The sequence below is a fragment of the Vibrio ouci genome, assembly GCF_004551525.1.
Taxonomy (GTDB): Bacteria; Pseudomonadota; Gammaproteobacteria; order Enterobacterales; family Vibrionaceae; genus Vibrio; species Vibrio ouci.
Genome location: NZ_SATR01000018.1, coordinates 1 through 57,671, shown reverse-complemented (window position 1 = coordinate 57,671; position 57,671 = coordinate 1). Strand labels below are relative to the sequence as shown.

The window sequence follows — 57,671 nt, the reverse complement described above, 5'->3', positions numbered from 1 at the left end:
CTTTTGGTATTACTTTTGGCGTGATGCTTGTTTTGCTTATCACTAGCGTTCGACATGGTCGCACACTTCTTAATGAAGTGCAGGCGAAAGTGGACAGACAAGCACGTATTGATGCAGCGAAAAATTTGGAGAACACATTATGAACCCAAGACGTAAAAAGAGGCTCGGCATTGTTCTTGCGATCTTTATCGGGATCAGTGCAACCATCGGTCTGATGTTGTACGCCCTAAATCAGAATATGGATTTGTTCTACACGCCAACGGAATTGGTGAATGGCAAACCGGATGGTACTAAACCCCACGTAGGTCAGCGCTTGCGTATTGGAGGTATGGTCGTTGAAGGTTCTGTTAAACGTGACGTTGAGTCTCTACGTGTTTCATTTGACCTTCATGATGTCGGCCCTAAAGTCACGATCGTTTATGATGGTATTCTTCCGGACCTATTCCGTGAAGGGCAGGGTATTGTTGCTCAAGGCGTACTGCTAGATGAAACAACGGTTGAGGCATTCGAAGTACTTGCTAAGCACGACGAAGAGTACATGCCACCAGAAGTTGCTGAAGCGATGAAAAAAACGCATGAACCGCTTCAATACACTGAACAACAAAAACAAGGAAGCGATCAATGATTGCTGAAATCGGTCACTTTGCACTGATCATCTCACTGGCGCTCGCGGTACTGCTCAGTATCTTGCCACTGGTTGGTGCATCGAAAAACAATACTCTCTTAATGAACAGCGCCAGACCTTTGTCTTGGGGTATGTTCCTTCTACTACTATTGTCGTTTTGTATTCTGCTTTGGGCATTTTATACCAACGATTTCACCCTTAACTATGTCGCAAGTAACTCGAACAGTCAGTTGCCTTGGTACTATCGCTTAACAGCGGTTTGGGGTGCGCACGAAGGTTCGCTATTGCTTTGGGTATTAATCCAAGCAGCGTGGACGGTTGCCGTAGCGATGTTTAGTCGTGGTATGCCGCAAGAATCTGTTGCACGTGTACTCGCAGTAATGGGTATGATCACGGTAGGCTTCCTACTGTTTATCATCTTAACATCTAACCCATTCTTGCGTACGCTGCCTTACTTCCCGGTTGATGGTCGTGACCTTAACCCACTACTGCAAGACCCTGGCTTAATTATCCACCCACCTATGCTTTACATGGGTTACGTTGGTTTCTCTGTTGCTTTCTCTTTTGCTATCGCATCATTGATGACAGGTCGCCTTGATACCGCATGGGCTCGTTGGTCTCGTCCTTGGACGACAGCAGCATGGTTGTTCCTAACGCTAGGTATCGCTCTAGGTTCATGGTGGGCATACTACGAACTTGGCTGGGGTGGCTGGTGGTTCTGGGATCCAGTAGAAAACGCTTCGTTCATGCCTTGGCTCGCTGGTACAGCGCTAATGCACTCACTCGCCGTAACAGAAAAACGCGGTACGTTTAAAGCGTGGACGGTATTACTGGCGATCTCTGCATTCTCGTTAAGTCTACTTGGTACCTTCCTAGTCCGTTCAGGTATCTTGGTATCCGTGCATGCGTTCGCATCGGATCCGTCGCGAGGCATGTTTATCTTAGGCTTCCTCGTATTTGTTATCGGTGGCTCACTGCTGCTGTTCGCCGTAAAAGGTGCCTCAGTACGTGTTCGCGGTAATTTCGATCTAGTCTCTCGTGAAAACGCACTGTTAGCTAACAACGTACTACTGATTGCTGCACTGGTTGTGGTTCTTGTCGGTACATTGCTGCCATTAGTACACAAACAAATTGGCCTGGGCTCAGTATCGATTGGTGCGCCATTCTTCGATATGTTGTTCGCTTGGTTGATGATTCCATTCTCATTCCTGTTGGGTATCGGTCCTCTGATTCGTTGGAAGCGCGATGACCTATCAAGCTTGAAAAAACCAATGCTGATTTCTGGTGTTGCATCACTGGTTCTTGCATTTGTGTTCACCACGCTGTTGTCAGACTTCTTCTTAACCATGGCTTACGTCGGTTGGGTAATGGCACTGTGGATTATCTTCATGCACGGCTTTGAGCTATACCAACGTGCGACTCACCGTCACCCATTTATGGAAGGCGTTAAAAAGCTTCAGCGTAGCCACTGGGCGATGATGATGGGCCATATTGGTTTAGCGGTCAGCGTTATCGGTATTGCGATGGTGCAAAACTACAGCATCGAGCGCGACGTTCGTTTGGCGCCAGGTGAGCACTTCCAGATTCAAGGCTATGATTTCTACTTCGAAGGCCTACGCGATAAAGATGGTCCGAACTACGACGGTTACATTGCTGACTTCAAGATCACGAACGATGGTAAATACGTAAATACGCTACATGCTGAAAAACGTTTCTACACCACAGCGCGTTCTATGATGACAGAAGCTGCGATTGATCGCGGTATTACCCGCGACCTATACATCGCAATGGGTGAACGTCTAGATGACAATAAGTCATGGGCAGTACGTATTTACTACAAACCATTTGTACGTTGGATTTGGGCTGGTTCGCTATTGATGGCTCTAGGTGGTGCAATCGCTATCAGCGATAAACGTTACCGCTTCAGAAAGAGCACCAAGAAGCAGGAGGCATAATGAATAAGAAACTATTGTTTATTCCCCTAGTGGCATTCTTAGGCTTGGTGGCAGTATTTGCCACCCAGCTGGTGAAAAACCAACATGGTGATGACCCAACCAAACTCGAATCTGTTCTGGTGGGTAAAGAAGTTCCTCAGTTCCGTCTTGAAGACCTAGCGGAGCCGGGCAAGCTATATGACCAAGCGATCTTTAAAGGCGAGCCATTGCTACTGAACGTTTGGGCGACTTGGTGTCCGACTTGTTATGCTGAGCACCAGTACCTAAATGAACTGGCTTCGCAAGGCGTTAAGATCATCGGTATGAACTACAAAGACGATCGCGAAAAAGCGGTGGGTTGGCTGAATGATTTAGGTAACCCATACCTAATCAGCTTGTTTGATGGCAACGGTATGCTAGGCCTAGATTTAGGTGTATATGGCGCGCCAGAAACGTTCCTTATCGATGCGAAGGGCGTCATTCGTTACCGCCACGTAGGTGATGTGAATACGCGTAACTGGAACGAAAAGCTCAAGCCTATGTATGAAGAGCTTATCGCGGAGGCGAAACAATGAAAAAGTGGATCCTCGCACTTGTCGCGTGTTTGACTTTCTCAATGACAGCTTACGCGACGATTGAAATCTATGAGTTCGACAATCTTGAGCAAGAGCATCAGTTCAAAGAGTTAGGCAATACGCTTCGCTGTCCAAAATGTCAGAACAACACCATTGCCGATTCGAACGCTGAGTTAGCGGTCGACCTGCGTCATAAAGTGTATGAGATGACAAAAGAAGGTAAGTCTAAGCAAGAAATCGTTGATTACATGATTGCTCGTTACGGTAACTTCGTGACTTACAACCCGCCGTTTACCATTGCAACTTCAATTCTTTGGCTTGGTCCAATTGCGGTTGTATTACTTGGTTTCGGTTTGATCATAGTTCGTAGTCGTAAACCTAAGGCAGTGACAGAGAAAGATGATCAAGAGTGGGATTCTGACAAAGAAGCGCGACTTAAAGCCCTTCTTGATGAAGAAAAGAATGATGGAGACAAGCAGTAATGACACTATTTTGGATAGCCTCAGTCATTCTTATCGCAATTAGTATTTTGCTTATTGCACTACCGTTTATTAAGAAGAAATCAAACAACGACGAGCAACTGCGCGACGAACTCAATAAAGCGTTCTACAAAGATCGTCTCTCTGAGCTAGAAGAGGAAGCCGATGAAGGTTTGGTTGAAAACCAACAAGACTTAATCGATGACCTAAAGCAATCGCTGCTTGATGACATTCCTGCTGATGAGAAGAAGCATGACGAGAGCAATACTTCAGCGCTTGCCGTTATCATTCCATCGGCATTACTGGTTATTGGTCTTTCTTACGGTCTTTACTTCAAATTTGGCGCATCAGATGACGTTCAGCAGTGGCAAGAAGTCAGTGATAACCTTCCTGCGCTGTCGAAAAAGCTGATGTCTCCTGAAGGGGCGGAATTGAGCGAAGACGAAATGAGCGACTTGTCATTGGCGCTTCGCACACGTCTACACTACCAACCTGACGATTCAACAGGCTGGCTACTGTTAGGTCGTATCGCTCTTGCTAACCGTACTATCGATACTGCCATTGGTGCGATGAAAAAAGCCTACGACATTGAGTCAGATAACCCAGACATTATGTTAGGTTACGCTCAAGCGTTAATGCTATCGCAAGACGATGTTGATCAAGATAAAGCCCGTCGCCTACTAGGTAAACTGGTTCAAGATGACTACGTAGATCTGCGCGTCTTCTCGTTACTCGCATTTGATGCTTACGAGCGTAAAGACTACCCAGCAGCGGTTCGTTACTGGAGCATTATGCAGCAGATGATTGGCCCTCAAGACTCTCGCTATGAAATGCTGTCTCGCAGCATTGAAAACGCTCAGAAACAGATGGGACAACAAGTAGGTACTGGTCAGTCGGTATCGGTAACCATTAATGTTGGTGACCAAGTGAGTGCAGATCCAAGTGCTTCACTGATTGTATCGGTACATACTGCAGATGGTTCACCTATGCCAGTTGCGGCAGCACGCTACCCATTAGGCACGTTCCCAAGAACGGTTGTGCTGGATGATGGCAATAGTATGCTACAAGATCGTAAGCTTTCTTCACTTGAGTCATTGATGGTTCGTGTTCGCATTGATAGCGATGGTAACGTTGCGACTAAAGATGGGGACTGGTTTGGTGAGAGCGAAGCCGTTAAAATGGGCGAACCAGTTGAAGTCATGATTAATAATCAGTATTAATAGTGACTGTTTATATATCGACGAAGGCCGGTGGAAGCACCGGCTTTTTTTATGGAAATTATAATAATGACAAAGATAAAGCCGCAGTTAGGGATATTGCTGTGCTCTGCTCTTTTAATGACTGGGTGTGCGTCAGCGCCTAGTGAAGAGCCATTGGCAGGGGAGCCGCAAGTCTATGACCCTTTTGAGAGCTTTAACCGCTCGATGTGGACAATCAACTACGATTATTTAGACCCATATTTAGTTAAACCCGTTTCTTTGGCGTATGTGGACTATGTCCCTGTGCCGATTCGTAGTGGTATTGCCAACTTTCTCGGTAACCTCGATGAACCATCGAGCATGATAAACAACTTAGTGATGGGCAACGGCGGTAAAGCGCTTGACCACTTTAATCGTTTTTGGATTAACACCACTCTCGGCTTAGGTGGTTTAATCGACGTGGCTTCTGAAGCAGGTATCACTGACCATAATGAAAAAGCGTTTAGCGACGCGATAGGTCATTATGGAGTAGGGAATGGCCCATATGTTATGGTTCCTGCCTATGGCCCATGGACGGTGAGAGAAACAGCCGATGTGGTTGATGGCATGTATGTGCCACTGTCATTTCTGAACTTCTGGGCAGGTCTTGGCAAGTGGGCGCTTGAAGGCTTAGAGAGCCGTGCTGTATTAGCTCAGCAAGAATCGCTACTTGAAGGGTCACCAGATCCATATGCGTTAGTGCGTGATGTGTATATTCAGCGACAAGACTTTAAAGCTGAGATAGAAACAGATGACTACGATGAAGAGCAAGAAGCGTATTTGGATGAGTATCTAGAAGACTTCTAAGCGCTTATTGCGACAGATAGAAAAAAGGCTTGGTTATGAACCAAGCCTTTTGTATTTATAGCGTGCTTAATAGGTCTTAGAACGTGTAGTTCGCTTGAAGACCGATTAGCCAAACGTTGCCCGTTGTTTCACCAACAAACTGGCCGCCGATTGCTTGTGCTTTATCGTCAGACTCGTAGCCACGAGACTCTGTGATTGGCGCATCTTTAGCAATAATGTAAGTAAAGCCACCATCTAGAGAAAACTGTTTCGTAAACTCATAGCTTGCACCTAAGCTTAACCAAGTACGATCTGTTTCTGGAATTGTGATAGTACGGTTCTTGTCGCTTACTGCTGAAGTGTCGTATGCGATACCTGTACGAACAGCTAACTTTGGATCAACTTGATAAGTCGCACCCAACGCAAAACGGTAGTTATCTTCCCAGTTTTCATCTTTAACAGTTTGAGACTCTAAAGTGTCTAGGTCAGCGTAGAGTTCTTTAAAGCTACTCCAATCCGTCCAGTTGATGCTTGCGTGCATCGCTAGCTTATCTGTTAATTGGTGGAAACTCGCTAATTCAGCTGTTTGCGGTAGAGTTAGATCCATTGAGCCAGTACTGTTTTCTACCTTGGAAGTAGTAGCGCTAAAGATTTTTGCATCACCTGCTAGTTTTAGGTCAACAGCCGATTTGTAGGTAAATCCGATTCGGTGCTGCTCGTTAATCTGCCAAGCTGTACCAACTTGCCAACCCCACGCTTCATCATCGCCTTCCATATGTTTTAAAGGTGTGCCTTGAGGCAGGCCGAATACGTTGGTTTCAGGAGCTGTAGCACCAAAGCTACCTTCGCCCATTACATAGCGAACACCACCACCGATGCTTACAGCTTCGTTAATTTGGTACGCAAGGTTTAGGTTTGCTTCTTTAGTGATGATGCTCGCTTCATTGCCAAAGTGAGAGCCAGCAAAGTCAGTACCTAGGTCTGTTTCCATACCGTAGTTTGTACCCAAAGCGAAGCCTACAGCGAGTTCATCTGAGTAACGATGAGAAATGTATAGGTTCGGGATAATTGCGTCATTAGCAAAATCAGAAGACGATGCGCTAGTTTTTGGAAGTGCAGGGTTCAGCGATTTGCCGCCGTCCACTTCACCGTTAACATCAATATTAGGGTTTACGTAAATAGCACCAACAGAAATTTGAGTACCTTCTAAGTGTGTCAGCATCGCAGGGTTACGCCACTGAACGCCTGCGTTGTCTGCCATTGCCGCTTCACCAGCGTATGCACGGCCTAGGCCTGTCGCAGAGTATTCTGCTAATTGGAAGCCAGCTCCGTTTACTGTTGCTGACGTTGTCACTAGTCCACATGCCACTGCTAGTGAAAGGAGAGTCTTATTTGTTTTCATTGTAATGTTCGCTGAGATTAAGAGTTATCAGTCGGGGGATAATAAGTTTAGAGCCATTACTTTAAAAATAAAAAACAGTGTATTCGGTGTCTTTAGAGCTAAATTTCTGAAATGCCCTACATTTCAGTGATTAATGTGGCTTGTTAACGGTTTGTTTCTTAGTTTGAGCGAACACTTGTAGTGCATTGAAACGTTTTACGTATACAGTTGTACGCTTAAATGGGAAGTAATGCGTCGTGGAAGTGGAGTGGAATGAGTGACTTAGGGGCAATAAAAAGGGCCAGTAAAAACTGGCCCTTGGAATCAAAATGTAAGCTTAGCTTAGAAGCTGCGGCTGTACTGAAGACCCATTAGGATAGCGTCTGCGTGTGTAGTTGCAGAGATTGCAGTAGCAGTCGTTTGTTCAGTTACTTTAACGTCATCACCCATTAGGTAAGTAAAGCCGAAGTCTACGTTAGACGCAGCGTCGATGTGGTAAGTGAAACCAGCAGATAGCCATTGACGGTCTGAGTCAGGCACCGAGATTGAAGTAACTTTGTCTTGTGCACTTGTGTCGTACATGTAACCAGTACGTAGTGTCCAGTCACTGTTTAGATAGTAAGTACCACCAATTGCGTAGTGCCAACCGTCTTGCCACATGTAGTCACTAGAGTACACACCACTTGAACCCGCAAGAACAGTACCTAGTGGAGATTGAGTAGCACTTAGGCTAGAGAAATCGATCTGCTCGAAATCACCCCAACCAATGTACTGAATGCTGTAGTGTACAGCGAATTTAGTGTCTTCGATTTTGTGATAACCAGAGAACTCACCGATATCAGGCAACTGAAGTGTTACTTTTTGACCGTGATCGTCTTTTGCTTCAAATTCAGGGCTGTAACGGTATGAAAGACCAAAGCGGTTATTCTCATCTAGCTCGTAAACAGTACCAACGTTGAAGCCTACGGCCCAGCCGTCAGCCTTGTCGATATCGATTACTGCAGTGCCTTGAGCTGCACCAAAACCAGCGCCAGCTACGCGCTTGAACGTACCTTGGCCATAGATTAGGTCAAGACCAGCACCAAAGCTCCATTGTTCGTTTACGCGGTATGAACCAGCAACGCCAAGGTTAAAGCTCTTAACGTCAGTTAGGCCACCAAACTCTGATGCAACGTAATCGTCAGAAAATTCAGTTTTAGTACCAAAGTTTGAGTATGCGTTAACACCCCAAGCAAATTTATCGTTTACAGGTACGATTAGGTGAATATTTGGTGCGATAGAAGTATCACCAACATCGTCCACGTCAGCTAAAGGCACTGTACCCGCTTGAGTTGTGTACTGAGCATCTTTAACGTCGATCATTGAAGTAATGCTTTCGAAACCTAGAGAAAGCTCCATCTTGTCGAAAAGAGCCATAGCTGCTGGGTTACGAGCCATTACAGATGCGTTATCAGCGATAACTGCATCACCGGCGAAAGCGCGGCCGATACCAGTTGCTGATTGTGCGTTAAGCTGGAAGCCGGCAGAGAGAGCTGGCTGCGAAGCGATAGTTGCGGTTGCGATAGTCACTGCTAATAGTGATTTTTTAAACAGACGCGTGTTGTTCATTTTTGCTTTTTCCTTTTCTCTTCGCCTCTTCTGGGCGATATTATTTGAGCAAAAGCTCAGTGGTGGCTGATACTAGACCCAAGTATAAGATATAGAAATCCGACCATTGCCAATTTGGGTGATAAAATTAAGGAAATAACGTGTATCTGGCAGGATTGTGCTGGAAAAAGCATCTTTTTAGAGTTAACACTCTAGTTTTTAGCTAAAAAAATGGCTTAGACGAGATATCTAAGCCATGAGCTGTGTCACAAAATGTTGCGACTTTGTTAATTTAAGGGTTTGATGATATTTGCCAGATTTTTCGCGATTTTCGCTACATCTTCGCCTTCTTCACCCACAAGGATTAGGCTAGTACCATCCATTGGTTTAACAATACCCGCCATACCGTCTTCGTTAAAATCGATAGCTTTCTCACTTGGAATGCCAGTAAAGAACAAGGTGACTTTGCCTTTTTCACCTTGGAAAACCATGTGCATGGCGTTTGATTTACCAAAACCACAATGATTTAAGTAGTAGACATGGTAAGGAAACCCTTGAGAAAATTCATGTTCAAACGGCACCATCTTAGCGTTGATTTGCGAAGACTTAACTTGCTCGTCGATATTCTCAACAAACGGCTTCTCTTCTACCACATGCTTCATGGCGGTGCTCGCTAGGCTAGCTTGGGCTGGCGAAACAACAAGGTTACCCCAATTAAGCTGTCCGATAAGTAAACCTGCGACAAATGCCACTGATGCCGCCATTGCCATGGCTCGGCGAGCGAAGGTTGGCTTGACGATGTTGTTTTCAACAGAGGAGCTTTGGTTAAACAAAATGCGGTCCGCGAGGTCATCAGGGACATCGACAGCCATCGCTTGGGCGATTTGCTTATCGAGATCTAAAATCTCTTCGGCAAACTGACTGTTCTTGTCACTGCTTTTAATGGCTGCAGTAATCTCGCTGTCGCGCTGTTTAGGGTCGGACATTATGCGTCGACGGAACTCTAATTCATCCATTTTGCTGCCCTCTCTGTGAACTATCTGAATCTAACATCTCTTTGAGCTGGTTCCTTGCTCTAAATAGCCGTGTCATCACGGTGTTCTTATTTAAATCAAGGATCTCTCCGATCTCTTCACCACTGAAGCCACCCACGACTTGCAAAAACAACGGCTCGCGATACTCTTCTTCGAGTTTCATTATTTGCGCTTGAACCCACTCGGTTTGATGGTGAGGATCGTCCGATACTTTAGCATCATTGCCATGATCGTCTATATCCACCAGATCAAACTGTTTGCGTTCAAAGCGGCGTGCATTCTCACGTCTTAATATGGTGATAAGCCATGACTTCGCTGCTTTCTCGTCTTGGAGGCTATCAAGCGACTTCCATGCTCGTAGGCATGTCTCCTGAACTAAATCCTCAGAAATAGTTGGATCCTTACACAACCAATAGGCGTAACGGTACAAGTCTCGATGATAGGCCCTTACAAGCGCTTCATATTTTCTTTGTCTGTCCATATCCGAGTTGACCGGATCCTTGGACTTTTTCTTTCCGAAAAATTGAATAATTGACACATGAGCCTCCCTCGTTGCTCTGTGATTTCTTATTGTTCTGGCGTTATCCGATAGCTAAGTTATTGAGTAACGGTCATTCTGATTGTTGTTATTGATGTGCGTATAGACTCATTTTTTATTGGGAAAAAGTATGAGTCGGTCGCGAATTTATATAGCTGGTGTGATTATAAGCCGCTAAGCAAGCAACAAATCCACCTAAAATTGATCTATTTCAAAATTTGTCTCACTCTAGCGGTTATAGTAGCACCTGTCATCTAGTCGGTGTTTACACTGACAAGTTGAGCAAGATGACACTTCCTTTTGAAGGCTGACTTTACTTTCTCCTAATCAGGAAACTGATTATTTCAATTGGCGTTACGTTAATTGCTTTATACATTCCAACCACACAGTTATGTGTGGTTTTTTTTTGCCTGTCATTCCATAAAATACTGCTAATAGTAAAAGTTACACCAAGTTGACGTGATATGAACTCTCAGCAGTATCATAGGGTTACTGATCCTTTCGTCGAAGGAATCTGGTGTAAGTCACGTTTATTCAAACGACCGTTTGATTGAGTTAACATTCTCGTTACAATGACTCTGGTCAGACCTCTATTAATTAAGGAGCAACAATGGGCAAGCAGGAAGTGAAAACTCGCTCAGGAGAACGTGTGGCAATAGTCGCAGGTTTGCGCACGCCTTTTGCACGTCAAAGTACCGAATTTAGCCAAGTACCAGCCGTGGATTTAGGCAAAATGGTAGTGAGCGATATGCTTGCTCGTACCGAAATCGATCCCAAGTTGATTGAACAAGTGGTATTTGGTCAGGTAGTACAAATGCCAGAAGCGCCAAATATCGCACGTGAGATTGTGTTAGGTACCGGTATGAACATCCATACGGATGCCTACAGTGTGACACGTGCTTGTGCGACCAGCTTTCAGTCAGCGGTGAATGTCGCTGAAAGTATTATGTCGGGAACCATTGATGTCGGTATTGCCGGTGGTGCGGACTCTTCTTCTGTATTGCCAATTGGTGTTTCAAAAAAACTCGCCGCAAATCTACTTGCGCTCAGTAAAACCAAAACACTGAGCCAAAAACTAAAAATTCTTAAGACTCTGTCATTTAAAGATTTGATGCCAGTGCCGCCTGCCGTAGCAGAGTATTCAACGGGCCTATCAATGGGCCAAACTGCAGAGCAGATGGCAAAATCACACGGAATTACTCGCCAAGCTCAGGATGAACTGGCTCACCGTTCACATACGTTAGCTGCGCAAGCTTGGAACGACGGAAAAATTGAAGGGGAGGTGATGACCGCTTTCCCTGAACCGTATAAGAAGTGGATTTCAAAAGATAACAATATCCGCGAAGATTCGACGATGGAAGGTTATGCGAAACTACGCCCAGCATTCGACCGACAATACGGCAGTGTGACTGCGGCAAACAGTACCCCGTTAACCGACGGTGCGGCTGCAATCATGTTGATGCGTGAAGGCAAAGCGAAAGAGCTTGGACTTGATATCATGGGTTACATCCGCTCATACGCGTTCTCTGCTATTGGTGTCGAAAGCGATATGTTGATGGGTCCATCTTATGCTACTCCTATGGCGCTAGATCGCGCAGGTATCACGCTTGCAGACCTAACTTTGATTGACATGCACGAAGCGTTTGCTGCTCAAGCTCTCTCTAACGTGAAGGCGTTCGGTAGCGATAAGTTTGCCCAAGAAAAACTAGGCCGAGCAAAAGCTATCGGCGAGATCGATATGGATAAGTTTAATGTTCTCGGTGGTTCTATTGCTTATGGTCACCCATTCGCTGCTACTGGCGCGCGTATGATTACGCAAACATTAAGAGAGCTACAACGCCGAGGTGGCGGTCTTGCACTCAATACGGCGTGTGCAGCAGGTGGCTTAGGCGCGGCAATGGTACTGGAGGTAGAGTAATGAGCGAGCAAACGGCATTTAACTTATCTATTGATGAACAAGATATCGCTTGGTTATCTATCGATGTACCTGGCGAGAAGATGAACACGCTACAGGCAGCGTTTGCTGCAGAAATGGAAGCGATCTTCACTCAACTGGCAGATAAACAGTCAACGATTAAAGGTTTGATTGTTCACTCTCTTAAGCCTGACAACTTTATCGCAGGTGCTGATGTTCGCATGCTTGATGCATGTACTAGCGCTAAAGAAGCACAAGCATTGGCTGAAAAAGGTCAGCAGATGTTTCAGCAATTGTCTGATCTGCCTTACCCAGTGGTTGCGGCTATCCATGGTCCGTGTCTTGGTGGTGGATTAGAGCTGGCGCTTGCGTGTGATTACCGCGTATGTACAGATTCAGATAAGACGCGCTTGGGTCTTCCTGAAGTGCAGCTTGGTTTACTACCGGGCTCAGGCGGTACGCAGCGTCTACCACGTTTGATTGGTCTGCTGCCATCGCTTGACCTTATCCTTACTGGTAAGCAGCTTCGCGCTAAGAAAGCGAAAAAATTGGGTGTTGCTGATGCAGTCGTTCCTGAGACTATTTTGCTCGAGGTTGCAAAGAGCTTTGTTGAGAAGAATGCGGGTAAGAAAAAGAGTAAACGTAAAGCGTCAACCAAAGAGAAGCTTATCTCCAACACTGGTTTAGGTCGTAAAGTCATTTTCGAACAAGCAGCGAAAAAGACCAATGAAAAGACACGTGGTAATTACCCAGCCGCAGATGCAATTCTTGAAGTGATTCGATTTGGTCTAGAAAAAGGTTTCGAGCAAGGCCAACAGAAAGAAGCTGAGCGATTTGGCGAACTGGTGATGACATCAGAATCGAAAGCGCTTCGTTCAATCTTCTTCGCCACAACAGAGATGAAGAAAGAGCACGGCAGTGATGCAGAGCCAAAAGCGATTGCCAATGCCGCGGTGTTAGGTGGTGGTTTGATGGGCGCAGGCATTAGTCACGTAAGCGTGGCCAAAGCTAAAGTCCCTACACGCATTAAAGATGTCTCGAATGATGGTGTATTGAACGCGCTGAAATATAATTATAAGTTGTTCGAAAAGCAGCGAAAACGCCGCATTATCTCAAAAGCTCAACTGCAAAGTAAGATGCTGCAGCTATCGGGTGGGGTAGACTTCACACGCTTTAACCATACTGACATTGTGATTGAAGCGGTATTTGAAGATTTAGACCTTAAACAGAAGATGGTTGCTGATATCGAAGAGAACGCGAAAGATAGCACCATTTTCGCAACTAATACTTCATCACTGCCAATTCATCAGATCGCAGAGAAAGCGCAGCGCCCTGAAAATGTTGTCGGTCTACACTACTTTAGCCCAGTAGAGAAAATGCCACTGGTTGAGGTTATTCCTCATGAAACGACATCAGACGAGACAATCTCGACTGTGGTTGAGTTTGTTCGTAAGCAAGGCAAAACGCCGATTGTCGTTAAAGATTGCGCTGGCTTTTATGTTAACCGCATTCTTGCACCGTACATGAACGAAGCCGCGCAAGTATTGTTGGCGGGTGAGCCGATTGAGCAGTTAGACAAAGCTCTGCTTAATTTTGGTTTCCCTGTTGGGCCAATCACTCTACTCGATGAAGTGGGCGTTGATATTGGCGCGAAGATCATGCCGATTTTGGTTGCAGAGTTAGGTGGTCGCTTCCAAGGGCCGGATGTGTTCGACAAGCTGCTTAACGACGGCCGTAAAGGGCGTAAGAGTGGTAAAGGTTTCTACACTTACAAAGGTAAGAAGAAAGAAGTCGATAAATCGGTTTATAAACTTCTTAGCCTTAACCCTGAGTCAAAACTGGCAGAGAAAGATATCGCGATGCGCTGTGTGCTGCCAATGCTTAATGAAGCAGTGCGCTGTCTAGATGAAGGTATCATCCGCAGTCCTAGAGACGGTGATATCGGCGCGATCTTCGGTATTGGGTTCCCGCCATTCCTTGGTGGTCCTTTCCGCTATATGGATCAAATTGGTATCAAGCAGCTTGTAGAGATTATGAACGAGCATGCGAAAAAGTACGGTGATCGATTTGCCCCATGCGACGGTCTACTGACTAGAGCCGGTATTGACGAGAAATTCTATCCATAGAGATAGTGAAACCAAAAGGCGAGCCAAGAGGTTCGCCTTTTTAGTTTGTGAGAGTTATTATCAAGAAGAAAAATAGAAAATTAAAAAGGAAGTCAAATGGATGCTCTAGATTTGTTGCTCAATCGTCGCTCAATTGCAAAGTTGTCAGAGCCAGCTCCAGAAGGTAATGCCCTAGAAAATATTATTCGCGCTGGCCTACGTGCTCCGGATCATGCGGGTCTTACTCCATGGCGTTTTGTCATCGCTCAAGGTGAAGGGTTAAGTAAACTATCAGATATCTTAGTGAAAGCGGCTGAAGCGGAACAAAGTGAGCAATCGGTCGTGGACAAGGTTAAGAACGCACCTTTTAGAGCACCTATGGTGATCACGGTTATCGCAAAAGTGACCGAGCACGAAAAAGTGCCAGCAATCGAGCAGCACCTTTCTGCTGGATGTGCCGTACAGGCGATGCAGATGGCAGCGGTTGCCCAAGGCTTTCAAGGCTTTTGGCGCTCAGGAAAGTGGATGTTCCATCCAGAAGTACACCAAGCCTTTGGCTTAGAGGGAGAAGATGAAATCGTCGGCTTCTTGTACCTTGGCACGCCAAACTGTACGCCAATGAAAGTTCCAGAGCGTGACTTAACCAAATTTGTTGAGTATTTATAGCCAAATAAAAAAGAGCTCGGTCACTGACCGAGCTCTTTTTTTAGTGAATGTTGTAGGCGATGACAAAGTCGATAAACAATCGCACCTTCTCAGGTAAATGATCTTTGTGGTTATACAGCATGTAAATGTCGCGTGGGTTGGCGCTCCAATTCTCAAGTACTCGAACCAAGCTGCCGTCGTCAATGTACTCTTTGATCATTACGTCTGGCATCAAGGTAATACCAAGACCATCAGAACAGGCACTTCTCACCACATTTAATGTGTCAGCTTGGAAGCGGCCTTTATCATTATTTACCACAATTTCGCCACTGTGATTAGACAGTTGCCATTTCAGTAATGGTGCACCTTTTAGCAGCGAATGCTGATGTAATTCTTCAGCGTGCTGAGGCGCAGGGTATTTCTTTAGGTACTCTGGGCTAGCGACAAGAATGTCTGCTACTGCACTGATCTTACGTGCAATAAGACTAGAGTCGCGCTGAGGACCGACGCGGAAGATCACGTCCCACTCGGTCGGATCCAACTGATCTGCTTGGTTGCTTGTAGTGAGCTCAATATTGATATCTGGGTATTGGATCATGAAGCCATTGAACATTGGCATCATCATACGCTTGGTTAGATTCGATGGGGCAATGATGCGGATTTTTCCCGCGGCTCCACGGCACTCATCGGTGATCTCTTCGGCCGCAGACGTCAGGCGATTTAATAACGGAGAACATTCGTTAAAAAAGCGCTCACCTGCCTCTGTAAGAGAAAGTTTACGGGCATGGCGATTTAGAAGACGGAGGTTTAATGACTCCTCTAATGCCTGAATGCGTCGCGTAATTGTCGCAACAGGGATCATCGTTTTACGGGAAGTTGCTGTATAGCTCCCATTTTCAACGACAAGCCTAAATAGGTTTAGATCATCTAGTTTCATTATGTCGGACACACTTTTTTACGAATTTGGTTAATTTATATGTATATCAAATGTCAAAGCTTGAGTCACATCAACAAGTTTATAGAAAGTTGATATTCCATACATATAGTATGCAACAAGGCCTCAAAGTGGAAGATTTGTATAAATCACCGTTCAAGGCTACTTTTTAAAGAGTGTGTGAAACAATCGACAAGAATAACAATAATAATACAGTTGTACTCTTAGTTGTGTGAGGCGTAGGTATTATGCATAAGACAATAGAAGTTGGAACCAACGCGGCTATGCCTGTCGCTGCGGCTCAAAAACTGATTATGCTGGTGGACGACGATCCTATATTTCGTCGTATTACTTCAGGTTTTTTAGAATCTCAAGGTTACAAAGTTGTTGAAGCGGAAGATGGTCTTGATGGCTTACAGAAACTTCGTAATCATGAGCCGGATCTTATTCTCTGTGATCTCTCAATGCCGATATTAGACGGAATCGAGTTCGTTGAAGAAGTCAGCTTAGAATACCCATCCATGCCCCTTATCGTCGTTTCTGCTACCGATGATATCGCCGACGTGGCCAAAGCGCTGCGTTTTGGTATTAAAGATTTTCTGCCTAAGCCGATTGGCAATCATGAACATCTTGCTTGTGCGATAGAAAATACCCTTGATGACTCGGATAACCATCTAAGCGATCAACGTGACTTCTCAAGTCAATGGTTTCGAATCGATAGTGGTGATGTTCCAGAAGAGCAAGAACTGCACTGGCACCTTGAATACCTAGATGACAACCCAAGTGCGGCGAAAGATCTGTTGCATGCCTTACTTCCAGATAAAGACACCTCTCAAGGAGACTGGAAATGCGGCTATCGCCTATTACAGTCAACTGATGTCATGCCACTTGTCGTGGACTATGCATGGCTAATGAATGGTCAATTTGCGTTCTACATTGTGGACTCGAATAGTGAAGGGCAGCATGGCGCAGCGACAACTTTACTCGTACGAGCACTTTTCCATGATTACTTACGTAACCTTAAGTGCTTCAATGCTGATTTAAAAGATCTCGCCACTTTGCTAGAGAAAGGGATCAAGTGTTCCGACTGCAGTACGCCAGTGAAAGCTCTATTTGGTATTGCAGATTTATCTGAGGGGACGCTGTCGATACTTCCGGCAGGTCTAGACGCACAGTGGGCCAACGGTTATTTGTCGCAGCATATTAACGCCGGTGAAATGCTTGGCGATAATTGCCTTAAAAACTTTATCACTACAGATTTAAATATTCAGTCTGCGTGTCAACTAACCTTGAGCTGTCTCGGCTCAAGTAGCTTTAGTTTGGATATCTATCGCGGGGCCAACGCCTAACTCTAAATGATAACTTTTTAATAACCCTTTTTTTGGTCGGTGTTTGTGATTGGCCGAATAGGGTATAGTCCGCCATAAACAAAAATAGCCCAACTTATTAACATCTGATTAATGATTGATTGGGCATATCGTCACCTTCAATATTTAGAGAAGCAAGCTCATGGCAGACAACGATTTTAAAGAACCTTATAATATCTTCTACTTTCTAGGATTTATTGCTGTACTACTGATCCCAACTCTTCCAGCAACACTGACTTGGATTCGAGTGTTGAATGGGTACGTAGGGTTCTAATAGCGGCTTACGGAGCATGCCATCATTATTCGCAGAGTTTTTCTATACGTTGTTGGCGTGCTCAGCCTGATTCTGGGCATTATCGGTATTTTCCTCCCTCTTCTTCCTACTACGCCTTTCATTCTGTTATCAAGCGCGTGTTTTATGCGCAGCAGCCCTCGTTTTCATCGTTGGTTACACAATCATAAAACGTTCGGGCCAATCTTAGATAACTGGCATCAAAATCGCGCTGTCACAGCCAAAGTGAAGAAGCGTGGCGCTATCTGGATTGTATTCAGTTTTACGCTGTCAATTTGGGTCGTGCCACATTTCTGGTTAAAGATCATGCTAGTGGTAATGCTGGTGGTATTGCTGAGCTGGTTTATTCGTTTACCTGTGACTGAGTACCTTGCCGATAGCAAAGAAAATCACTAAGATTGCTGGGAAGTGTGCCCACTTTTTTAAGTGGGCGTTTGTTTTTTAGGCACTGTTTTAAGCACAACGATCCGTGATGACTGTTTCGGGCATATCTATAGGGTAGATTGTGCGAAAAACTATGCTGAATCTAGACCCAGTGATGGTGTCTAGCAATGATATAGCCAATCTAAGTATAGAATTATGACAACTGAAACAATCGCGCAGATCAAATCAAGCATCAAAAGCATTCCTGACTACCCAAAACCAGGCATTCTATTCCGTGATGTGACGAGCCTAATGGAAGACGCAAAGGCGTACCAAGCTACTATTCAGCTACTGGTTGATAAGTACAAAGATATGGGCTTTACCAAAGTTGTAGGTACTGAAGCTCGTGGTTTCCTATTTGGTGCTCCGCTGGCTCTTGAGCTAGGTTTGGGTTTTGTGCCAGTTCGTAAACCAGGCAAGCTACCTCGCGCAACGGTTGCTCAGTCATACGAGCTTGAATATGGTATGGATACACTTGAAATTCATACTGATGCCATCACTGAAGGTGACAAAGTGCTAATGGTTGATGATCTATTAGCAACAGGCGGCACAATCGAAGCGACGACTAAGCTAATTCGTCAGCTTGGTGGTGTTGTAGAACATGCTGCGTTTGTGATTAACCTTCCTGAAATCGGTGGTGATAAGCGTCTTGAAGGTTTAGGCCTAGACGTATACAGCATCTGTGAGTTTGAAGGTCACTAATCGGGTAGGTTATTAATGGGTATAGTTTCATGAGTTATCTTGCCTTAGCGCGAAAGTGGCGACCGACTAAGTTTAATGAAGTCGTTGGTCAAGCCCACGTTTTAACAGCACTTGAAAATGCTTTAGCCCAAAACCGTCTACACCACGCGTACCTGTTTAGTGGGACGCGAGGGGTCGGTAAAACGTCGATCGGGCGTTTGTTTGCTAAAGGATTGAATTGTGAAACAGGAATCACCGCTAATCCATGTGGTACGTGTGATACTTGTAAAGAGATAGACGAAGGTCGTTTTGTCGATTTATTAGAAATCGATGCGGCTTCTCGCACTAAGGTTGAAGATACTCGTGAACTGTTGGATAACGTTCAGTACAAGCCTGCACGTGGTCGCTTTAAGGTTTACCTTATCGATGAAGTCCACATGCTTTCGCGTCATAGTTTCAATGCGCTGCTTAAGACGCTTGAAGAGCCGCCTGAGTATGTGAAGTTCCTGCTCGCGACAACCGATCCGCAAAAACTGCCGGTGACGATTTTATCACGCTGTCTTCAGTTCCATTTGAAGCCAATCAGTGTTGATACTATTCATGAGCAGCTTGATCATATTTTAAAACAAGAGCAAGTCAGTGCAGAAGCGCGCGCCTTGGGTATGATTTCTCATGCGGCTGATGGCAGTATGCGTGATGCATTGAGTCTAACGGACCAAGCTATTGCACTTGGCAATGGTCAAGTTCTGACGGATAGCGTAGCGCACATGCTCGGTACGCTAGATACTGATCAAGCATTGCATCTACTAGAGGCTATTAGCTCCAAGCAAGCTCAGACCGCTATGGAGTGTATCTCTGCATTGGCTCAAAATGGCGTTGAGTGGGACGGGTTACTTCAACAGTTATCGACTCAATTGCATCGCCTAGCGATGTACCAAGCTCTACCTGCAACATTAGACCAAGCGCAACCTGACGCTGAAAAAATTGAATTATTAAGTCGTGCTTTAAGCCCGCAAGATGTTCAGTTGTACTACCAGATTGCATTGAAAGGCCGAGAAGACCTGCCTCTGGCACCGTCTGAACGTATTGGTCTAGAGATGGTTATTCTGCGAATGATGGCATTTAGACCTGCGTCTAAACCGCAGGCGAACGTGATTTCAACGGATGCAGAGCCACAGGTTGCGAGTGCGCCAGTAGCTGCGCCCGTAACTTCACAGCCTGCACCGAAGCCGTCTCAGGTTGCCCCAGTGCGTCAAGCGCCGCAGCCGCCAGCATCTCAGAATATGACATCTGCGAATCCTGTGCCGCCAACGCAAGGTTATGATGCGCCTCCAATGGATTACATGCCTGAGCCTCCGCCTCATTACGATGAACCTCAATATATGCCACCACCAGAGCAATATGGTTCAGTGCAGGAAGCGCCACAGTCTCAACCGATGAATCGTCCGCAATCTGATGCGCGTTCGTCGTCACCAGTGAGTGGCTTGAGACATCAATTGCGCTCACAGCGTAAAGGTATTAATCCAACTCAGGGTAATTCGCCAAAAAAGGCTAATGCGACATCTGCAAAATCAGAGTCTGTTCTTGACCGTGTAGCTAAGAAACACGCTGAAGCAGGGCAGGTGTCGCCATTATCAAGCCATAACCCAAATATGGCACCTGAACCCGCTAAGAATGAACATTATCAGTGGAAGCCAATTCTTCCACAGGCAAAAAAAGAGACATTAGAACTAACGCCAACGCTACTCAAAAAGGCGTTAGAACATGAGAAAACACCGGAAATGGTGCAAAAGCTAGTCGATGAGAGTTTGAACCAAAGTGAATGGGCCAAACTTATCAGTCAGCTCAACACGGCGAAGCTAACCGAGCAATTAGCACTGAATTCTTGGTATGAGAAAAGTGGCTCAACCATCGCTTTAACACTACGATCAACACAGGCGCACTTAAATACCGATAAGGCTCAAAGTGAACTGCTTGGTGAACTAAATCGAGTATTAGGCGAAGAATGCCAATTAAGTGTTGAAGTTGGTGACAGCGGAGAAACCCCGCTTGAGCTGAGAGACAAACTCTACCAAGGCCGACTGCAACAGGCATTTACCAGCTTAGAAAATGATCCGCATGTGCAATTTATCGAGAAGCGATTTGCGGCAGAGCTAGACTCCGAGAGTGTAAGGCCAATTTAATTTGAGGGGTTGAAACTATTTGGCTTCAACCCAATCTAATAACGAAACAAGCTAAATAACCAGAGAGATAAACATGTTTGGTAAAGGCGGTATGGGCAATCTAATGAAGCAAGCCCAGCAAATGCAAGATCGCATGCAAAAGCTTCAAGAAGAAATCGCTAATATGGAAGTAACAGGTGAGTCTGGTGCCGGCCTAGTGAAAATAACGATTACTGGTAGCCACAGCGTACGCCGTGTTGAAATTGACGAGAGTCTAATGGAAGACGATAAAGAAATGCTAGAAGATTTGATCGCAGCTGCTTTCAACGATGCGGCGCGTCGAGTTGAGGAAACTCAAAAAGAAAAAATGGCAGGTGTAACTGGCGGTATGCAACTACCACCAGGCATGAAGATGCCATTCTAATCGAGTAAAGATTAATGCGCACCAGTCATATGCTGGAGCAATTGATGGAGGCCTTACGTTGTCTACCTGGGGTTGGCCCCAAGTCGGCGCAGCGTATGGCCTTTCATTTGTTACAGCGAGATAGAAAAGGTGGATTGCAGTTAGCGGATGCGCTCAGTCAGTCAATGACCGAAATTGGTCACTGCAGTGAATGCCGAACTTTTACTGAAGAAGAAGTTTGTCATATTTGTACCAATCCAAAACGACAAGAAAATGGCCAAATATGTGTTGTAGAGAGCCCAGCAGATATTGCTGCGGTAGAAGCAACCGGTCAGTTTTCTGGGCGTTACTTTGTGTTGATGGGGCACCTATCACCATTAGATGGAATTGGTCCTAGTGATATTGGCCTCGACGTGCTCGATTACCGTCTTCGCCGTGGAGATGTCACTGAAGTGATTTTGGCGACCAACCCGACAGTAGAAGGTGAAGCGACTGCTCATTACATAGCAGAGCTTTGTCGTGAACATCAGGTCTCTGCAAGTCGAATTGCTCACGGAGTGCCTGTGGGCGGTGAACTAGAGTTAGTTGACGGTACAACATTGTCGCACTCATTGCTCGGCAGGCAAAAACTGTCCTAGTAAAAACCGCAGTAACTGCGGTTTTTTTGTACCCGAAAAATACGACTGGCAAATAGTTGCCCGATCAACTTAGGTGATGTTTTCGAGCTCAGTAATGTTGTCCAACGCTTGTTGCGTCGTTGTTCCACATATGACTGGGCATGCTTTGAATTGGTGGCATACCTTGGGTCTTTCTGCTTTTCCAAACAGACTACACAGATTCTCGTCATTGAGCTGAATGCAGCGCACACCTGCAGGTTTGCGCTGCATTCCTGGAATAGGAGATGAAATACTCGGAGCAACACAACAAGCCCCGCACCCTAATCGACAATCCATTCCACTGACCTCATGAAAATTTAGCGAGCGATACTAACACAGACTGCTACGCTGTTCACGCTATTACATATATTAGTAATATACATTTTAATGGGAATATTCCCAAAATATTAGTTAAAAGCTGAAGTCTAATTCCAAAACAATTATTTTTTATTTCATAAATCTGTCAGGCAATAATTACTTATAAAAAATGTTGGTATAATAATTTAATAATTTAATTATTAATTAATATTGCTGTGAAACTGACATGTTTATTATTTAAATACTTATGGAGTGAGGATCGGAAATATATTACTCATTACGGGTAAATAGTTGCCTGTGGAGCAAGAAATAAGTTAGAGTCCTCACCTTACTTAACGTATTTATTAGCCTTTAGTATGAGTTAATATCTGGTTTGATATTTGCTTAATGGCTGTATCAGGATGAAACGTCTAGGAGACAGATATGGGCAAAGCAGCTCTTGTTGGGCATATAGGCACTGGCCATGATGGATTTCCACCGACCCCGATTATATCTGGTTCGGGAACAGTAAAAGCAGATGGTATTTCGGTCGCCCGTCTGGGAGACCCTTTAGAAGCGCACGATAAACCTAAGAATCCTAAACATGATAGGGCAATTTCTTCTGGTTCAGCTACCGTAAAAATTGACGGTAAACCGGCTGCTAGAATAGGAGATTCCGTAGGCTGTGGTGGTGTTTTGCAAGGGGGAAGCAGTGTTAACATTGGCTAAATACTTATTTGATACATTAGTCAAAAAAACACTTGTTACACTGGCTTTTATTATCTGTTTTTCTTCTTGGGCTGTCGGGAAAGAAATGTACGATGTTAGTACGTTGACGCCTGAAGAGGCCTACGAATATGGCGAGCTTTTACGAGTTCAGCTCAAAAATGATGCTGCATTAGAATACTTAAAATTTGCCGCTGACGCTGGCCATGCTAACGCGAGCTATGTATATGCGATTGAGCTGAAGAGAAAGCGTTCTGCTTATCAGGAAGATGACTCTTATCAACAATACCTGACACTCGCTGCTAGCAATGGCAGCTTGGCAGCAATGCGTTACCTATACACTAAAGCTGGTTGGGTAAGCTCTGCTGAAAAGTCTAAGCTGCGTGAAGAATACCATGACCAATTGATAGAGCTTGGTGCAACTGAGCCTAGCTTCGCGTACTTCCGATTATCTCAGTATTACTTTAACGATGACAATGAGCTATCTGCCTACTATTTAGAAAAAGCGCAACAGTTTGATGTGGCAAAAGCTTTTATGGAAGAAGGTGAAAGGATTAAAAATGGTCACATAAGCTTCGCTTTTCAAGCCAAAAAAGACCGGACTATACTGCGCCAGTACGTTAAGGCCGCAGAGCTAGGTTATATACCCGCGATTAGGCGTATCGTCGCGATCTTTGAAGCTGGGGGTGATTTCCAACAAGCTTTGATTTGGCGTGAAAAAGCGTTAGAAAATGGCGATTTAACCTCTCTTCTGTCACTTTCAAAAATTTATCGAGGCGAGAGTGAGCAGTATGATTTTGTCGGCATAGATTTAGTTAAATCAAAAGCATATCTAGAAGTATTTCTACAGACTGCAGGTAGAGACGTATTGCCATCTTTATATTCTCAAGCTGAGGATGATTTCTCTAAACTTGCAAAGTTAACCGATAAAGAACAAACAAAGAAATCTGACTATATTAGGAACTCCTTAATGTCAGAGAAAGATTTTATTAGATACGATGAAATATTAGATAGCGTCCAGTATTAATTAAGAATGTCTCTATGCGGTATAAATCATATTTGCGTAGGATTATTCTTACTATTTACCGGCAACTGTCTTATTTTCCGCTTTTAGCAAATAAAGTAATACTCCACACTAATGAATTGAGATTAAATTTATGTTTATTTCTAATAAATAAGTACTACGTAGTGAAAGAAATTATAGCTAATTTATTTCTTTGCTTACGCTATTTAGGCTATTAATCCTAATTCAGTAAACGTCAACCACCCTGTAATTTAAATCGGAGACCCTTGACTATGTCGAAGGAAGGAAGCGTTGCACCTAAAGAACGCATTAATATTAAATACATCCCTGCAACTGGTGATGCTCAGGCTGAAATCGAACTACCGCTAAAAACCTTAGTAGTAGGTGATTTTAAAGGTCACACCGAAGACACGCCTGTTGAGGAGCGCAGTACCGTTTCAGTGGACAAAAATAACTTCGAGTCCGTTATGCGCGATAGTGAATTAGGTTTGTCTACGGTCGTCAAAAACAAACTCGGCGACGACGAAAATGCAGATATGCCAGTTGAGCTTCGTTTCAACGCTCTTACCGATTTCAACCCTGACTCTATCGCTAGTCAAGTTCCTGAGTTGAATAAGCTTATTGAACTAAGAGAAGCCCTAGTCGCGTTAAAAGGACCACTGGGCAACATTCCAGCATTCAGAGACCGCTTGCAGGAGCTGCTGAGCTCTGAGGAATCACGCGACAAGCTACTCAGTGAACTCAACCTCGTTAGTGAAGAAAGTAATTAAAACAAGTTAACACGACTAACATTTGTCATTTTGGATTAGGGATACATTTTAATGTCTACAGAATCGGTACTAGAAAGACCACAGCTCTCCGAGGGGAGTCTACTAGATGAAATTATGGCACAGACCAAGATCGCACCAAGCGAAGAAGGTTATGACGTTGCCAAAAAAGGAGTTGCTGCGTTTATTGAGAATTTGATTGGTTCACAGCAAACTGATGAAGCAGTTAATAAATCTCTCGTTGATCAAATGCTTGTTGAACTAGACAAGAAAATCAGCGCGCAAATGGATGAGATTCTGCATGACGAGAAATTCCAGCAAATGGAATCCGCTTGGCGTGGCTTGAAGTTACTCGTGGATCGTACTGATTTCGGTGAGAACAACAAAATCGATCTGCTGCATGTAACAAAAGAAGAACTACTAGAAGACTTTGAGTTTGCACCAGAAACGACTCAGTCTGGATTGTACAAACACGTTTACTCATCTGGTTACGGCCAATTTGGTGGTGAGCCAACTGGTGCGATCGTGGGTAACTTTAGCTTCACTCCTTCAACTCCGGACATGAAACTACTTCAATACATGGGCGCACTAGGTGCAATGGCTCATGCTCCGTTCTTATCGAGTGTAGGTCCTGAATTCTTCGGCTTAGATAGCTATGAAGAATTGCCAAACATTAAAGATGTGAAATCAATCTTTGAAAGTCCTAAATACACCAAATGGCGTTCACTTCGTGAGTCAGAAGATGCACGTTATCTTGGCCTAACGGCTCCTCGTTTCTTATTGCGTGTTCCTTATGACCCAGTAGAAAACCCGATTAAGTCATTCAATTATGCTGAAAGTGTTGCTGCATCACATGAACATTATTTGTGGGGCAATACGGCGTTCGCACTAGCGACAAGATTAACGGACAGCTTTGCTAAATACCGTTGGTGCCCAAATATCATCGGCCCACAAAGTGGTGGTGCGGTTGAAGATTTACCAGTGCATGTGTTTGAGTCAATGGGTGCTCTTCAAGCGAAAATCCCAACAGAAGTGTTGATTACTGATCGCAAAGAGTTCGAATTGGCTGAAGAAGGCTTCATTGCTTTGACTATGCGTAAGGGCAGTGACAATGCTGCGTTTTTCTCAGCTAACTCTATCCAGAAACCGAAGGTATTCCCAAATACCAAAGAAGGTAAAGAAGCTGAGACGAACTACAAGCTTGGTACTCAGTTGCCTTACATGATGATCATTAACCGTCTTGCGCACTATATCAAAGTGCTACAACGCGAGCAGATCGGTTCATGGAAAGAGCGTCAAGATCTTGAGCGCGAACTTAACACTTGGATTAAGCAATTTGTAGCCGATCAGGAAAACCCGCCAGCAGATGTACGCAGCCGACGTCCACTACGTGCAGCAAAAATTGATGTTGCTGACGTACAAGGAAACCCAGGTTGGTACCAAGTGTCATTGTCTGTTCGTCCTCACTTCAAGTATATGGGCGCAAACTTTGAACTGTCACTTGTTGGTCGACTAGATCAGGCGTAATTGAAATGACGTACTTTGCACCTGAAGAGAGTACGTTTGGTGTTGGCTTCTTAGAACGCTTAGAAGCCAACTCTGATCCTGTTTCATTTACTCAAGGTCCTTACCCAGAAGATGTGTTGGCTTCGATTAAACGAAATGTCGCTAAAGTCCTTAATACTCGGGTCGGAGGCGCGCAAAGTGCGCCGACTCTAGGCCTTATCGATTTTAATGATGCCACGCTAGATACCTTAGATTTGTCTTTGAAGGTGAAGTTATCCATTCAAGGCTGTCTACGCCAGTTTGAGCCACGCTTAAAACATATAGAAGTTACAGCTATTTTGGACCGAGATCGCCCGCTATCTCTGCAGTTTCGTATTACTGCACAGATAAATAGTGATGCGATCCATGACAAGGTGCAATTTGACCTGCTGCTAGATCAGAACAGAAAATATCGAGTGGTTTAAGGAATATGAGCCAAGATAAATACTTTAGAGAAGAGCTTACTTTTCTTAAAGAGCAAGGACGTGAGTTTACTGAGATTTACCCTCAGCTTTCACGCTTCCTCCATGGTCGAACATTAGACCCGGATGTTGAACGCTTACTAGAAGGTTTTGCCTTCTTAACAGGGCGCTTGCGAGAGAAAGTTGAAGACGAGTTTCCTGAACTGACTCACTCGATGATTAATATGCTTTGGCCCAATTACCTTCGACCTGTGCCGAGTATGAGTATCTTGGCCTTTACCCCTGATCAAAGTGTCAGCGAAAAGCAGTTGATCAACAAAGGAACGCAAGTCGACAGTAAAGCTATTTTCGGAACGAAATGTCACTTCCAAACGTGTAGAGAAGTGGAAATTTATCCGATAGAGAGTGTTGATGTTCGAGCGCAGCACACTCGCGAAGCGACTGTTATTGATGTGATGTTGACGACTCAGGGTGACGTAACTCTGGGTAACGCTCTTTTAGAGGATCTGCGTTTTTACCTTGGTGGTGACAAATACAGTTCTCAAATGCTTTATCTGTGGCTAAACCACTATCTAGATAAAGTGACCATTGAGATAAATGGTGCGGAATTTTCTCTCCCTAAAGACAGCTTTAGTGTTGTTGGCTTTGGCAGCAATGACGCTCTACTCCCTTATCCGACCAACGTGTATGAGGGATATCGTATTCTGCAAGAGTATCTGTCGTTTCCTGAAGCCTTCCACTTTTTTGACCTATCGCGCTTAGATAAGGTTATTCCCAAAAGTGTCAGTGGTGAATTCACTATTAAGCTGCATTTTTCCAAGACGCTTCCTGTTGATGTAAGAGTACAGAAAGAGAATTTCCAACTTTACTGTACGCCAATTATTAACTTGTTCCATCACGACGCTGACCCTATCGCTTTGTCCGGGCGCCATTCTGAGTATCGGGTTATACCGTCTAGTCGTTACCCCGCGCATTATGAAGTGTTTAATGTTGAAAGTGTTGTCGGTTGGCAAGACGGACAGCAAGAGGGAAAGCGAGTCCGAGGCTCGAAGCGTGTTTACTCTCCATTTGAAAGCTTTCAGCATGAAGTAGAGCGAGTGCGTCACCGCCAGGCTCTTTACTATCGAACTCGAATCAAAGAGAGCATTCGAAAAGATGGTTTTGATAGCTTTATATCTTTTGTCAGAAGTGATGAAACCGTCTCTATTGATGTGGATGAAGCGGTCTCAATAAAGCTCACTTGTACGAATCGACTATTGCCTTTAGAGCTAGGCGTTGGCGATATCTGCGAAGCAACGGATACTTCGCCGCCTTTTGCAACATTTTCCAATATATCGGTGCCATCGCAATCATTAAGGCCTGTGCTTGATGGGAGCTTGCTGTGGACGCTGATTTCTAATTTATCTCTTAACTATTTATCGCTGCTTTCAAAGGATGCACTAAGCAGTGTCTTAAGAGCGTATGACTTTAAAGCTTTGGTCGATCGCCAGGCAGAGAAAGTATCAAAACGTCGTCTAGAAGCGATTCAGAAGATTGAGTCAAAGCCAATCGACAAAATTATGCGTGGCTTACCGATCAGAGGCTTACAGTCCACGCTTTATATCGATCAAGCAGGCTTCGGCTCTGAAGGGGATCTGTACCTTTTCGGCACGGTTTTAAGCCACTTCTTTGCGTTGTACGCCAGCATCAACTCATTCCATGAGCTACACGTCGTCAATGTTACTAATCAAGAGAGGTATACATGGGGTTCTCAAACGGGAATGCAACCTCTCATTTAACTGATGACGAGGTGTCTCAGCAGCCAATCGGTATGCCGAGTGAAGTACATGATTATAGCTTTTATCAATTGGTTGAATTGGTTCAAAAGCTTAAAGGGGTCGACCCTGAAGAGTATGAATGGGAGCGAAGCTGTCAGCTGATGTTCAGTGGCAATCCGAGCTTAGGTTTTTCGCCAGCAGATGTGGCGAGTTTAGATTTGCTTAATGATGACCGCATGATCATGACGACCAATTTTTTCGGTCTGTCTGGTGCGCAATCGCCGCTTCCAGGCTATGTCGTTGAGCAACTTTTGATGGAAGGGCCTGGCGGACAAAAGCAGCAGTTTTTTGACTTTTTCAATAACCGCTTAATTAGCCTGCTGTATCGCATATGGCGAAAGTACCGATACTTCGTTCGCTTTCAGCCGGATGCGAAAGATGACTTTTCTGCACAGCTACTCTCTTTGGTCGGATTAGGTTCAACGGACCTTAGAGGTGATACACCAATCAACTGGTGCAAGATGCTGGCTTATTCAGGCACGTTAGCGGGTCGAAGCCGCTCTCCACAAGTGGTGGCCGGGATCATCGCCCATTGTTTTGATTTGAAAGAGGTTCGAATTGAGCAGTGGACGAAAAGAAAAGTGGATATCGCACCTTCGCAGCAGACCTCAGTTGGTCTAGGGAATGCAGCTTTGGGCGTGTCAACCATCGTTGGCGATTCGGTAGTCGATTGCAATGGCAAGTTCACGATTTGGATCGATGGGTTAAGCCGCAGTCGGTTCTTAGATTTCTTGCCGTCAGGTAAGGAGTTTGAACCGCTTTGTAAACTGGTTGAGTTCATTTTGCGTGAGCAAATGGCTTACGACTTATCACTGACTATGGCAAGTGAAGAACCTCAACAAATCCTATTGAGCAAAGAGTCGAATGTCGCCTTGGGTTGGACATCGTTTCTTGGCCAAAGCAGCGACAAGAAAAACGTATTAATTCAAGTAAGGCAATGATGATGGGCAAATCTCCTTTAACCAAGTTGACGTTATTGGTTACCAATGTACAAAAACTAGAGTCAAGACTCTCGGCGCTAATGGAATGGGGAGTTGAGGGCGGCATAGTTGGTTCTGATGACAGCGCGCATTGGTTGCTTTCTGACTCTAAGGGTGAAGTTTTTCCTGAGCATTGCGAAATATTGATGCTCGATGGCGCTTTTTGTCTCAAGGATCTTTGTGGTGAGACGTACATCAATGGATCTGTGATGCCAGTGGGTAAGGAGTTGTTAGCAAAACTCGCGCACAACGACCATATCCGCATTGGTCCATACGAAATACGCGTCATTGTTGGCGACTTAGATACGGAAATCTGCTCAGAATCCCTTAACACTCTTTTTTCAGAGCCTGGAGCTGACCTTTTATCAAATCATGCTTTTGAGCAAGAGCCTGCGCCTAAAAACAAGTCAGCAGAGAAAACGGATCCATTAGATGCGTTAGGCGATTACGTATCAGAAAAGACACAGTCCCTGATTGATGATGAGCCGAAAAATAGCAATGACTCAGTGCCTGCCAGCTTAGGTCTTGAAGAAGATCTTTCACCCCAAGAGTCGGGCATTGTGATGCAAGCAGATAGCAACAACGAGCTGTCGTCATCGATGATGCTCAAGAGAATACTCAATTTTGGCTTTCGCTCGAAACAAGCGAGTAAGCCAGAACCAAATACCAATACCACACAAAAAATCGAGTCAAGTCAGGTTACTGGCATTGACCAACAAAAAATAACAACCAACGTTTTAGAGGGCTTTCAAATGGACGAACAAGAATTAGATTTGCTAGAGGAAGAGGTGGCAAAAAGCCTTCCGACAGAAACAAGTAGTGATGTGGCGACTTCAGGTTTAGGCGGACATTTACTTACAGGACCTTTGCTCAATGGTTTGGGCGCGCAACTAAGTGGTACGGATGATATCGCTCGTATGCAGATGTTGTCTCAAGAGTTAGGTGAGTCATTGCAGTCTTGTATTAAAGGCATCCTAGCCCTGCATCAACAAGTTAACCAAGGGCGTTTTGGCACGCTAAACCGCAACCTACAACCAATTGAAGATAATCCGCTAAGGCTGGGGCTCTCTTATCAAGAAACAATCCAAACGCTTTATGACTCAAATAAGAGCGCTGTGCACTTATCTGCCCCATTTGCGATTGAAGAAAGTTTAGCCAATGTACAAGCGCACAATGAGGCGATGCAGTACGCAACAGGCGAAGCACTGACGCAAATCTTAGGTGCATTTTCTCCAGACGTACTTTTAAGTCGATTCCAAAACTATAAGCGCTCTCATCAATCTAGCGTTGAGGATGGTGATGCTTGGGCTTGGCAAATGTACTGCAGCTACTACCAAGAGCTGGCGTCACATCGTCAGCAAGGGTTTGAAAAACTGTTCTGGGAAATTTTTGAACAATCGTATGACCGCAAAATCCGAGAAAAACAGTTGGAGTACTGATCGTGAGACATTTGCTCTTTGCGTGCTTTTGTTTTGCGTTAATGACTGGGTGTAGCAGCAGTGAACCTGTCAGTCCAGCAAAAGCACCCACGAAGGTGACATTCAGTCTCGTAGCGACAGAGGGAATGAATCCGAACGTGTGGGGAGAAGCCGCACCAGTTGAGATTCAAGTATTCGAGTTAGTTGATGACTCAATGTTTATGTCATCCAGCTACGACCAGCTAAAACAAGACTATAAAAAGGCTTTAAAAAGCAACTTTATCAAGAGTTATGACTATGTGTTGCTACCTGGCCAATTCAAGTTTGTGAATGAAATTGAAGTGACTGATGAGACGAACTATATCGGCGTCCTCGCCAATTTTTCCGACATTGAACTCAGTGAATGGAAGAAGGCGGTCAAGGTCATCAAGCAGGGAAGGGAGTATCACTTACTGATGTTACTCAATGATTACGAAGTAGATTTACAAAGGGTGGAATAGAGAAGATGTTTTCACGAAATCGTGTAATTTGGAACGAAGGACTTTTCATTAAACCCCAGCACTTCCAGCAGCAACAGCGATACTCAGAATACTTTATGGATGAGCGATTGAGTACAGTCAGTCGTTATTTGTACGGTATCTCGGAGTTTGAGTTCAATCCTGAGTACCTTTCGTTTGGCCGCATTGCCATTGAGCGAGCGGTTGGTGTTATGCCTGATGGTTCGGTATTTCGAATTCCTCAAGAAGATGTTCACCCAGACGCGTTAGAAATTGAAGATGCGTCATTGGCAAACCAGCTTGTTTACTTGGCGGTTCCGCTGCGCAGTGAATCTTTACGAGAGATTAACTGGCCTGACGCTCAGGGTACGGGTAGATATGAGAGTCGCCGACTAGAGGTGCGTGATGTGCATACCTTGCAAGGTGATATGACCACTATCGATGTATCTCCGATTCGTATCCAATTGATGCTGGAAAAAGAAGACCGCAGTGCGTATGCCTCTATGGCGGTGGGAAGAATACTGGAAAAGCGCCCTGATGGTAGTGTGGTGATGGACCCAGACTTTATCCCTTGCCACGTTAATGTCGCTGCGAATTCATCGCTTCACCGTTTCATTAACGAAATTTCAGGTTTGATGCGAGAGCGTGCCAAAAATATTGCGCAGCGAATTGGCTCTCCGGCGCAAGGCGGGGTGGCGGATGTCTCTGACTTTATGTTGCTACAAGCCCTAAACCGCTTACAGCCACAAATCCACCACTTAGCAGAGCTGCGCAGCTTACACCCAGAGCGTCTGTTTGAAAGCTTATCTACGGTGGTTGGTGAGCTAGCTACGTTCACAGATGAAAGTCGACTGCCACCTAATACGGTCAGCTATAACCATGATATGCCGACGGAATCATTCTGGCCTTTGATTCGCAACTTACGCCAAGCGCTCAGCGTTGTACTAGAGCCAAGAGCGGTCGCGATTCAACTTGATAAACGCAAATATGGCTTGATGGTGGCACCAATTCAAGATCCACAGTTGATGCAAACGGCTGACTTTATCATCGCAGTTAAAGCACGTATGCCAATGGATGATTTACGTCGTCAATTTACCCAGCAAACCAAAGTCTCTTCGGTAGAGAAAATCCGTGAGCTGATTTCTTTGCAGTTACCAGGTGTTCCTTTGGTCGTGCTACCAGTGGCACCGCGTCAGTTGCCGTATCACGCTGGTTACATCTACTACCAGTTGGATAAGACAAGTAGTGCATGGCAGCAGCTATCGCAGTCTAGTGGCTTTGCTTTCCATATCGCGGCCGCATTTGACGACCTTGATTTACAGTTCTGGGCAATAAGGGATTAGACGTGGATAAGAAAAGTACTCAATTCAGCAGCTTACTGTTTGATGATGCTGAAAAAATCAACCATGACCAAGACTATTGGTTTCAACTTCGTGGCAGTTTGCATAACCCACTCATTGATGCGTCAACGCCATTGTTCGGACTTTCCCTGCGTATTCGTCAGCTAACAGATTGCGAAAATATTGAAGTAATTTACGAGCAGACGTTAGAGGAAATCAAAAACATTGAAATTGAGCTGACTGGCCTTGGTTACGAACATGCTGTGCTAATGGCTTATCGCTACATCTTATGCACCTTCCTCGATGAGGCTGTGTTAGGAACCGAATGGGGCGCTAACACGGTATGGGCCGAGCACTCACTTCTGTCTCGATTTCACAATGAAACTTGGGGCGGAGAAAAGGTATTTACGGTACTGAAACGTCTTGAAAAAGAGCCTGAAAACTACACAGAGCTGTTGGAGTTCATCTACCAATGCCTTGTTTTAGGGTTTGAAGGCAAATATCGCGTAATTGAGTCGGGGCAACAAGAAAGAGAAAAAGTGATCGATCGACTCTATCACTTATTGCATCACGATGAAGAGCAGAAACCTGTTCAACTGACTCATGCAACAGAGCACGTTGTTCGCTCTAAATACAAGATCAGCAAACAGTTACCGATATGGACCATATTTGCAGGTTTCGCGCTGCTTTGGGTAGGTACATTTATTGGTTACAGCTACCTCCTTCATGTCAAAACAAGTGACGTGATTGAGCAACTGAATCAAATTTTATAACAATAATTAAGGCTAGGTTATTACCGTGATACGTATCGAGCTTCCAACTCTTATATCAAAGTTAAACGAGCAGAGTAAGCTTGCGCTAGAACAAGCTGCGACTGTTTGCATTGAACGCCAACATGGCGAGATTACTTTCGAGCATTACCTTGAGGTACTGCTAAATAACCCGTTATCAGATGTTAGGCTGATCTTTAAACAAGCTAATCTTGATATTGAAGAGCTTAATCGCGCTTTGGTTGATGGCTATACTCGCGAGGCAGCCCTAGACAGCTACCCTGCATTTTCTCCGCTATTGGTGGAGCTACTTCAAGAAGCGTGGTTACTTTCAACCACGGAACTGAATCAGACGGAACTTCGCTCTGGTGCGATTCTGCTTGCCGCTTTGACGCGCGCAGATCGTTACATGGTTCCGAATTTGGTCAAAGTGACCAGCGGCATCAATCGCGAAAACTTACGCAAACACTTTACTGCGATCTTAGTTGATTCTTCAGAAACTCAAGTGGTTGATAAAACGAAAAATCATAGCAACGCTGCGTCAGGTTCTGATTTATCCATTTTAGAGAAGTACTGTACTAATGTGACCGCGCAAGCGCGTAACCAAGAATTGGATCCTGTGATATGTCGAGAGCATGAGATCAGTTTAATGATCGATATCCTTTGTCGTCGTAGAAAGAACAACCCAATCGTAGTGGGTGATGCCGGGGTAGGTAAAAGCGCGGTAATCGAAGGGCTGGCACTGTGCATTGCTTCTGGTCAGGTACCGAACCAGTTACGAAACGTCGAGCTTTATTCTCTGGATTTAGGTCTACTTCAAGCGGGCGCCTCAGTTAAAGGCGAGTTTGAAAAAAGACTTAAAGGTGTGATTGATGCGATCAAACATTCGCCGTCGCCAATCATCCTTTTCATTGACGAAGCGCACACGCTTATCGGCGCAGGCAATCAAGAAGGTGGCGGTGATGCCGCGAACTTGCTTAAACCGGCCCTTGCACGTGGTGAGCTAAGCACCATTGCCGCGACAACCTGGAAAGAATATAAGAAATACTTTGAGAAAGACCCAGCATTGACACGTAGATTCCAACTGGTCAAGTTGGATGAGCCGAGTGTTGAGCAAGCGGTAGATATATTGCGAGGACTTAACTCAGTTTATGAAAATACCCATAAGGTCCTAATTACCGACGAAGCGCTTAAAGCGGCTTCAGAGCTGTCGGCGCGTTATATCTCGGGTCGTCAGCTGCCAGATAAGGCGATCGATGTGTTAGATACCGCATGTGCTCGTATTGCGATTAATTTGACGACTCCACCTAAACGTCTTGCCGCAATTGAAACGGCAAAACATCAGCGTCAGCTTGAGATCGACATGCTTAATCGCGCTCAGTTATTAGGTCAAGACCTAGACACGGCGAGATTGGATGAGCTGCAAACACAAAGTGTTGCTGATGAGCAAGAGCACCAAGCACTAAGCGAGAGCTGGCAGCATCAAAAGCAGCTCGTAGAAGAGATCATTGAACTACGAACGCAGCTATCTGCAGACGAACTAAGTGATGAAGAGCGCCTAGAATGCAGTGAGCAGATCCGTGCTAAATACAAAGAGATCGATGCAATTCCTCATAAAGAACGTCTTATTCATCCTCAGGTCGATGAGCAGCAAATTGCTGAAGTGATTGCCGATTGGACTGGCGTACCTGTCGATCAAATGAATAGCGACGAGCTGTACAAAATTACCCATCTGACCTCTATTTTAGGCCGTGCAATTAAAGGTCAAGACGTCGCGATTGAGCGAGTGCATAAACACCTGTTGACGGCAAGAGCCGACCTTCGTCGCCCAGGTCGACCAAAAGGTGCATTTCTTCTCGTTGGCCCAAGTGGTGTGGGGAAAACCGAGACAGTCGTGCAGTTGGCCGAGCATCTCTATGGTGGCAAGCAATTCTTAACCACCATTAACATGTCTGAGTATCAAGAGAAGCACACCGTTTCTCGACTAATTGGTTCTCCACCAGGCTACGTTGGCTATGGCGAGGGCGGTGTGTTAACTGAGGCTATTCGCAAGATGCCTTACTCGGTCGTTTTGCTTGATGAAGTCGAAAAAGCGCACCCTGAAGTATTAAACCTCTTCTATCAGGCGTTTGATAAAGGTGAACTTGCTGATGGTGAAGGTCGAATCATTGATTGCCAGAATGTGGTCTTCTTCCTCACGTCGAATCTTGGTTTTCAAACAATTGTCGATTACTCAGAGCGTTTAGATGACCTTGATGATGCGCTATATCCCGAGCTTGCTGCCTTCTTCAAACCAGCGTTACTTGCTCGCATGGAAGTCATCCCATATATGCCGCTTTCTCCTCAAGTCCTTGAAGTTATTGTACGAGCGAAACTTGAGCGTTTAGAGCATCTATTTAAAGAGCGTTATGAAGCAGAGGTTGTTATCGAGTCTTCATTGATTGATGAAATCCTTGCCCGAGCGACGCGTTCAGAAAATGGTGCCCGAATGCTTGAAGCCATTATTGAAGGTCAGCTTCTTCCACCAGTTTCTCTCGCGCTACTCAACAAACTTTCAGAGCAGAAGCCGGTGAATCGTATCCAATTGTCCGCCGTTGACGGCCAATTTAAAGGCGAAGTGGAGTAGGTATGGCGAATTGGTTAGTAAGGACGACTGAGCTCATTGGTATTAAATCCAAAGATGAGTTAACTCAGACATTCGCTAAGGTATTGATTGAAGAGCTGAGTTTGGCACACTGCTTAGTGCTTTCTCCTAACAATGAAGGGCGCCGACTGATCCCCCACGATACAAGCTTGTCTGTATCGTGGTCAGTAAATGACTTAAGTAACCCGTTTGCTCACGTGTTGCAAAACTCTAAGGCGATGACGCTGTCAGCCGATGAGCTGTTATTTTGGCAAACGGATCGAGCGTTCTGTGAATTAGTTTCCCAAGTAGGCATGTTCGATGGTGTGCGTATTCAGCCGCTACCTTTGCAGTCAAAGTACGTCCAATTTGTACTTTATATGCAAGGGGAGCCAAGCAAAATCAACACCGCTTTCGAAGACGACATGTGTACCGCGTTTGTTGGGGTGTTCACCAAACAGTGGCAATTACTTGATGAATTAGAGAAAGAACAACGCGATCTTAAAGAGCTGTCAGAATCTCTCAGTGAGATTCAGCGTGATAGAAAGCAGCATGAGCTTGCCAATGATCTGTCACAATCGCTCATCGGTGAAAGCAGAACCATGCAGCGACTTCGTCAGCAGATTGTAAGTGCAGCTTCGTCTCATTTATCTGTCATGGTTCAAGGTGAGACCGGTACAGGTAAAGAACTCGTAGCTCAAGCGATTCATCAGCTTTCTGCTCGTAATAAAAAACCAATGGTGGCGATTAACTGTGCTGCGATTCCTGAAAATCTGCTAGAAAGTGAGCTGTTTGGTTACTGCAAAGGTGCCTTCTCTGGCGCAGAGTCTGATCGACAAGGGCTGATTGCTCAAGCCGACGGCGGTACGCTATTTTTAGATGAAATCGGTGACATGCCGTTAGCGCTGCAAGCCAAGTTGTTGCGAGTACTTGAGAGCAAAAGATTTAGACCTGTTGGTGGCAAAGAGGAGCAAGCGTCTGACTTCCGCCTTGTTTCAGCAACACACGTCAATCTATTAGCTCAAGTCCAGGCCAAGAAATTCAGACAAGATCTCTACTACCGACTGTTTCAATACCCGTTAACCCTACCAAGGCTAGCGGAGCGCTTAGAAGATATCGAGCAACTGAGTGTTCACTTCATCAATGAGTTTAATGAGCTACATGGACGCACTATTCGTGGCCTTCATTACCGAGCACTAGATTGTTTAAAACAATATGCTTTCCCGGGTAATGTGCGCGAACTAAAACACCTCATTGAGTTTGGTTGCGCGCAGACTGATGACAACTCAGAAATCAGTGAAGGAAGCTTAGCTAATCGCATCGCATGCTTAAACTTTGAACTGAAAAGCTTGAGCGAACCAACGCCAATGGCTACCCATTCTCACTTTGTTCAAGATAGCCCTTATCAGCATCCACCTAGTGACTTCGCTGGCATCACCGACTTGAAACAAGCGGTGAATGATTACGAAGAGCAGATCATTCGTGACCGTCTAAACTTCTTTGCCGGAAATCGAGGCAAAGCGGCGAAAAGTTTAGGCATTCCGAAAAGAACGTTGGCATACAAATGTCAGAAGCTGGAGATCAAGGCGCTATGAGAATAGTGATAACCAGACTTGTTGGCCTAGCATGTGCCCTTTGGTGGCTACCTGTGAATGCTCAAGCGACCAACACGTATCAGTGGGAGCAGGTGGATCAATGTCGAATCATTGCGAAAAGGCTTGAGCGACTGAGGTGTTTTGATCAGTTGTTTGATACGCCAGTAGCGTTAAAGGGACAGAGCCATGAACCTGATAAGCCTAAAGTGTGGATGCTTGCTTACCCGCAAAGTGGGGCTGAGAACGATTTGGCTCCAGTCTTAAATGAATCTGATTCGGGTGAGGATGCTTGGGTCACTTTATCTGCATTGCCTCAGGGCGAGGTTGATTCCCCGGTTCTCGTTATGAGCTGTATGGATGAAATCAGCCGAGTTCAGTTGGCACTACCTAAACCATTAATTGATGCACGTATTTCAGTTTCAGTGGCTCAAGGCCAGCGTGAGTATTGGAGAAGTGATGATGAGGGTGTGGTGTTCTCATCAGCGCAGGGACTCCCAGCGATAGAGCTGATGAAACGTATGGCTCAACAAAGAAAGGTGACACTGAGGTCGAACTCAGAAACGGTTGATGGACTGCAGTTTGACACGGTGGCGCTGCAAGCGGCGCTGAGTCCACTACGACAGCGTTGCCGGTGGTAAATATGGAACTTACTCAATATCGCACTTGCATTGTTTCCCCGATCAGTGATGCCTCTCCAGTCGGTGAACGTCTGCTGGATGAACCGTTATTTGATTTCATTGAAGATCAGATGATGAAGGTTGGCTCACTCTCCCATGCGAGCGTGCAGTGGCAAGAGGTAGAGCACAGTACGCTTCAGTTACTCAAAGAGAAAAGCAAAGACATCAAACTCTTGGTATATCTGCTGCAATGTCTGCACCAAGACCTCAACGCAGATCGCTTGGTCACTTCATTCAATGTGATGGGTGATTTTATTTCACACTATTGGCAGGAGAGTTTTCCTGCGCCAGGTAAGCGAGGCAACCTCCCTCGTCGTAAGTTCTTTAGTCAAATGTGTCAACGTTTCTCGATGGCGCTGGATAAGTTCGACTTCAGTCAACTTGATGGCCAAGCACGAGATGATTTGGGTAGCGCCGTATCAGCGTGGCAAGAGGTGATTGCGACCAATGACCTCGCATCAGACATGGTTGAGTCGATTGCAATAACTGTAGAGAACCAACTGCGCAAAGCGAGTGAGCGTGAGCAGGTAAATAGTAAAGAATCGCCTGTGACTTCTAATGCGACGTCAAGTGTCCCTGATACGAGACCTGCCCCTCTGGTTATTGATAACTCAAGTGGCAAAGCGGCGAAAGAAACCTTGTTTAAAGTGGCTGACTTTCTCTCAGAGCAAGAGTTTGGCGCCGCGTTATCGATTCGGGTTCGTCGTCATGCTTTATGGGGGGCGATTAGCTCGCTGCCAGACCACGATAGCAATGGACATTGCTTGTTAAGAGGAATGAATGCTGACCGTGCTAAGGAGTACCGAGACCGTTGCTCTCAGCCTAACTTAGCTCTTTGGCGACAAGTCGAACAAAGCATCACCATGTCACCATTTTGGTTTGAAGGGCAGTTACTCAGTCATGACATCGCCAAAGCGCTGGGCTATGAGCAGTGGTGCCAAGCTATCAGAGAAGAAACACAGGCGTTTATTGAGCGCTTTCCTCATGTCACTAACTTGAAGTTCAAAGATGGCGAACCGTTTGTCAGTGACTCAGTTAAGCAGTGGCTCGAGAGCAGTGAAGGTCTCAATGCGTCGGCGCCTCGAATGAACAGTTGGCAAGAGCAAAGGGACGAAGTCTTTAATCTTGCGAAAGAGGGCGGAATTGCCGTTGCGATGTCGAGAATCAATGATGGTTTAGTCAAAGCGAGTGAACCACGTGAAAGGTTTTACTGGCGACTGCTTAGCGCCGAACTGCTGAAACATCATCATCTTGATGGAATGGCAAAAGAACAATTTCAACATTTAAAACAAGAAGCTATGCAAGCGCAAGTCTCTCAGTGGGAACCTTCGCTCATAGAACAATTAGAGCAAAATACAGCGTCAGTGTAAGTTAAAGGAATCCCCATGTGGAAAAGTGTTATAGGGTTTGTAGCTAAATTCAAACCGGGCATGGCAGCAGCAATGCCTGTCTTACTCCTTATTCTATTTATTTTAGTCAATGTCTCCATCTGGTGGGCAGGCCCTTGGCTTGCTATCGGAGAGACTCGGCCGCTAGAAACAGTGATGGCCCGTGGCTTAACATCGGTTATCTTTACGTTGTTTACCATTTCCGGTTGGGGCTTATGGCAGTGGAAACGGTTACGAACGCTTAAAAATCAGCAGCAGCGTGAAGAGCAACTGAAACAAGATCCGATTTCTGTTTATGAACAGCGCCAAGAAAGTGAATTAAATGGCGTTATGGCGGAAATGAAGCAGAGTTTGAATAGCCGAAATTATTTGTATGCTCTGCCTTGGTATCTGGTACTTGGCTTAGAAAACGCCGGTAAGACGAGCTTGATTAATCGTTCTGGGCAAAACTTTGCGCTTTCATCTGTTATGCGCGCATCGGGTAAAAAGAGTGATAACCCATACTCGTTTGACTGGTGGATTGGTGACGAATCGGTACTGATCGACCCTGACGGTGAGTTGCTGACTCAAGGCAATCGAAGCGAAGATAATGATGGTGAGCTTGAGCGCCGATTATGGCTCAACTTTATTCATTGGCTAGACAAAACACGTAGTCGCAGACCACTGAATGGTATTGTTTTAGCTTTAGATATTTCTCATTTGGCGACCTCAACGGCTTCTGAACGCAAAGCTTACGCGAACCTATTGCGTGCAAGAATCCGTGAACTAATGGAAACACTGACGACGCGACTACCTGTTTATATAACCTTGACTAAACTGGACCTTTTGCATGGCTTTGAACCTTTCTTTAAGCACTATTCAAGAGAGCAGCGTGATGAAGTGTTGGGTTTCACCTTTTCACTTGAGTCGGTTGAAAATGTCGATCACTGGTTAGAAGAGTTTACCCAAGAATATGGCAAGTTTGTCGGTCGAATTAATGAGCTGCTTCCTCATGCCGTTTCTGAGCCGTTAGAGCAAGAGGAGCGTGCTGCGATCTACAGCTTTACACGTCAGATTTCGGGTTTGCAAAGTATCTTGAAGGGCTTCTTTGAAGATGCCTTATTGAGCGATCAATTCTCTACCTCAGCGCTGGTACGTGGTGCCTACTTTACATCGGTTTATCAGCAAGGGGTGCCAAGTAATGCGTTCAGTGACTCTGCGGCTCGTCGTTACGGTCTATCGCACGCGATAAACAAAGCCCAACATGCTAAAAACTCTACGGTGTATTTCACTCAACAACTGTTTAGCAACATTATTTATCCAGAAGCGGGTCTAGCCTCAGACAACTTCCGAGTCGCCAAGCAGAAGCGTCGCCTTATCGGGCTCTCTTTTGCAACCTGTACTGTGGCGTCAGTACTATTGATAGGTACTTGGCATCAATACTATTCAAAAAACTATAACCAGTCAGACGCGGTGCTGACCAAAGTTAATGAATATAAAAAGCAGTTCCCGTCGAACTTATCCATCGCATCTCAGAAGGATATTTTGGAACCACTCAATAAGATTCGTCAGGCGACATTAGAGTTTGGCTTCTTTAGGGAAAAACCAAAGTACATTTCTGACTTGGGCCTTTACCAGGGACATACAATCGGGCCTATGGTTGAGGACACCTACCTTAACTTGCTTGAAAGCCGCTTCTTGCCGTTACTTATGGCAGACGTAGTTGTGGACTTAAAGCAAGCTTCTAGCGACGAAGAAAAGTTAGCCACATTGAGAGTCTATCGAATGATGGTGGATAAGAGTGGTCGCTATAAAGATTATGTTCTTGATTACTTCAGTAAGTATTGGCAACGTGCTTTTGCCGGGGATAAAGTGGTTCAAGGCCAACTGCTTGACCATCTAGATTATGCGATGCGTCATACTGATCTAGAGGCGTCAAAGCTAGCGGGAGATGAGTTGGCGATAGCCGCGATGAAACCGTACGAGTCGACCATCGCTGAGGTGCAAGATGCGTTGAGTACCATGCCAAATGATCAACGTGTTTATCGTAACTTGAAGCTTAACGCGCAGACCGTTCTTGGTCCATCGATCAGTATCCGCAACCTAGTTGGACCAATCTTTGATGTGGTGTTCGAAGAACGCGTATCTAATCAGAGCCTATATATTCCTCAGATGCTAACCAAAGCAGGGTTTGAAAACTACTTTATGCCGCGATCTGAGTCTGTATCTGAGCTAGCTCTTATCGATAGTTGGGTATTGGGTCAGTCGAAAACAGCGCAATTTAGCGAAGCAGATAAGCAAGTTTTGCGTGAGAAGATTCGTAATCTTTATGTGGCGGACTATATCAACACATGGCGCGCCGCGCTCAATGATATCGATATGAAGTATTTCTCCGACCTCAATGATGCTGTAGTAGTGCTAGAAAACATCACGGGTAACGTTGAACCTCTGCAGCGACTACTGAGAACGCTAGACAGCAATACTCAGTTAATCGCAGGCCTTGATGTTTCAGATGAAGCGCAAGCTGAGTTGGTGAAAAACGCCAAATATCAAGTATCGTCGAATATTCAGTCTCCTTTTGCTGAATTGAACTTAATGTTGAAGCCCGTTGGCGAGCAACCTCCTTATATTAATGAGGTGCTTAACTCAGTCGATGAGCTAAAAGCTTACCTAAAAAGCATTCAAGAATCCCCTGACGTAGGTATGGCGGCACTTGAAGCAACGAAGTCACGAGTCAAACTTGTTAGCGCAGATCCCATTTACACGCTGAAACGGATCTCTTCGGGCTTGCCAAAGCCTTTAGACATGATGATGGAAAAGCTGGCAGATGAGAGTTGGCTTGTGGTTAAACAGGAAGCGGTTAAGCATTTAGAAGTGCGCTGGTATGAGGATGTGTATCAGCCATATTATGCCAAGCTTGCTAATCGATACCCGTTCAATGACAAATCCACTAAAGATGTGGCCTTAGAGGACTTTGAAACGTTCTTTGCGCCACAAGGTACGCTGGATAACTTCTACTCGAACCAACTTAAAGTCTTTATTGATGAAAATATTTCTGTCGATAGCTCTGACTCAATGCAGTCTATCATCAGGCCAGAAGTGTTAGCGCAAATTAAGCAAGCGCAGCGAATTCGTCAGGCGTTCTTTAATCGTAAGGGCATCTTAGATGTGAATTTCTCGGTCGAGCCGATTCAGCTAAGTAGCAATAAACGCCGCAGTGTGCTGAATATCGATGGGCAATATTTATCTTATAGTCATGGCCCAAGATCGGGAGCTGAGCTGATATGGCCAAATACATTACGTGATTCTGCTATATCTAAAGTTACCTTGGTGCCAACTAAGATCAATACTTCCCCACGCAGTATTAACATCCAAGGGCCTTGGGCATTTTTCAGGCTACTGGATAAAGGGGATGTACTGGCGGCGAGTCCAACCTCGGTTGACTACAAGTTTGGCTTTGCTGGCGGTGAGATGATTTATCGTATTAACGCTGAATCTGACGCGAACCCGTTTACTGAACGTCTGTTTAAATCATTTAAGCTTTCTCAGACCCTCTATTAACGATTGTTAGGGAGTGACGTTGCTCACTCCCTATCGCTTTAGGACGAAGTAGTTATGTCCCATATTGTCATACTTGATCAAAAGACCTACACCATTGTTTCTGAGCCTGAACAGATCAGAACAACCGATACCTATCAAAAAGTAAGAGATGAAATTAACAGTCGCTTCAACCCGTTATCAGGGGGCACTAATTGGCAAGTTGTTCATGATGGTTGTGAGCAGCTTGCTTTTGATCTCGGCATAGATTTGCTGATGAGCTGTTATTTGACCATCGCAAAATTAAAGCTAGAGGGAGTCAAAGGTTACGCTAACGGACTGGAGCTGATTAATCGTTGCCTGACGCTACAGCCAGAGCCAAGTGTAAAGCTTGCCAAAATGCAAAAAGAGCTGCTTGATTGGGTTAATGGTAAGGCTTTACCCGAACTCAAAGGAATGAAGCTGACGCATGAGCAATTGAGAGATCTATACCGTAGTGAGCGTTTATGCGAAAAAGCCCATCATTGGCTAGCGACCAGTCAGCCTGAGCATGAGGTGAATTTTGAAGGTGTGGGCTTTGTTCTGTTTGAGCATATCGATAAAATTGAAACTCAATACCACACTGCAGTTAAACGGGTCGAAAAGTCAGAACAGCAAATGAGTGGCTATGTCCCTAAGAAAAAGTATCGATGGGGGCTGTTTCTTTCAAGTGTGCTTTCTATTTCTGTTGTGTCGGCTAGCTGGTGGTATATTCCGAATATCTTGGCCAGTTATCAGCCGCAATATAAAGCGGTTAAAGAAGTGCCAACGCTCGACAGCGAAAACTTACCTGAATTCGTGACGCAAACTTCAGCGGAAACTCGCCATAAGTATCAACCAGAGATAGTTGAACTCTATCAACAGGCCATTAAAGAGCAGTTGGCAACATCGGTTGAGCAGCCCAATTTGGAGGTTATGAGTCAGCTTGAGGTGTTAACGCAGCTATTTTCTGAAGATCAGCGGGTCAAAGCCATTGCTCAGACTGTTGAGCAAGATCAGCAGATCGCCCTTGAGCAAGTCGGTTCATTTGTCGAGCGTTTCAATGAAGCGAGAACAAAAATGGCGAATATTGCATTAATGGTTAAAAATCGCCAGTGGTCTCAAGCGACGCATGCGACTAAATCATTAGAGAAGCTCGCTATCAGCTTATCGCCAATTTACGCCCGTGTCGGTTATATCGAACGTTTGATCGAGGAAGAGGAATATCAACAGGCAGAAACTGAATTGGCAGAGTTAACCGTCAGGTTGAACAACCTCAGTTGGAAAGTGGCGCAATTAAGCCAAAGTCTCGTTAATTGATTGCGAAAGATTATCTTGCACTAGAGCGAATTGCTTGCACTTTGGTCAAAGGATCTATATAAATTCGGCTTTCCTTTTTTCGTGACGTATTTGAATATTTGAGGTTGGCGAATATGACGCATTTCTGGCAGAAAAAAGCTTTAGAGCAGATGACCGAGCAAGAGTGGGAGTCACTTTGCGATGGTTGTGGTAAATGCTGTTTGCACAAACTCATGGATGAAGATACCGACGAAATATACTACACCAATGTGGCATGTAGCTTGCTCAATAGTAAAACTTGTTCGTGCAAAGACTATCCGAATCGTTTCAATTACGACGAGGAGTGTACTAAGTTAACACGCGACGATATCGAAGATTTTACTTGGTTGCCTCATACCTGCGCTTACCGTCTATTGGCAGAAAAACAGCCTTTACCAGAGTGGCACCCACTACTGACAGGTTCGAAATCAGCAATGCATGCTGCAGGAGAAAGTGTTCGCAATAAAGTGGTGTATGAAATTGACGTGGTAAATTGGGAAGACCACATTTTGAATCACCCTGGTCGAGACTAGGGTCATTACGTATACGTGGAGGCTTAGCTTAAGCCTCGCTTTTAATCATCTCATCGCCATACCCAGTTTTTAACCGACTTCTCCTCACTAGCCTTTGCGGCACTCTTCACTCGTTACTGACATAACTCTTAACTCAACTTGATTCTTTGCCGCTTAGATACGATTAGCATGTGCGCCAGTTAGTATTATCGTTAGGACAATTGAGTGAAAATCAAATCTATTATCTTTGCCATTACGACGGCAACTCTTCTTAGTGCGTGTCAGGATGACAAAGCTCCCGCGCCAACTTATGCAACGGTTACTTCTGTAGAGCCAATTACTGAGCAGGTGCAAACCCCACATCAAGTGTGTAAAGATGTGGTTGTGACGACGCAGGCTGAGATCAAAGATGACAATAAATTGGTCGGCACATTGGGCGGCGCGGCTGCAGGTGCAGCGTTAGGAAATCAAGTTGGCGGCGGTTCAGGTAAAACTATTGCGACGGCGGTTGGCACTGTTGCAGGTGCAATGACTGGCCGAAAGATCCAAGATAACGCGCAAAAGAATGATGTGATTACCACGACTCAAAGGCAGTGTAATACGCAATACACCACATCAAGCAAGACGGTAGGTTATAACGTGACCTATGATTTGGGTGGTACCGCGGTAACGGCGAAAACGACCAATAAGCCACAAGGCAACATTCTACCAATTGTTGATGGAAAGGTTATTCTTCCAGAGTAAAATCTGAATTGCGTCGATTTTGATTAAAGCAGCCATCCCATCGGCTGCTTTTTTGTGCCATATATTGATTAATCAATATCAATTGTTAGGGCGTAGTGGTGTAAACTCTAGGCTCATTCATATAATAAACAAATAGTTGTATTTGTCTTTTCTGAGGTAATTATGAATTTATTGTCTCACCGTAGCATTGGATGGTATGTCAGCTTTAGCCTAATGCTCAGTGTATTGTTCAGCCCGTTCTCAATAGCCGCACAAGAAGCGCCTGTTGTTAGCACGTCGAGCACACAAACTGCGTTTAACAAAATCAATACTGACCTAAAAGAGCTCTCTGATACCCTTGCTTCATCAAGTGGTGATGAGAAAGATGCGCTGCAGCTTAAGTTGTTTCAGAAAAATGAAGAGTTACGAACGGTTCTTGCAAATGCAGTAAGACAAGGCTCTCTGCCAAAAGAGCAATTGATCGCTCAGGTCAAGATGCAACAAAGCTATTCGAAAGGTGCGACGATATATCTTGATGAAAAAATTAAAGCGTTGAACATTAAAATCGATGACGCTAAAGATGAGGAGCGTCTCTCTCTTCTCAATGAGTATCAAGAGCTTCAGCACTATTTAGATAATGTTATTCAGTCAAACTGGCAAAATATTAAGTGGCTAGAACAACTAGGCGTAGAAGACGCAGAGGCTAAAGCTCAGTTCCGTGCTGTTGTATCGAAACGCCTGCGCGTTGTATCGGCTTCGGTCGAATATTTTAGTCAGCAGATTGAAGTGGTTGGCAAGCAGTTAACCGTCAGCCCTGAGTCTGAGAAGGCGAGTCTACAGCTTCACCAGTTAGTGGTTAAGCAGCGTATGAACATCGCTGTGGAAAGCCTTTCTTCCCTTATCCCAATTGCGGAACAGCTTGAGATTGATACGTCAGAATACAAACGTTTGATGTTCGAAGTGACGGGAAGCATTACTCAAGATCTGTTTGAAGGAAAAGTCATTCTTTCTATTGTGACTCACTGGTCGACGAATGCGTTTGATTGGCTCGGAGATAACGCGACTCAGTACATCTTCCAGCTGTTTATTTTTGTGCTTCTGCTGTTGGTAACTAAGCTATTGGCTAAGTTAGTGCGTAAGGTAGTGAGCAAAACGGTAGTCTCGAAAAACCTTAAGCTCTCTCAGTTGATGCAAGACTTCTTTATTGGCATGTCTGGCAACATCGTCTGGGTGATCGGTATTTTAGTCGCCTTGTCGCAAGTCGGGCTTAACCTGGCGCCAGTGTTAACGGGTTTCGGTATTGCTGGTGTGATTATCGGTTTTGCGTTGCAAGATACACTGTCTAACTTTGCTGCGGGTATGATGCTGCTGATCTACCGACCGTTTGATGTGGGTGACTTTGTTTTTGCTGGTGGCGTGGATGGTAAGGTTAGCCACATGAGCCTAGTGAATACCACGATCAAGACGTTCGATAACCAGATCATTATTATTCCAAATAGTAAGATCTGGGGTGATGTGATTAAGAACGTGACGCATGAGCGCCTTCGTCGAGTCGATATGGTGTTTGGTATTGGCTATTCCGATGACTTGCTCAAAGCGGAGAAGATTCTAACCGATATCGTACATGAGCACCCGGCGGTACTGAAAACGCCAGAGCCAAACATCAAGGTTCACACTTTGAATACCTCATCAGTAGATTTCATCGTTCGTCCTTGGGTAAAAACAGACGACTACTGGGATGTTTACTGGGATGTCACCAAAGAGGTCAAACTACGTTTTGATAGGGAAGGGATCTCAATTCCATTCCCACAGCAAGATGTTCATTTGCATATGGTCAAAGAGAACAATCTTATTCAAGAATAAAAAAGAGCGCCGTCTGGCGCTCTTTTTTTATGCAGATAACTCTTCTAAGAAGGTTATCTTTGGTTCCTGATCTAAAAGGCCGTCTAAGCTAGCGAGTAGCTGAATGAAGTACGGCTGTTTGCAGTGCTCATCAAAAGCGATTTGGTCAGCAAATTGCTCTTGGAAGGTAAAGATTGCGGCATCGTCTTTATTTTTAAATAGGCAGTAGCGTTTATTACCTGGCTCTTGGCGAGTTGGTGCCAGCATTGCAACCAGAAGTTCTTCGAGTTGCTGTTCTTGTCCGGTTTTAGCGTGAAATGTTGCTGTCAAATTAATCATTGTGTTTACTCTTTTTTTGTTTGTTATAAGTATCGGCCCTGTCTTTGCAGGAGTTCGATTTTGTATCCATCGGGGTCGGTAATAAAAAAGAAGGTCGCAAGATGAGCGCCGTTGTGCGCAAACGCTTTAATATCAGATGCTTCGATCCCTAATTCGACGATACGCTTATGTGCCTGCTCGATATCTTCTACACTCACCGCCAAGTGTCCGTAACCGCTCCCATGGGTGTATGGCTCAATCTGGCTGTGGTTATGCGTAAGCTCTAACTCGAACCCGGTTTGCGCATTTGCTAAGTAGGTTAAGCTAAAGTCATCAAAGACAAATTGATCTTTGATCTCTAGTTCAAGCGCTTGGCGATAAAATTCGATTGATTGGGTAAGGTCACTGACTCTTACCATAGAGTGGATGAGTTTGGTCATAACGGCCCCTTAACTTTTGATGAGGGTAGGATAGAGGCAGAGGGAGTGGATTAGGTAGTACTAGAGTACGACATGGAAAATTTATGATTGGCTTGCCAGTTGTTCGTTAACGATGTTCATTACGTTCGTTGGCTGGCGCAGATAGAGTAAGCAAGCGCAGCGTAATAATGACGTGAAATTGCTGATTTCGCCGTTGTGAAGTAGCGCTTCTTTATAGATGGAGCTGATAAAGCGCGGTAGAGTCATCTGCTGCTGCGCGGCGATTTCCTCAAGGATTTGCCAAAAACTGGCTTCAAGTTTGATACTGGTAGCATGACCATCGATACGGATCGAGCGGGCGATGGTTTGATAGTTTTCTTGTGGTTGATGAGAAAATATTTCGCACATGTTGGTTTGCCTATGTTTTAGCTGTGCTCATTTTTATCTTCTGCTGCGGTTGAGTCAATGGCGAATTTTCTTTGGGGGCACTCAGCGAAAAAGCGGTAGCGGTGATACAGGACTTGTAGACATGGACGAAAAAAAGCTCACCAATTGGTGAGCTTTGAGCTAAGGAAGGAAGAATAATGGCTAGGCTGTTGCCGCGTTAGTTACCGCTTGGTTAAACTCTCCGCGCGCGAGTTGGGTTTGCTCTGACGCTTCTTGTTTACGCTCTTGAGCTTTTGCTACCTCATCAAGAGCGATTTGCAGCTCAGTTTGTAGCTCTTGCGGTAGGTGATGATCAGAGAACTCTTCATCGCCTGAATGCTCAAGTGCGAAGGCACGAATACGTTTTTTGACACTAATCACTTTGGTTAAAGCTTCGCGTTCCAGCTCTGCTGCTTCTTGAGCGGCGTCACGACTTCTTTCAAAGCGCGCTAACGCCATACCTTCTGAAGACCATGGATCCATTTCTGGTAGATCTTCGATATTGATGGTTGGCTCAACGTAGTCTTCTTGATGACGCAGGTCTAGGCTTGTTGCTCGAACTGCAGAAATCATCAACATCACTGAGATTCCAAGCAGAGGTAAACCGCCGACGATAGCCGCTGTTTGTAATGTACTTAATCCGCCAAGGAACATCAGTACCGTTGGCAAAAACGATAGCGTGAATGCCCAGAATAGTCGGTTCCAACGCATCGGCTCTTCTGTGACATCGTTTTGAACTACAGAAGCAAGGATGTAAGAAATCGAGTCAAAGGTGGTTGCCGTGAAGATAATACATAGGATGGTAAACACCGCGATGACGGCTGTACCCATTGGCAGTGCGTTCAGCATCGAGAAAATCGCTTTGGTTGCCCCTTCGGTATTAAGTATTCCCACTACATCGAGTTCGCCTGATAGCTGTAACGATAAGCCGTAGTTACCTAAGATCATAAAGAACAAGAAACAGCCTAAAGAACCGAAGAAAATAGAACCAGAGACCATTTGTTTAATGGTGCGTCCGCGTGAGATACGCGCAACAAACAGACCCATACTTGGCGCAAACACCAACCACCAAGCCCAGTAGAAAATAGTCCAGTCTTGAGGGAAGTGGGTGTTTTCAAATGTACCGTAGCCACCAAATGGTTCTGCCCATGTTGCCATCACAAAGAAGTTTGACAGCATACGGCCGATTGAGTCGAGCCCTGTTTCGAGCATAAAGATGGTTGGGCCAGCAAAGAGAACAAAAGCCAATAGACCCATCGCACCCCAAAAGTTGATGTTACTCAGTACCTTGATGCCTTTTTCCATCCCAGCGTAGGAAGAGTAGGCAAAGATTGCTGTACAAACGAGTAGAACCGCAATTTGGCTTAAAGTTGTTTGGGGAATGCCGAATAGGAAGTTTAGACCTTCACCGATCAGTGGTGCAGCAAGACCTAGTGTGGTTGCAGCGCCACCAAGTAAACCAAAGATAAATAATATATCGACGATTTTACCTGCTGCACCTTTAGTACGTTCTTCGCCCAGTACTGGCATTAGCGCACTTGATACTTTTAGAACAGGCTGCTTGCGTACATAGAAGAAGTAGGCAATCGGTAAGGCTGGAATAAGGTAAATCGCCCATGCAATTGGTCCCCAGTGGAACAAGCCATAGGTCGCAGCCCAGCGTACCGCCTCTTCACTGCCAGGCTCTAATTGGAATGGCGGTGATTGGTAGTAGTAGGCCCACTCTATACAACCCCAGTACAAGATACTCGCACCGATACCACCACAGAACAGCATAGCTGCCCATGATGCGGTAGCGAATTCAGGCTTTTCGTCAGGATCGCCAAGTTTAATTTGGCCCATATCACTGAAGATGACATAAATCATGAAGAAAAATGCACCTAGGCCTAGCGCAAGATAAAGGAAACCGAGTTTATCGGTCATGAAGCTTTTGGCAATTGCAATCCAATCAGCGCCCTGTTGCGGGAACAAAATAAGTGGAATTACAATGGTTAAGAGCAGGGCGATAGCACCAAAAAAGGTAGGTTTATCAATAAGAGAGAATGTGTTTCGCACGAAGATCTTTCCATAATTAAGAGTTCCTTGATTATGGAATGATGCGACTTCACACGACAAACGGAGTAATTTGTCGTGAGGAAAACAAAAGCTAATGGCTCAGGCGATATTGCCCTTATAAACGTTTATATCAACGCGAGTAGAATGCCACCTACGGTTGCCGCAGCGGAAAGGTATTGCCCCGCTGAGTACGAACCATCATCTTCTTCTTCAATTTTGTCTGGATGGTCCATGCCTAAAGCGCCATGAGCAAAGGATTCAACTTTATCACCGACGGTTTTGCCGTCTTCAGGTGTTGCTTTACCATCTTTTTCAATTTGTTGTAGCGCGGCCAAAAGCGCCTTTCCTTCCTCTGAAAGGGTCACTTTGCTTTGCTCAACTTTAAGTGGGGCCGGTCCTGATTCTTGGGGGGCGGCAGTAGCTTGAGGCTTTACCTGCTGGGTAGGGGACAGCTTGGCTGGCTCCATTCCTACTGGGGTCATAATGATCTCCTTACATTATCCTCAGACACTATATCGACTGCTTGGTGAAAAACTTGTGCAAAATATGCAAAATTTGTATAAAAACAATACAAGCATAAAGTGTGCCGATTTCATAACAGGGCCGTTATATCTGATTTGTCCTACAAGATGTCAGATGCAAATTGGCCTGTAAGGAGATCATTAGCAATCAAAGTGCCTATTTACACTCTAAGGTATTATTGCGGCTAGTGAGGTGCTGATAGGCCGCCATTCGATTCTCCATTTTTACATAACGAGTCGGAGGTGCTAACACGTTGAGTATAAAGTCTTGGCCAGTGTTTTCCTCGGTCAGATCTGAGTTTGGAGATATGACGACAACACTGAGGTTTGGGTTGCGCTTTAGAATCGACGCTTTCGTTCCCAATCCCTGCTCAATGTGAAACTTTCCCGCAATGTGCAGTACTTGAGTCGATGGGTGCGTATCTAGGTAATGAGTAATACTTTCTGCCATGGTCTCATCCCAGGTGATTTGAGCGGCAAATTGTTTTTCAGTTTGCTCTGGCTCGCCGTGGTGCATGGATGCCATAAACTTCTCTTTATAAGGACTCACTGAGGTATCTATTTCATTGGCTAACAAGACTCTCTGCTGACTATCCAACTTGTCCAAATAGCCTATCCCTTGTCGGCCGATACAGCGAACAATCGGTTTAGGAGCGTTGGCGGCAATGATGTCGAGCTTATGCTTTTTAGCGAGCTCGACGAGAGGGCGGTAGTCACTTTCATAATTCGGCCAAGCATTGCCACTTTTTATCAAAATTTGCTCGCCAATTTCGCCTGCTAGATAGCTGTCGACTGTGGCTTGTTTATCTCGAGAGAATTGTTCCATCGAGAGCGCAACGTCATTTTGCTCGGTTAATTGATCTAAAAGCTCTGTTTGGAATCGATGGATAGCAGAGTGTGTATGCCACTCACCAATAAGAATGACATCAGCATCGAGGATTTCACGAGGTAATGCTTGCAGAGAAATCGGCTGCTTGGCTGGTGAATAGAGTTGATAGTCGTAGAAATTACCTATAGTGGTATCAGTAGGATTTGTTGAGAATACAGAGCAGGCAGACAGTGCTAATGTACTAAAAAATATGGTAAAAAGCCGCAGCATAAAAACCTCCATTAATGATCGTAGCAATAATAATGGAGGCGTTGCAATAACTCAATAAAAATGAGAATTGTTATCTATTAGCTTGTTTTACGATAAACACGGATCATAAAATCGGCCTCACACTCATAGAGTGTAGCTGATTTGAGTTTTTCTCTTAGCTCATCCGATGCTTTCCAGGCAAAGGGTGTCATCTGGAGAAGATCGTAGGCATCACCATCACTGAGCTGCATCACGTAATTGAGCTTTTCTTGCTTTTCGAGTTGGAACCCTTCGATGCATTCCGCCTCTTCACTATGTAAACGCACATCTGGGTAGATTTCATCGCGCAGTTGGTAGAGGTGGCGCCCGGCGGGAGTCACAGTCACTACCACGCCACTGTCAGCGATGACTCGCTGTAGCTCTTGCGCTTTACACGGCGCATAAATTCGTAACACTGCGTCTAGGCTGCAAGGCTCAAAGGGCAGGCGATGACTTGATGCCACGCTGAATGCGCAGTTTAAGTATCGTTTAGCGGCGTAGCGAATTGCGACCTTAGAAATATCTAAGCCATACACAGTGGCATTGTCAGACTGTTGGGCTAAATGAGAGGCAACCTCTGTGGTGTAGTAACCTTCGCCACAACCGATATCTAATAATCTATGTTTGGTATCGACTAACAGCTGCCCACAAAGTTCCGCTACGTACTTTTTAAGTGGTTGGTAGTGATCTTTTTCAAGGAATCGTCGGCGGGCCTGCATCATCTCTTTATTATCACCTGGATCTTTTGAACGCTTGTGTTGAACTGGCATCAAGTTGATGTAGCCTTCTTTCGCTAGGTCAAAGGCATGGTTGTTTTCACAGCGATAGGTACGCTCGTTTAAAGAGAGTGATTGGTGACAAAGGGGGCAGGTGTAGGACATAAATAGCTCAGATTCGATATTTGAGAGCGCAGAGTCTAGCAGGAACTGCTATGCGGAAAAAGGAATTGTTTCGGCTAGCCCTAGTCGAAACTAGGGCTAGAGATATGTTCGCTACTTACTTAGAAGATAGTGTGGTAACAAGCTGGTGACTTTCACCCGGCTGCAGCGTTTTACCTTGTTCAATAGACGGTGCATGTAGAGTCGATTCAACGCAAAGGAAGGTTTGGTAACCGTCATCTTGCATATCGCCCATACCTTGTGCACCTTCTGCCCATGGGTTCCATAGCACGGCAGAGTTGTGGCCTTGGTTCTCAACAACTAACGAGCGGTTTAGGACTGGATCTTGAACGGTGATTTGTGCACTAGGTTGAGTGTAAACGCGATCAATAGTGTCGGTTAGCTGCAGAGTTTCACCACCCTGACAAATCTCTCCATCTTTTAGGCTATCGATATATTCAGGGCCCATACCCGTAGTCGCGGCTTGCTCGATATCACCCACGGTTAGGTATGTGTGCAGTGCGCCAGAGAATGTCCAAGCTTGAGTATCGGTATTGGTTACGTCTAGCGTAACTTTTAGCTCATCGCCAATCTCAACCAGTAGGTGAGCTTGGAACTGGTGAGGCCAAACAGCAAGTGTTGATTCGGACGGCAGTAACCCAAGCTCTACGATTACACCATTTTCATTTTCACGGTGTTCAAGTAGTGTCCATTCGCTATTGCGCGCAAAGCCGTGCGCAGGCGCAGCAATACGACCAAACCACGGCCAGCAAACTGGAATACCACCACGCAGTGCTGCTTTGCCGTCAAAGATTGCTTGTTCACTCATCCAAATTAGGTCCGGTTGACCTTTAGGTTGGAAAGAGACTACGTGGCCGCCGTGTAGACAGATACCAGCAGAAGCCTTCTCGTGAATAACGCGTACGATCTTTACATCGTCTTTCTCGACGATAGTTACGTTATCAGACAGTACAGTCAATGCAGGTAATTGCTCTAAATTCATTTAGTTGTCCTCAGTAAGAGAAATGACATTCCTATATTCACTCTAAACAAGTGAACCAAAGAATATGATTTCGATATTCAAATACGGCAGATACTAAAAAGGCGACTCGAGAGCCGCCTTTTACAAGATTCTGCGCTAAACGCTTATCTTAAAGTAACTACTATTTAAAGAATTACTTAGAGATGTGTGCGATTAGGTCTAGAACTTTGTTTGAGTAACCGATTTCGTTATCGTACCAAGATACAACTTTAACGAATTTGTCAGTTAGAGCAACACCAGCTTTAGCGTCGAATACTGAAGTTTGAACTTCGCCGATGAAGTCTTGAGATACAACTTGATCTTCAGTGTAACCTAGAACGCCTTTTAGTTCGCCTTCAGAAGCTTCTTTCATTGCAGCACAGATTGCTTCGTAAGATGCAGCTTCTTTTAGGTTAACAGTTAGGTCAACTACAGAAACGTTAGCAGTTGGTACGCGGAAAGCCATACCAGTTAGAAGGCCGTTTAGTTCTGGAAGAACAACGCCTACTGCTTTAGCAGCACCAGTTGAAGATGGGATGATGTTCTGAGAAGCACCACGACCACCGCGCCAGTCTTTAGCTGAAGGACCGTCTACAGTTTTTTGAGTTGCTGTAGTAGCGTGAACTGTCGTCATAAGACCAGATTCGATACCGAACTTGTCGTTAAGAACTTTAGCTACAGGTGCTAGACAGTTAGTAGTACAAGAAGCGTTAGAAACGATGTCTTGACCAGCGTAAGTTGAATCGTTTACGCCCATAACGAACATTGGAGTTGCGTCTTTAGAAGGACCAGTAAGAACAACTTTCTTAGCACCAGCAGTGATGTGCTTACGTGCAGTCTCGTCTGTTAGGAAAAGACCAGTTGCTTCAGCTACAACGTCAACGTCGATAGCATCCCACTTTAGATCTTCTGGGTTACGCTCAGCAGTAACACGTACAGTCTTACCGTTAACGATTAGGTTACCACCTTCAACTTCAACAGTACCGTTGAAACGGCCGTGAGTTGAATCGTACTTAAGCATGTATGCCATGTACTCTACGTCGATTAGGTCGTTAATACCTACTACTTCGATGTCGTTACGCTCTTGCGCTGCACGGAAAACGAAACGGCCGATACGGCCAAAACCGTTAATACCTACTTTGATAGTCATTATAGTTGCTCCACAACTTAATTTCTGATTAAAGATAACTGGTAGTAAAATTACAGAATCCAGTCAAAATCTGCAACTGATAATCGGACTTAACTTGTTTAAAGTCAAAAAAAAGCGTCGCTTTTTTTCACAATTAGTCGCAAATGGTCATCTTTTGAACGGATTACTGGTTTTTTCCCTAACCAGTTGACGTAAAATAGTGGACGACGCTGACAGCTGTGCTGAAAGTTTAACCATCCTGTTATGGTGTCAAAGTATGTGCTACAAAGGTTGTCGTTCGCAAGTTTTTCGCGAAAAAAGTCATAATAAAAAATGAGAATACGGAGAAATAGTGTTGTGAAACAGAAGGTAGAGAAGGTCGTGAAGCCTGATGAACACTGGCGTGAGGCCTTATCTGATGAAGAGTATCGAGTCTGCAGGGAACAAGGGACTGAAGCCCCGTTTAGTGGCAAACTTCTGCATAATAAAGCGACAGGTATCTATGCCTGTACATGCTGTAAAGCCCCCCTATTTATATCTGATAACAAGTATGATTCAGGTTGTGGGTGGCCAAGTTTCGATGCCCCTATTAACGATGGGGCTATTCGTTATTTAGAAGATCTTAGTCACGGAATGACTCGAACAGAGATCAGATGTGCAGCCTGTGATAGTCATTTAGGTCACGTTTTTCCTGATGGACCGAAAACAACTGGTGAAAGGTTTTGTGTTAATTCAGTGTCGTTAATTTTCAACAATTCACAAAAAAGCGGTGAATAAATCACCGCTGTTTGTTTCATCCTTACAACATTCAAGTCACTATTTAAATTTTGGCACCATGTTGGCGTTGAAGGTGCCACTATTAATGGCATCTTCTAACTGCTCAGCAATATCGTCTAACTGTTGATAGGTACTTTTGTCGAATCCGTAAAGCAGTTGCAATTCGCTAGTTGACGCGATAGGTACCTCGTACCTTTGTGCAACCATGGTCCAGATGTAGGCTTCTTTTTTGGTACCCAGTCGATAAGTGGTGCTGGCTAGCGACTTAAATACTTCGGTATTAATTGTATTGCGGTTAGTTAACTCTAAAGCACGCAGTAACAAAGTTCGGGTCTTGTTTTGATCTCGACTGGTATAGAAAGTTGCGAGTGCGTACTGCATTTCAGCAGTTTCCAAAGCAGGTGAGCCTTCTAGCTGCAAAAAGCTACGTCTTGCTTGGTCACTGCCCGTTTGACTCCACAAAAAGTAATAGGCTTGAGCGGAGTTCGATTTCTCCAGTGTTGCGACGATCGAGTCCAAATCATCGGATGCGTTGACCAACGCATCAAATCGACGCTGTTTTAGGCCTGATTGATCAATCGGTTGAATTTGCGAGGCGAGCTCTAAACACTTTTTGTACTCAGCGAGGTGGAGATACTCTTTGATCTTATTGTCATCAGTCGGGTTTTTGAGTACTTCGAAGCGGTGCCATATTAAATCTGTTCTCGGTATCCGACATTGACCATCACCCATGTTGAGCCGCTCACATTGTAGCGACGGGTTAGAGCTGCACAGCTGCTCGGTATTCTTGTTACTTTCAAAACAGCCAACAAGGCCAAAGCTTATAGTTATCAGTGTGAGTGCTTTTAGTGATTTCATAGTGTCGTTGCTTGTGATCCGTTACACTTAATTATTGCTGTTATCTTGACTCAGCCTGCTAGCCAGTTAATGTTCGTCTATCTTTTTTGACGAATTAGGATTTTCCATGGACGCAGAGCAGTTAATCAATGCCATCACACCAGAGGCTTATGAGCGTCTACTATTTGCTGTAGAAACAGGAAAGTGGCCTGAGGGTACTCTACTTTCACAAGAGCAGCGAGATTCTTGTATGCAAGCTGTGATGTTGTATCAATCTAAGCATAATTCAGAAGCGCAACATATGACAGTTGCACAGGGTGGGGAAATTAGCTTTAAGTCTAAAGCTGAGCTGAAAAAGCAATTTCAGCAGGGGCAAGATGACATTATGCGAGTCAACCCAAACAAAGAATAGTAAAAAGGCAGGTTTAACCCTGTCTCTTGATCACAAGTCTAGTGAATCAAGAGACTTAGCCAGTTCATACCCTTCAAGGATGGTTTGCAGCCTAAACCATCCTTGCCATAACGTCTTTATGGAAGCGCGATCCGTTCGCTTAGTATTCTTCCAACCACCTAATCGT

Annotated in this window: 55 protein-coding genes (1 of these 55 running past the window's edge); 39 read left to right on the top strand and 16 right to left on the bottom strand. The window is 45.0% G+C overall.

Going from position 1 to position 57,671, the window contains the following annotated elements; all coding sequences use genetic code 11:
* The 7 genes from ccmD to ELS82_RS12990 all read left to right on the top strand — a co-directional run.
* Positions 1-143, top strand: partial view of a heme exporter protein CcmD gene (gene ccmD, locus ELS82_RS13020; protein WP_134835854.1) — the 3' portion only. It extends 64 nt beyond the left edge of the window; only the last 143 of its 207 coding nucleotides appear in the window; its start codon lies off the left edge, out of view; the stop codon is at positions 141-143.
* Complete coding sequence (ccmE, locus tag ELS82_RS13015; RefSeq protein ID WP_004413320.1) at positions 140-625, top strand: cytochrome c maturation protein CcmE; 486 nt, start codon at positions 140-142, stop codon at positions 623-625. Before ccmD ends, ccmE begins: the two co-directional genes overlap by 4 nt.
* Positions 622-2,580 (top strand): heme lyase CcmF/NrfE family subunit, encoded by a 1,959-nt coding sequence (locus ELS82_RS13010; protein WP_134835853.1) that lies wholly within the window; start codon positions 622-624, stop codon positions 2,578-2,580. The genes ccmE and ELS82_RS13010 overlap by 4 nt, the downstream gene beginning before the upstream one ends.
* Complete coding sequence (locus ELS82_RS13005; protein ID WP_134835852.1) at positions 2,580-3,134, top strand: DsbE family thiol:disulfide interchange protein; 555 nt, start codon at positions 2,580-2,582, stop codon at positions 3,132-3,134. The genes ELS82_RS13010 and ELS82_RS13005 overlap by 1 nt, the downstream gene beginning before the upstream one ends.
* Positions 3,131-3,616 carry a cytochrome c-type biogenesis protein gene (locus tag ELS82_RS13000; protein ID WP_134835851.1) on the top strand — a complete coding sequence of 162 codons (486 nt, stop codon included), beginning with the start codon at positions 3,131-3,133 and terminating at the stop codon, positions 3,614-3,616. The genes ELS82_RS13005 and ELS82_RS13000 overlap by 4 nt, the downstream gene beginning before the upstream one ends.
* Positions 3,616-4,833: a c-type cytochrome biogenesis protein CcmI gene (ccmI, locus tag ELS82_RS12995; protein WP_134835850.1), complete on the top strand. Its 1,218-nt coding sequence runs from the start codon at positions 3,616-3,618 to the stop codon at positions 4,831-4,833. Before ELS82_RS13000 ends, ccmI begins: the two co-directional genes overlap by 1 nt.
* Before the next feature lie 66 nt (positions 4,834-4,899).
* On the top strand, positions 4,900-5,658 hold the full coding sequence (locus tag ELS82_RS12990) for an MlaA family lipoprotein (RefSeq protein WP_134835849.1): 759 nt from the start codon (positions 4,900-4,902) through the stop codon (positions 5,656-5,658).
* Between the two features lie 76 nt (positions 5,659-5,734).
* On the opposite strand, the gene ELS82_RS12985 is transcribed toward ELS82_RS12990, so the two are convergent.
* The 4 genes from ELS82_RS12985 to ELS82_RS12970 all read right to left on the bottom strand — a co-directional run bounded on the left by ELS82_RS12985 (position 5,735) and on the right by ELS82_RS12970 (position 10,120).
* Positions 5,735-7,039 (bottom strand): outer membrane protein transport protein, encoded by a 1,305-nt coding sequence (locus ELS82_RS12985; RefSeq protein ID WP_134835848.1) that lies wholly within the window; start codon positions 7,037-7,039, stop codon positions 5,735-5,737.
* Positions 7,040-7,360: 321 nt separating this feature from the next.
* Positions 7,361-8,626 carry an outer membrane protein transport protein gene (locus ELS82_RS12980; protein WP_134835847.1) on the bottom strand — a complete coding sequence of 422 codons (1,266 nt, stop codon included), beginning with the start codon at positions 8,624-8,626 and terminating at the stop codon, positions 7,361-7,363.
* Positions 8,627-8,892: 266 nt separating this feature from the next.
* Positions 8,893-9,621, bottom strand: coding sequence for a DUF3379 domain-containing protein (locus ELS82_RS12975; RefSeq protein WP_134835846.1), 729 nt, complete (start codon positions 9,619-9,621; stop codon positions 8,893-8,895).
* Positions 9,614-10,120, bottom strand: a complete 507-nt coding sequence (locus tag ELS82_RS12970; protein WP_370447464.1) for a sigma-70 family RNA polymerase sigma factor — start codon at positions 10,118-10,120, stop codon at positions 9,614-9,616. The genes ELS82_RS12975 and ELS82_RS12970 overlap by 8 nt, the downstream gene beginning before the upstream one ends.
* Before the next feature lie 667 nt (positions 10,121-10,787).
* Here ELS82_RS12970 and fadI point away from each other — a divergent pair.
* The 3 genes from fadI to ELS82_RS12955 all read left to right on the top strand — a co-directional run bounded on the left by fadI (position 10,788) and on the right by ELS82_RS12955 (position 14,863).
* Positions 10,788-12,095: an acetyl-CoA C-acyltransferase FadI gene (gene fadI / locus ELS82_RS12965; RefSeq protein WP_134835845.1), complete on the top strand. Its 1,308-nt coding sequence runs from the start codon at positions 10,788-10,790 to the stop codon at positions 12,093-12,095.
* Positions 12,095-14,218: a fatty acid oxidation complex subunit alpha FadJ gene (gene fadJ, locus ELS82_RS12960; RefSeq protein ID WP_134835844.1), complete on the top strand. Its 2,124-nt coding sequence runs from the start codon at positions 12,095-12,097 to the stop codon at positions 14,216-14,218. Before fadI ends, fadJ begins: the two co-directional genes overlap by 1 nt.
* A 96-nt stretch (positions 14,219-14,314) precedes the next feature.
* Entirely contained in the window at positions 14,315-14,863 is a 549-nt protein-coding gene (locus tag ELS82_RS12955) for an NAD(P)H nitroreductase (protein ID WP_134835843.1), read from the top strand.
* Between the two features lie 40 nt (positions 14,864-14,903).
* Here the strand turns inward: ELS82_RS12955 and ELS82_RS12950 are convergent, their stop codons facing one another.
* Positions 14,904-15,779 (bottom strand): LysR family transcriptional regulator, encoded by an 876-nt coding sequence (locus ELS82_RS12950; protein WP_134835842.1) that lies wholly within the window; start codon positions 15,777-15,779, stop codon positions 14,904-14,906.
* Positions 15,780-16,024: 245 nt separating this feature from the next.
* Between ELS82_RS12950 and ELS82_RS12945 the strand changes: the two genes are divergently transcribed.
* The 7 genes from ELS82_RS12945 to recR all read left to right on the top strand — a co-directional run bounded on the left by ELS82_RS12945 (position 16,025) and on the right by recR (position 21,742).
* The gene (locus tag ELS82_RS12945; RefSeq protein WP_134835841.1) at positions 16,025-17,125 is read left to right on the top strand and encodes a response regulator; all 1,101 of its coding nucleotides are present in this window, start codon (positions 16,025-16,027) and stop codon (positions 17,123-17,125) included.
* Positions 17,126-17,285: 160 nt separating this feature from the next.
* Positions 17,286-17,417, top strand: a complete 132-nt coding sequence (locus ELS82_RS27350) for a hypothetical protein (RefSeq protein ID WP_134835840.1) — start codon at positions 17,286-17,288, stop codon at positions 17,415-17,417.
* Between the two features lie 21 nt (positions 17,418-17,438).
* Positions 17,439-17,831 (top strand): YbaN family protein, encoded by a 393-nt coding sequence (locus ELS82_RS12935; protein ID WP_134835839.1) that lies wholly within the window; start codon positions 17,439-17,441, stop codon positions 17,829-17,831.
* A gap of 183 nt (positions 17,832-18,014) precedes the next feature.
* Positions 18,015-18,560: an adenine phosphoribosyltransferase gene (apt, locus tag ELS82_RS12930; protein WP_134835838.1), complete on the top strand. Its 546-nt coding sequence runs from the start codon at positions 18,015-18,017 to the stop codon at positions 18,558-18,560.
* Between the two features lie 29 nt (positions 18,561-18,589).
* Positions 18,590-20,722 carry a DNA polymerase III subunit gamma/tau gene (gene dnaX / locus ELS82_RS12925; RefSeq protein WP_134835837.1) on the top strand — a complete coding sequence of 711 codons (2,133 nt, stop codon included), beginning with the start codon at positions 18,590-18,592 and terminating at the stop codon, positions 20,720-20,722.
* A 73-nt stretch (positions 20,723-20,795) separates the two neighbouring features.
* Entirely contained in the window at positions 20,796-21,125 is a 330-nt protein-coding gene (locus ELS82_RS12920; protein ID WP_134835836.1) for a YbaB/EbfC family nucleoid-associated protein, read from the top strand.
* 14 nt (positions 21,126-21,139) lie between these two features.
* A complete protein-coding gene (gene recR, locus ELS82_RS12915; protein WP_134835835.1) occupies positions 21,140-21,742 on the top strand; it encodes a recombination mediator RecR in 603 nt (200 codons plus the stop codon).
* A 69-nt stretch (positions 21,743-21,811) separates the two neighbouring features.
* Here recR and ELS82_RS12910 read toward each other — a convergent pair whose 3' ends face one another.
* Positions 21,812-22,057 carry a CxxCxxCC domain-containing protein gene (locus ELS82_RS12910; RefSeq protein WP_134835834.1) on the bottom strand — a complete coding sequence of 82 codons (246 nt, stop codon included), beginning with the start codon at positions 22,055-22,057 and terminating at the stop codon, positions 21,812-21,814.
* 444 nt (positions 22,058-22,501) lie between these two features.
* On the opposite strand from ELS82_RS12910, the gene ELS82_RS12905 reads away from it, so the two are divergent.
* The 20 genes from ELS82_RS12905 to ELS82_RS12810 all read left to right on the top strand — a co-directional run bounded on the left by ELS82_RS12905 (position 22,502) and on the right by ELS82_RS12810 (position 47,616).
* A complete protein-coding gene (locus tag ELS82_RS12905; protein ID WP_134835833.1) occupies positions 22,502-22,786 on the top strand; it encodes a type VI secretion system PAAR protein in 285 nt (94 codons plus the stop codon).
* Complete coding sequence (locus ELS82_RS12900; RefSeq protein ID WP_134835832.1) at positions 22,770-23,810, top strand: sel1 repeat family protein; 1,041 nt, start codon at positions 22,770-22,772, stop codon at positions 23,808-23,810. Before ELS82_RS12905 ends, ELS82_RS12900 begins: the two co-directional genes overlap by 17 nt.
* A 269-nt stretch (positions 23,811-24,079) precedes the next feature.
* Positions 24,080-24,577 carry a type VI secretion system contractile sheath small subunit gene (gene tssB / locus ELS82_RS12895; protein ID WP_134835831.1) on the top strand — a complete coding sequence of 166 codons (498 nt, stop codon included), beginning with the start codon at positions 24,080-24,082 and terminating at the stop codon, positions 24,575-24,577.
* A 51-nt stretch (positions 24,578-24,628) separates the two neighbouring features.
* Positions 24,629-26,101 (top strand): type VI secretion system contractile sheath large subunit, encoded by a 1,473-nt coding sequence (tssC, locus tag ELS82_RS12890; protein WP_167489305.1) that lies wholly within the window; start codon positions 24,629-24,631, stop codon positions 26,099-26,101.
* A 5-nt stretch (positions 26,102-26,106) separates the two neighbouring features.
* Positions 26,107-26,544, top strand: coding sequence for a type VI secretion system baseplate subunit TssE (gene tssE / locus ELS82_RS12885; RefSeq protein WP_134835829.1), 438 nt, complete (start codon positions 26,107-26,109; stop codon positions 26,542-26,544).
* A gap of 5 nt (positions 26,545-26,549) precedes the next feature.
* Positions 26,550-28,319 (top strand): type VI secretion system baseplate subunit TssF, encoded by a 1,770-nt coding sequence (tssF, locus tag ELS82_RS12880; protein WP_134835828.1) that lies wholly within the window; start codon positions 26,550-26,552, stop codon positions 28,317-28,319.
* On the top strand, positions 28,283-29,299 hold the full coding sequence (gene tssG / locus ELS82_RS12875) for a type VI secretion system baseplate subunit TssG (protein ID WP_134835827.1): 1,017 nt from the start codon (positions 28,283-28,285) through the stop codon (positions 29,297-29,299). Before tssF ends, tssG begins: the two co-directional genes overlap by 37 nt.
* 2 nt (positions 29,300-29,301) lie before the next feature.
* Entirely contained in the window at positions 29,302-30,777 is a 1,476-nt protein-coding gene (gene tagH / locus ELS82_RS12870) for a type VI secretion system-associated FHA domain protein TagH (RefSeq protein WP_167489309.1), read from the top strand.
* A gap of 2 nt (positions 30,778-30,779) precedes the next feature.
* A complete protein-coding gene (tssJ, locus tag ELS82_RS12865) occupies positions 30,780-31,256 on the top strand; it encodes a type VI secretion system lipoprotein TssJ (RefSeq protein ID WP_134835826.1) in 477 nt (158 codons plus the stop codon).
* 5 nt (positions 31,257-31,261) lie between these two features.
* Entirely contained in the window at positions 31,262-32,596 is a 1,335-nt protein-coding gene (gene tssK / locus ELS82_RS12860; RefSeq protein WP_134835825.1) for a type VI secretion system baseplate subunit TssK, read from the top strand.
* Between the two features lie 2 nt (positions 32,597-32,598).
* Positions 32,599-33,366, top strand: a complete 768-nt coding sequence (gene icmH / locus ELS82_RS12855; protein WP_134835824.1) for a type IVB secretion system protein IcmH/DotU — start codon at positions 32,599-32,601, stop codon at positions 33,364-33,366.
* Positions 33,367-33,391: 25 nt separating this feature from the next.
* The gene (gene tssH / locus ELS82_RS12850; protein ID WP_134835823.1) at positions 33,392-35,989 is read left to right on the top strand and encodes a type VI secretion system ATPase TssH; all 2,598 of its coding nucleotides are present in this window, start codon (positions 33,392-33,394) and stop codon (positions 35,987-35,989) included.
* A 2-nt stretch (positions 35,990-35,991) separates the two neighbouring features.
* Complete coding sequence (locus tag ELS82_RS12845) at positions 35,992-37,581, top strand: sigma-54 interaction domain-containing protein (protein ID WP_134835822.1); 1,590 nt, start codon at positions 35,992-35,994, stop codon at positions 37,579-37,581.
* Entirely contained in the window at positions 37,578-38,219 is a 642-nt protein-coding gene (gene vasI / locus ELS82_RS12840) for a type VI secretion system-associated protein VasI (RefSeq protein WP_244230785.1), read from the top strand. The genes ELS82_RS12845 and vasI overlap by 4 nt, the downstream gene beginning before the upstream one ends.
* Before the next feature lie 2 nt (positions 38,220-38,221).
* Positions 38,222-39,628: a type VI secretion system protein TssA gene (gene tssA, locus ELS82_RS12835; RefSeq protein WP_134835820.1), complete on the top strand. Its 1,407-nt coding sequence runs from the start codon at positions 38,222-38,224 to the stop codon at positions 39,626-39,628.
* A gap of 15 nt (positions 39,629-39,643) precedes the next feature.
* The gene (tssM, locus tag ELS82_RS12830) at positions 39,644-43,186 is read left to right on the top strand and encodes a type VI secretion system membrane subunit TssM (RefSeq protein ID WP_134835819.1); all 3,543 of its coding nucleotides are present in this window, start codon (positions 39,644-39,646) and stop codon (positions 43,184-43,186) included.
* Positions 43,187-43,240: 54 nt separating this feature from the next.
* Positions 43,241-44,500: a type VI secretion system ImpA family N-terminal domain-containing protein gene (locus ELS82_RS12825; RefSeq protein ID WP_134835818.1), complete on the top strand. Its 1,260-nt coding sequence runs from the start codon at positions 43,241-43,243 to the stop codon at positions 44,498-44,500.
* Between the two features lie 113 nt (positions 44,501-44,613).
* Complete coding sequence (locus ELS82_RS12820) at positions 44,614-45,051, top strand: YcgN family cysteine cluster protein (protein WP_134835817.1); 438 nt, start codon at positions 44,614-44,616, stop codon at positions 45,049-45,051.
* A 204-nt stretch (positions 45,052-45,255) separates the two neighbouring features.
* Positions 45,256-45,774, top strand: coding sequence for a glycine zipper 2TM domain-containing protein (locus ELS82_RS12815; protein WP_134835816.1), 519 nt, complete (start codon positions 45,256-45,258; stop codon positions 45,772-45,774).
* A gap of 162 nt (positions 45,775-45,936) precedes the next feature.
* Positions 45,937-47,616 (top strand): mechanosensitive ion channel family protein, encoded by a 1,680-nt coding sequence (locus ELS82_RS12810; RefSeq protein WP_134835815.1) that lies wholly within the window; start codon positions 45,937-45,939, stop codon positions 47,614-47,616.
* 27 nt (positions 47,617-47,643) lie between these two features.
* Here the strand turns inward: ELS82_RS12810 and ELS82_RS12805 are convergent, their stop codons facing one another.
* The 9 genes from ELS82_RS12805 to gap form a co-directional block, all read right to left on the bottom strand.
* Entirely contained in the window at positions 47,644-47,934 is a 291-nt protein-coding gene (locus ELS82_RS12805; RefSeq protein WP_134835814.1) for a putative quinol monooxygenase, read from the bottom strand.
* Between the two features lie 23 nt (positions 47,935-47,957).
* Positions 47,958-48,353 carry a VOC family protein gene (locus ELS82_RS12800; protein WP_134835813.1) on the bottom strand — a complete coding sequence of 132 codons (396 nt, stop codon included), beginning with the start codon at positions 48,351-48,353 and terminating at the stop codon, positions 47,958-47,960.
* A gap of 81 nt (positions 48,354-48,434) precedes the next feature.
* Positions 48,435-48,740, bottom strand: a complete 306-nt coding sequence (locus tag ELS82_RS12795; RefSeq protein WP_134835812.1) for a ribbon-helix-helix domain-containing protein — start codon at positions 48,738-48,740, stop codon at positions 48,435-48,437.
* Between the two features lie 180 nt (positions 48,741-48,920).
* Positions 48,921-50,813: a BCCT family transporter gene (locus tag ELS82_RS12790; protein ID WP_134835811.1), complete on the bottom strand. Its 1,893-nt coding sequence runs from the start codon at positions 50,811-50,813 to the stop codon at positions 48,921-48,923.
* A gap of 125 nt (positions 50,814-50,938) precedes the next feature.
* Positions 50,939-51,295: a hypothetical protein gene (locus ELS82_RS12785; protein ID WP_134835810.1), complete on the bottom strand. Its 357-nt coding sequence runs from the start codon at positions 51,293-51,295 to the stop codon at positions 50,939-50,941.
* Positions 51,296-51,491: 196 nt separating this feature from the next.
* Positions 51,492-52,433: a ChaN family lipoprotein gene (locus ELS82_RS12780; RefSeq protein ID WP_134835809.1), complete on the bottom strand. Its 942-nt coding sequence runs from the start codon at positions 52,431-52,433 to the stop codon at positions 51,492-51,494.
* A gap of 77 nt (positions 52,434-52,510) precedes the next feature.
* Positions 52,511-53,332 carry a 23S rRNA (guanine(745)-N(1))-methyltransferase gene (gene rlmA / locus ELS82_RS12775; RefSeq protein ID WP_134835808.1) on the bottom strand — a complete coding sequence of 274 codons (822 nt, stop codon included), beginning with the start codon at positions 53,330-53,332 and terminating at the stop codon, positions 52,511-52,513.
* Between the two features lie 115 nt (positions 53,333-53,447).
* The gene (locus ELS82_RS12770; protein ID WP_134835807.1) at positions 53,448-54,332 is read right to left on the bottom strand and encodes a D-hexose-6-phosphate mutarotase; all 885 of its coding nucleotides are present in this window, start codon (positions 54,330-54,332) and stop codon (positions 53,448-53,450) included.
* A gap of 172 nt (positions 54,333-54,504) precedes the next feature.
* Positions 54,505-55,500, bottom strand: a complete 996-nt coding sequence (gap, locus tag ELS82_RS12765) for a type I glyceraldehyde-3-phosphate dehydrogenase (RefSeq protein ID WP_049846785.1) — start codon at positions 55,498-55,500, stop codon at positions 54,505-54,507.
* A 336-nt stretch (positions 55,501-55,836) separates the two neighbouring features.
* On the opposite strand from gap, the gene msrB reads away from it, so the two are divergent.
* On the top strand, positions 55,837-56,256 hold the full coding sequence (gene msrB / locus ELS82_RS12760) for a peptide-methionine (R)-S-oxide reductase MsrB (RefSeq protein WP_134835806.1): 420 nt from the start codon (positions 55,837-55,839) through the stop codon (positions 56,254-56,256).
* 39 nt (positions 56,257-56,295) lie between these two features.
* Here msrB and ELS82_RS12755 read toward each other — a convergent pair whose 3' ends face one another.
* Positions 56,296-57,114: a DUF2989 domain-containing protein gene (locus ELS82_RS12755; protein ID WP_134835805.1), complete on the bottom strand. Its 819-nt coding sequence runs from the start codon at positions 57,112-57,114 to the stop codon at positions 56,296-56,298.
* A 106-nt stretch (positions 57,115-57,220) separates the two neighbouring features.
* Here ELS82_RS12755 and ELS82_RS12750 point away from each other — a divergent pair, with 106 nt between their 5' ends.
* Complete coding sequence (locus tag ELS82_RS12750) at positions 57,221-57,505, top strand: YeaC family protein (protein ID WP_004413373.1); 285 nt, start codon at positions 57,221-57,223, stop codon at positions 57,503-57,505.
* Positions 57,506-57,671 lie beyond the last annotated feature (166 nt).

Excerpts from the sequence above, each read along its gene's own strand:
- ccmI (WP_134835850.1), top strand. The coding sequence starts at position 3,616 with ATGACACTATTTTGGATAGCCTCAGTCATTCTTATCGCAATTAGTATT.
- tssA (WP_134835820.1), top strand. The coding sequence starts at position 38,222 with ATGGAACTTACTCAATATCGCACTTGCATTGTTTCCCCGATCAGTGAT.
- recR (WP_134835835.1), top strand. The coding sequence starts at position 21,140 with ATGCGCACCAGTCATATGCTGGAGCAATTGATGGAGGCCTTACGTTGT.
- tagH (WP_167489309.1), top strand. The coding sequence starts at position 29,302 with ATGGGCAAATCTCCTTTAACCAAGTTGACGTTATTGGTTACCAATGTA.
- ELS82_RS12805 (WP_134835814.1), bottom strand. The coding sequence starts at position 47,934 with ATGATTAATTTGACAGCAACATTTCACGCTAAAACCGGACAAGAACAG.
- tssM (WP_134835819.1), top strand. The coding sequence starts at position 39,644 with ATGTGGAAAAGTGTTATAGGGTTTGTAGCTAAATTCAAACCGGGCATG.
- ELS82_RS12845 (WP_134835822.1), top strand. The coding sequence starts at position 35,992 with ATGGCGAATTGGTTAGTAAGGACGACTGAGCTCATTGGTATTAAATCC.
- rlmA (WP_134835808.1), bottom strand. The coding sequence starts at position 53,332 with ATGTCCTACACCTGCCCCCTTTGTCACCAATCACTCTCTTTAAACGAG.
- ELS82_RS12825 (WP_134835818.1), top strand. The coding sequence starts at position 43,241 with ATGTCCCATATTGTCATACTTGATCAAAAGACCTACACCATTGTTTCT.
- ELS82_RS12770 (WP_134835807.1), bottom strand. The coding sequence starts at position 54,332 with ATGAATTTAGAGCAATTACCTGCATTGACTGTACTGTCTGATAACGTA.
- tssG (WP_134835827.1), top strand. The coding sequence starts at position 28,283 with ATGGGGTTCTCAAACGGGAATGCAACCTCTCATTTAACTGATGACGAG.
- ELS82_RS12755 (WP_134835805.1), bottom strand. The coding sequence starts at position 57,114 with ATGAAATCACTAAAAGCACTCACACTGATAACTATAAGCTTTGGCCTT.
- ELS82_RS12780 (WP_134835809.1), bottom strand. The coding sequence starts at position 52,433 with ATGCTGCGGCTTTTTACCATATTTTTTAGTACATTAGCACTGTCTGCC.
- ELS82_RS12820 (WP_134835817.1), top strand. The coding sequence starts at position 44,614 with ATGACGCATTTCTGGCAGAAAAAAGCTTTAGAGCAGATGACCGAGCAA.
- tssF (WP_134835828.1), top strand. The coding sequence starts at position 26,550 with ATGAGCCAAGATAAATACTTTAGAGAAGAGCTTACTTTTCTTAAAGAG.
- ELS82_RS12750 (WP_004413373.1), top strand. The coding sequence starts at position 57,221 with ATGGACGCAGAGCAGTTAATCAATGCCATCACACCAGAGGCTTATGAG.
- ELS82_RS12810 (WP_134835815.1), top strand. The coding sequence starts at position 45,937 with ATGAATTTATTGTCTCACCGTAGCATTGGATGGTATGTCAGCTTTAGC.
- tssB (WP_134835831.1), top strand. The coding sequence starts at position 24,080 with ATGTCGAAGGAAGGAAGCGTTGCACCTAAAGAACGCATTAATATTAAA.
- ELS82_RS12795 (WP_134835812.1), bottom strand. The coding sequence starts at position 48,740 with ATGTGCGAAATATTTTCTCATCAACCACAAGAAAACTATCAAACCATC.
- ELS82_RS12975 (WP_134835846.1), bottom strand. The coding sequence starts at position 9,621 with ATGGATGAATTAGAGTTCCGTCGACGCATAATGTCCGACCCTAAACAG.
- ELS82_RS12990 (WP_134835849.1), top strand. The coding sequence starts at position 4,900 with ATGACAAAGATAAAGCCGCAGTTAGGGATATTGCTGTGCTCTGCTCTT.
- ELS82_RS12905 (WP_134835833.1), top strand. The coding sequence starts at position 22,502 with ATGGGCAAAGCAGCTCTTGTTGGGCATATAGGCACTGGCCATGATGGA.
- ccmE (WP_004413320.1), top strand. The coding sequence starts at position 140 with ATGAACCCAAGACGTAAAAAGAGGCTCGGCATTGTTCTTGCGATCTTT.
- ELS82_RS12785 (WP_134835810.1), bottom strand. The coding sequence starts at position 51,295 with ATGACCCCAGTAGGAATGGAGCCAGCCAAGCTGTCCCCTACCCAGCAG.
- fadI (WP_134835845.1), top strand. The coding sequence starts at position 10,788 with ATGGGCAAGCAGGAAGTGAAAACTCGCTCAGGAGAACGTGTGGCAATA.
- ELS82_RS13000 (WP_134835851.1), top strand. The coding sequence starts at position 3,131 with ATGAAAAAGTGGATCCTCGCACTTGTCGCGTGTTTGACTTTCTCAATG.
- ELS82_RS12985 (WP_134835848.1), bottom strand. The coding sequence starts at position 7,039 with ATGAAAACAAATAAGACTCTCCTTTCACTAGCAGTGGCATGTGGACTA.
- ELS82_RS12910 (WP_134835834.1), bottom strand. The coding sequence starts at position 22,057 with ATGGATTGTCGATTAGGGTGCGGGGCTTGTTGTGTTGCTCCGAGTATT.
- ELS82_RS12920 (WP_134835836.1), top strand. The coding sequence starts at position 20,796 with ATGTTTGGTAAAGGCGGTATGGGCAATCTAATGAAGCAAGCCCAGCAA.
- dnaX (WP_134835837.1), top strand. The coding sequence starts at position 18,590 with ATGAGTTATCTTGCCTTAGCGCGAAAGTGGCGACCGACTAAGTTTAAT.
- ELS82_RS12945 (WP_134835841.1), top strand. The coding sequence starts at position 16,025 with ATGCATAAGACAATAGAAGTTGGAACCAACGCGGCTATGCCTGTCGCT.
- ELS82_RS27350 (WP_134835840.1), top strand. The coding sequence starts at position 17,286 with ATGGCAGACAACGATTTTAAAGAACCTTATAATATCTTCTACTTTCTA.
- tssE (WP_134835829.1), top strand. The coding sequence starts at position 26,107 with ATGACGTACTTTGCACCTGAAGAGAGTACGTTTGGTGTTGGCTTCTTA.
- tssK (WP_134835825.1), top strand. The coding sequence starts at position 31,262 with ATGTTTTCACGAAATCGTGTAATTTGGAACGAAGGACTTTTCATTAAA.
- vasI (WP_244230785.1), top strand. The coding sequence starts at position 37,578 with ATGAGAATAGTGATAACCAGACTTGTTGGCCTAGCATGTGCCCTTTGG.
- tssC (WP_167489305.1), top strand. The coding sequence starts at position 24,629 with ATGTCTACAGAATCGGTACTAGAAAGACCACAGCTCTCCGAGGGGAGT.
- ELS82_RS12970 (WP_370447464.1), bottom strand. The coding sequence starts at position 10,120 with ATGGACAGACAAAGAAAATATGAAGCGCTTGTAAGGGCCTATCATCGA.
- ELS82_RS12980 (WP_134835847.1), bottom strand. The coding sequence starts at position 8,626 with ATGAACAACACGCGTCTGTTTAAAAAATCACTATTAGCAGTGACTATC.
- gap (WP_049846785.1), bottom strand. The coding sequence starts at position 55,500 with ATGACTATCAAAGTAGGTATTAACGGTTTTGGCCGTATCGGCCGTTTC.
- ELS82_RS12955 (WP_134835843.1), top strand. The coding sequence starts at position 14,315 with ATGGATGCTCTAGATTTGTTGCTCAATCGTCGCTCAATTGCAAAGTTG.
- fadJ (WP_134835844.1), top strand. The coding sequence starts at position 12,095 with ATGAGCGAGCAAACGGCATTTAACTTATCTATTGATGAACAAGATATC.
- ELS82_RS12800 (WP_134835813.1), bottom strand. The coding sequence starts at position 48,353 with ATGACCAAACTCATCCACTCTATGGTAAGAGTCAGTGACCTTACCCAA.
- ELS82_RS12950 (WP_134835842.1), bottom strand. The coding sequence starts at position 15,779 with ATGAAACTAGATGATCTAAACCTATTTAGGCTTGTCGTTGAAAATGGG.
- ELS82_RS13005 (WP_134835852.1), top strand. The coding sequence starts at position 2,580 with ATGAATAAGAAACTATTGTTTATTCCCCTAGTGGCATTCTTAGGCTTG.
- ELS82_RS13010 (WP_134835853.1), top strand. The coding sequence starts at position 622 with ATGATTGCTGAAATCGGTCACTTTGCACTGATCATCTCACTGGCGCTC.
- apt (WP_134835838.1), top strand. The coding sequence starts at position 18,015 with ATGACAACTGAAACAATCGCGCAGATCAAATCAAGCATCAAAAGCATT.